This is a genomic window from Dongia sp., from assembly GCF_041909655.1.
Lineage (GTDB): Bacteria > Pseudomonadota > Alphaproteobacteria > Dongiales > Dongiaceae > Dongia.
This window is the reverse complement of record NZ_JAYRDA010000007.1, coordinates 1-55,569: the sequence shown is the minus strand read 5'-3', so window position 1 is coordinate 55,569 and position 55,569 is coordinate 1. Positions and strand designations below refer to the sequence as shown.

At 64.1% G+C, this 55,569-nt stretch carries 57 protein-coding genes (1 of these 57 only partly in view); 21 read left to right on the top strand and 36 right to left on the bottom strand.

Going from position 1 to position 55,569, the window contains the following annotated elements:
* The 5 genes in view from ACE3PR_RS15285 to ACE3PR_RS15265 are tightly spaced (each overlapping or abutting the next) and all read left to right on the top strand, a layout consistent with a single transcriptional unit that may run on beyond the window.
* Positions 1–906: the 3' portion of a diaminopropionate ammonia-lyase gene (locus ACE3PR_RS15285; RefSeq protein WP_374373595.1), read on the top strand. Its footprint begins 315 nt before the window's first position; the window shows 906 of its 1,221 coding nt (coding positions 316–1,221); its start codon lies beyond the left edge, outside the window; the stop codon is at positions 904–906.
* On the top strand, positions 903–1,172 hold the full coding sequence (locus ACE3PR_RS15280) for a DUF1289 domain-containing protein (RefSeq protein ID WP_374373593.1): 270 nt from the start codon (positions 903–905) through the stop codon (positions 1,170–1,172). Before ACE3PR_RS15285 ends, ACE3PR_RS15280 begins: the two co-directional genes overlap by 4 nt.
* Positions 1,169–2,113: a DMT family transporter gene (locus tag ACE3PR_RS15275; RefSeq protein WP_374373591.1), complete on the top strand. Its 945-nt coding sequence runs from the start codon at positions 1,169–1,171 to the stop codon at positions 2,111–2,113. The genes ACE3PR_RS15280 and ACE3PR_RS15275 overlap by 4 nt, the downstream gene beginning before the upstream one ends.
* A complete protein-coding gene (locus tag ACE3PR_RS15270) occupies positions 2,110–2,817 on the top strand; it encodes a DUF599 domain-containing protein (protein WP_374373589.1) in 708 nt (235 codons plus the stop codon). Before ACE3PR_RS15275 ends, ACE3PR_RS15270 begins: the two co-directional genes overlap by 4 nt.
* Entirely contained in the window at positions 2,814–3,446 is a 633-nt protein-coding gene (locus ACE3PR_RS15265; RefSeq protein WP_374373587.1) for a glutathione S-transferase family protein, read from the top strand. The genes ACE3PR_RS15270 and ACE3PR_RS15265 overlap by 4 nt, the downstream gene beginning before the upstream one ends.
* Before the next feature lie 11 nt (positions 3,447–3,457).
* On the opposite strand, the gene ACE3PR_RS15260 is transcribed toward ACE3PR_RS15265, so the two are convergent.
* The 12 genes from ACE3PR_RS15260 to ACE3PR_RS15205 form a co-directional block, all read right to left on the bottom strand.
* On the bottom strand, positions 3,458–4,273 hold the full coding sequence (locus ACE3PR_RS15260) for an acyl-ACP desaturase (RefSeq protein WP_374373584.1): 816 nt from the start codon (positions 4,271–4,273) through the stop codon (positions 3,458–3,460).
* 85 nt (positions 4,274–4,358) lie between these two features.
* Positions 4,359–4,775 carry a F0F1 ATP synthase subunit epsilon gene (locus tag ACE3PR_RS15255; RefSeq protein ID WP_374373582.1) on the bottom strand — a complete coding sequence of 139 codons (417 nt, stop codon included), beginning with the start codon at positions 4,773–4,775 and terminating at the stop codon, positions 4,359–4,361.
* A gap of 18 nt (positions 4,776–4,793) precedes the next feature.
* Positions 4,794–5,240, bottom strand: coding sequence for an NUDIX domain-containing protein (locus ACE3PR_RS15250; protein ID WP_374373580.1), 447 nt, complete (start codon positions 5,238–5,240; stop codon positions 4,794–4,796).
* A gap of 17 nt (positions 5,241–5,257) precedes the next feature.
* Positions 5,258–6,679, bottom strand: a complete 1,422-nt coding sequence (atpD, locus tag ACE3PR_RS15245) for a F0F1 ATP synthase subunit beta (protein ID WP_374373578.1) — start codon at positions 6,677–6,679, stop codon at positions 5,258–5,260.
* Positions 6,680–6,717: 38 nt separating this feature from the next.
* The gene (locus ACE3PR_RS15240; RefSeq protein WP_374373576.1) at positions 6,718–7,599 is read right to left on the bottom strand and encodes a F0F1 ATP synthase subunit gamma; all 882 of its coding nucleotides are present in this window, start codon (positions 7,597–7,599) and stop codon (positions 6,718–6,720) included.
* A gap of 33 nt (positions 7,600–7,632) precedes the next feature.
* Entirely contained in the window at positions 7,633–9,162 is a 1,530-nt protein-coding gene (gene atpA, locus ACE3PR_RS15235) for a F0F1 ATP synthase subunit alpha (RefSeq protein WP_374373574.1), read from the bottom strand.
* Complete coding sequence (locus ACE3PR_RS15230) at positions 9,162–9,725, bottom strand: F0F1 ATP synthase subunit delta (protein ID WP_374373572.1); 564 nt, start codon at positions 9,723–9,725, stop codon at positions 9,162–9,164. The genes atpA and ACE3PR_RS15230 overlap by 1 nt, the downstream gene beginning before the upstream one ends.
* A gap of 288 nt (positions 9,726–10,013) precedes the next feature.
* On the bottom strand, positions 10,014–10,691 hold the full coding sequence (locus tag ACE3PR_RS15225) for a glutathione S-transferase family protein (protein ID WP_374373570.1): 678 nt from the start codon (positions 10,689–10,691) through the stop codon (positions 10,014–10,016).
* A 65-nt stretch (positions 10,692–10,756) separates the two neighbouring features.
* Entirely contained in the window at positions 10,757–11,821 is a 1,065-nt protein-coding gene (locus ACE3PR_RS15220) for a sensor domain-containing diguanylate cyclase (RefSeq protein ID WP_374373568.1), read from the bottom strand.
* A gap of 137 nt (positions 11,822–11,958) precedes the next feature.
* Positions 11,959–12,792, bottom strand: coding sequence for a glycosyltransferase family 2 protein (locus ACE3PR_RS15215; protein ID WP_374373566.1), 834 nt, complete (start codon positions 12,790–12,792; stop codon positions 11,959–11,961).
* Positions 12,793–12,824: 32 nt separating this feature from the next.
* Positions 12,825–13,775, bottom strand: coding sequence for a neutral zinc metallopeptidase (locus ACE3PR_RS15210; protein WP_374373564.1), 951 nt, complete (start codon positions 13,773–13,775; stop codon positions 12,825–12,827).
* 94 nt (positions 13,776–13,869) lie between these two features.
* Positions 13,870–16,083 carry a primosomal protein N' gene (locus tag ACE3PR_RS15205; protein WP_374373562.1) on the bottom strand — a complete coding sequence of 738 codons (2,214 nt, stop codon included), beginning with the start codon at positions 16,081–16,083 and terminating at the stop codon, positions 13,870–13,872.
* Between the two features lie 150 nt (positions 16,084–16,233).
* Here ACE3PR_RS15205 and fsa point away from each other — a divergent pair, with 150 nt between their 5' ends.
* The 6 genes from fsa (at position 16,234) to ACE3PR_RS15175 (ending at position 21,531) form a co-directional block, all read left to right on the top strand.
* Positions 16,234–16,890, top strand: a complete 657-nt coding sequence (gene fsa, locus ACE3PR_RS15200; RefSeq protein ID WP_374373560.1) for a fructose-6-phosphate aldolase — start codon at positions 16,234–16,236, stop codon at positions 16,888–16,890.
* A gap of 61 nt (positions 16,891–16,951) precedes the next feature.
* Positions 16,952–17,686, top strand: coding sequence for a DUF484 family protein (locus ACE3PR_RS15195; protein ID WP_374373557.1), 735 nt, complete (start codon positions 16,952–16,954; stop codon positions 17,684–17,686).
* Entirely contained in the window at positions 17,662–18,675 is a 1,014-nt protein-coding gene (locus ACE3PR_RS15190) for a tyrosine recombinase XerC (RefSeq protein ID WP_374373554.1), read from the top strand. The genes ACE3PR_RS15195 and ACE3PR_RS15190 overlap by 25 nt, the downstream gene beginning before the upstream one ends.
* A gap of 120 nt (positions 18,676–18,795) precedes the next feature.
* On the top strand, positions 18,796–20,202 hold the full coding sequence (locus ACE3PR_RS15185; RefSeq protein ID WP_374373552.1) for a DUF305 domain-containing protein: 1,407 nt from the start codon (positions 18,796–18,798) through the stop codon (positions 20,200–20,202).
* Positions 20,199–20,753, top strand: coding sequence for a cysteine hydrolase family protein (locus tag ACE3PR_RS15180; RefSeq protein WP_374373550.1), 555 nt, complete (start codon positions 20,199–20,201; stop codon positions 20,751–20,753). Before ACE3PR_RS15185 ends, ACE3PR_RS15180 begins: the two co-directional genes overlap by 4 nt.
* Before the next feature lie 4 nt (positions 20,754–20,757).
* Positions 20,758–21,531, top strand: coding sequence for a sulfite exporter TauE/SafE family protein (locus ACE3PR_RS15175; protein ID WP_374373548.1), 774 nt, complete (start codon positions 20,758–20,760; stop codon positions 21,529–21,531).
* Between the two features lie 64 nt (positions 21,532–21,595).
* Here the strand turns inward: ACE3PR_RS15175 and ACE3PR_RS15170 are convergent, their stop codons facing one another.
* From ACE3PR_RS15170 to ACE3PR_RS15160, 3 genes are all read right to left on the bottom strand, one after another.
* Positions 21,596–22,618, bottom strand: coding sequence for a PstS family phosphate ABC transporter substrate-binding protein (locus tag ACE3PR_RS15170; protein ID WP_374373546.1), 1,023 nt, complete (start codon positions 22,616–22,618; stop codon positions 21,596–21,598).
* A gap of 206 nt (positions 22,619–22,824) precedes the next feature.
* Positions 22,825–23,403 carry an HD domain-containing protein gene (locus tag ACE3PR_RS15165; protein WP_374373544.1) on the bottom strand — a complete coding sequence of 193 codons (579 nt, stop codon included), beginning with the start codon at positions 23,401–23,403 and terminating at the stop codon, positions 22,825–22,827.
* 17 nt (positions 23,404–23,420) lie between these two features.
* The gene (locus ACE3PR_RS15160; RefSeq protein ID WP_374373541.1) at positions 23,421–24,572 is read right to left on the bottom strand and encodes a TauD/TfdA family dioxygenase; all 1,152 of its coding nucleotides are present in this window, start codon (positions 24,570–24,572) and stop codon (positions 23,421–23,423) included.
* Positions 24,573–24,674: 102 nt separating this feature from the next.
* On the opposite strand from ACE3PR_RS15160, the gene ACE3PR_RS15155 reads away from it, so the two are divergent.
* On the top strand, positions 24,675–25,649 hold the full coding sequence (locus ACE3PR_RS15155; protein ID WP_374373540.1) for a LysR substrate-binding domain-containing protein: 975 nt from the start codon (positions 24,675–24,677) through the stop codon (positions 25,647–25,649).
* On the opposite strand, the gene ACE3PR_RS15150 is transcribed toward ACE3PR_RS15155, so the two are convergent.
* A complete protein-coding gene (locus tag ACE3PR_RS15150) occupies positions 25,598–26,926 on the bottom strand; it encodes an ATP-binding protein (protein WP_374373539.1) in 1,329 nt (442 codons plus the stop codon). The genes ACE3PR_RS15155 and ACE3PR_RS15150 overlap by 52 nt on opposite strands.
* A 113-nt stretch (positions 26,927–27,039) precedes the next feature.
* On the opposite strand from ACE3PR_RS15150, the gene ACE3PR_RS15145 reads away from it, so the two are divergent.
* Positions 27,040–27,963 (top strand): hypothetical protein, encoded by a 924-nt coding sequence (locus ACE3PR_RS15145; protein ID WP_374373536.1) that lies wholly within the window; start codon positions 27,040–27,042, stop codon positions 27,961–27,963.
* A gap of 4 nt (positions 27,964–27,967) precedes the next feature.
* Here ACE3PR_RS15145 and ACE3PR_RS15140 read toward each other — a convergent pair whose 3' ends face one another.
* The 3 genes from ACE3PR_RS15140 to ribA all read right to left on the bottom strand — a co-directional run bounded on the left by ACE3PR_RS15140 (position 27,968) and on the right by ribA (position 31,391).
* Positions 27,968–28,837 (bottom strand): class I SAM-dependent methyltransferase, encoded by an 870-nt coding sequence (locus ACE3PR_RS15140; protein WP_374373534.1) that lies wholly within the window; start codon positions 28,835–28,837, stop codon positions 27,968–27,970.
* A 131-nt stretch (positions 28,838–28,968) separates the two neighbouring features.
* Complete coding sequence (locus tag ACE3PR_RS15135) at positions 28,969–30,105, bottom strand: hypothetical protein (RefSeq protein WP_374373532.1); 1,137 nt, start codon at positions 30,103–30,105, stop codon at positions 28,969–28,971.
* A 107-nt stretch (positions 30,106–30,212) separates the two neighbouring features.
* The gene (gene ribA / locus ACE3PR_RS15130; protein WP_374373529.1) at positions 30,213–31,391 is read right to left on the bottom strand and encodes a GTP cyclohydrolase II; all 1,179 of its coding nucleotides are present in this window, start codon (positions 31,389–31,391) and stop codon (positions 30,213–30,215) included.
* Between the two features lie 272 nt (positions 31,392–31,663).
* On the opposite strand from ribA, the gene ACE3PR_RS15125 reads away from it, so the two are divergent.
* Positions 31,664–32,359 carry a response regulator transcription factor gene (locus ACE3PR_RS15125; RefSeq protein ID WP_374373527.1) on the top strand — a complete coding sequence of 232 codons (696 nt, stop codon included), beginning with the start codon at positions 31,664–31,666 and terminating at the stop codon, positions 32,357–32,359.
* A gap of 137 nt (positions 32,360–32,496) precedes the next feature.
* Positions 32,497–34,722: a caspase family protein gene (locus ACE3PR_RS15120; RefSeq protein ID WP_374373525.1), complete on the top strand. Its 2,226-nt coding sequence runs from the start codon at positions 32,497–32,499 to the stop codon at positions 34,720–34,722.
* 7 nt (positions 34,723–34,729) lie between these two features.
* Here ACE3PR_RS15120 and ACE3PR_RS15115 read toward each other — a convergent pair whose 3' ends face one another.
* Positions 34,730–35,926 (bottom strand): MFS transporter, encoded by a 1,197-nt coding sequence (locus ACE3PR_RS15115; protein ID WP_374373523.1) that lies wholly within the window; start codon positions 35,924–35,926, stop codon positions 34,730–34,732.
* Between the two features lie 311 nt (positions 35,927–36,237).
* Between ACE3PR_RS15115 and ACE3PR_RS15110 the strand changes: the two genes are divergently transcribed.
* Both ACE3PR_RS15110 and ACE3PR_RS15105 read left to right on the top strand, forming a co-directional pair.
* On the top strand, positions 36,238–37,047 hold the full coding sequence (locus ACE3PR_RS15110) for an MBL fold metallo-hydrolase (RefSeq protein ID WP_374373521.1): 810 nt from the start codon (positions 36,238–36,240) through the stop codon (positions 37,045–37,047).
* Between the two features lie 6 nt (positions 37,048–37,053).
* A complete protein-coding gene (locus ACE3PR_RS15105; protein ID WP_374373519.1) occupies positions 37,054–37,566 on the top strand; it encodes a L,D-transpeptidase in 513 nt (170 codons plus the stop codon).
* Positions 37,567–37,570: 4 nt separating this feature from the next.
* Here the strand turns inward: ACE3PR_RS15105 and htpX are convergent, their stop codons facing one another.
* The gene (gene htpX, locus ACE3PR_RS15100) at positions 37,571–38,527 is read right to left on the bottom strand and encodes a zinc metalloprotease HtpX (protein ID WP_374373517.1); all 957 of its coding nucleotides are present in this window, start codon (positions 38,525–38,527) and stop codon (positions 37,571–37,573) included.
* 131 nt (positions 38,528–38,658) lie between these two features.
* On the opposite strand from htpX, the gene ACE3PR_RS15095 reads away from it, so the two are divergent.
* Both ACE3PR_RS15095 and ACE3PR_RS15090 read left to right on the top strand, forming a co-directional pair.
* Positions 38,659–38,835 (top strand): succinate dehydrogenase assembly factor 4, encoded by a 177-nt coding sequence (locus tag ACE3PR_RS15095; protein WP_374373514.1) that lies wholly within the window; start codon positions 38,659–38,661, stop codon positions 38,833–38,835.
* Between the two features lie 96 nt (positions 38,836–38,931).
* Positions 38,932–39,807 carry a DUF1223 domain-containing protein gene (locus ACE3PR_RS15090; protein WP_374373512.1) on the top strand — a complete coding sequence of 292 codons (876 nt, stop codon included), beginning with the start codon at positions 38,932–38,934 and terminating at the stop codon, positions 39,805–39,807.
* On the opposite strand, the gene ACE3PR_RS15085 is transcribed toward ACE3PR_RS15090, so the two are convergent.
* The 6 genes from ACE3PR_RS15085 to tsaB all read right to left on the bottom strand — a co-directional run bounded on the left by ACE3PR_RS15085 (position 39,801) and on the right by tsaB (position 44,150).
* Positions 39,801–40,694 carry a lysophospholipid acyltransferase family protein gene (locus ACE3PR_RS15085; RefSeq protein ID WP_374373510.1) on the bottom strand — a complete coding sequence of 298 codons (894 nt, stop codon included), beginning with the start codon at positions 40,692–40,694 and terminating at the stop codon, positions 39,801–39,803. The two genes, ACE3PR_RS15090 and ACE3PR_RS15085, sit on opposite strands and share 7 nt — an antisense overlap.
* Positions 40,695–40,697: 3 nt before the next feature.
* Entirely contained in the window at positions 40,698–41,516 is an 819-nt protein-coding gene (locus ACE3PR_RS15080; RefSeq protein ID WP_374373507.1) for a GNAT family N-acetyltransferase, read from the bottom strand.
* Complete coding sequence (locus tag ACE3PR_RS15075; protein ID WP_374373505.1) at positions 41,513–41,989, bottom strand: Fur family transcriptional regulator; 477 nt, start codon at positions 41,987–41,989, stop codon at positions 41,513–41,515. Before ACE3PR_RS15075 ends, ACE3PR_RS15080 begins: the two co-directional genes overlap by 4 nt.
* A gap of 222 nt (positions 41,990–42,211) precedes the next feature.
* Positions 42,212–42,661, bottom strand: coding sequence for a MucR family transcriptional regulator (locus ACE3PR_RS15070; RefSeq protein ID WP_374373503.1), 450 nt, complete (start codon positions 42,659–42,661; stop codon positions 42,212–42,214).
* Between the two features lie 113 nt (positions 42,662–42,774).
* On the bottom strand, positions 42,775–43,335 hold the full coding sequence (locus ACE3PR_RS15065; RefSeq protein WP_374373501.1) for a GNAT family N-acetyltransferase: 561 nt from the start codon (positions 43,333–43,335) through the stop codon (positions 42,775–42,777).
* 8 nt (positions 43,336–43,343) lie between these two features.
* Positions 43,344–44,150 carry a tRNA (adenosine(37)-N6)-threonylcarbamoyltransferase complex dimerization subunit type 1 TsaB gene (gene tsaB / locus ACE3PR_RS15060; protein WP_374373499.1) on the bottom strand — a complete coding sequence of 269 codons (807 nt, stop codon included), beginning with the start codon at positions 44,148–44,150 and terminating at the stop codon, positions 43,344–43,346.
* A gap of 54 nt (positions 44,151–44,204) precedes the next feature.
* Between tsaB and ddpX the strand changes: the two genes are divergently transcribed.
* Positions 44,205–44,756 (top strand): D-alanyl-D-alanine dipeptidase, encoded by a 552-nt coding sequence (gene ddpX / locus ACE3PR_RS15055; RefSeq protein WP_374373497.1) that lies wholly within the window; start codon positions 44,205–44,207, stop codon positions 44,754–44,756.
* Positions 44,757–44,891: 135 nt separating this feature from the next.
* On the opposite strand, the gene ACE3PR_RS15050 is transcribed toward ddpX, so the two are convergent.
* The 8 genes from ACE3PR_RS15050 to ACE3PR_RS15015 all read right to left on the bottom strand — a co-directional run bounded on the left by ACE3PR_RS15050 (position 44,892) and on the right by ACE3PR_RS15015 (position 53,421).
* The gene (locus ACE3PR_RS15050) at positions 44,892–46,805 is read right to left on the bottom strand and encodes an AsmA family protein (protein ID WP_374373495.1); all 1,914 of its coding nucleotides are present in this window, start codon (positions 46,803–46,805) and stop codon (positions 44,892–44,894) included.
* A 4-nt stretch (positions 46,806–46,809) separates the two neighbouring features.
* Positions 46,810–47,796, bottom strand: a complete 987-nt coding sequence (locus ACE3PR_RS15045) for an SDR family oxidoreductase (protein ID WP_374373493.1) — start codon at positions 47,794–47,796, stop codon at positions 46,810–46,812.
* Between the two features lie 95 nt (positions 47,797–47,891).
* The gene (locus ACE3PR_RS15040; RefSeq protein WP_374373491.1) at positions 47,892–48,125 is read right to left on the bottom strand and encodes a hypothetical protein; all 234 of its coding nucleotides are present in this window, start codon (positions 48,123–48,125) and stop codon (positions 47,892–47,894) included.
* A 172-nt stretch (positions 48,126–48,297) separates the two neighbouring features.
* Positions 48,298–48,684 (bottom strand): PRC-barrel domain-containing protein, encoded by a 387-nt coding sequence (locus tag ACE3PR_RS15035; RefSeq protein ID WP_374373488.1) that lies wholly within the window; start codon positions 48,682–48,684, stop codon positions 48,298–48,300.
* A 100-nt stretch (positions 48,685–48,784) separates the two neighbouring features.
* Positions 48,785–50,869 (bottom strand): TRAP transporter permease, encoded by a 2,085-nt coding sequence (locus ACE3PR_RS15030; protein WP_374373486.1) that lies wholly within the window; start codon positions 50,867–50,869, stop codon positions 48,785–48,787.
* Positions 50,870–50,929: 60 nt separating this feature from the next.
* Positions 50,930–51,952: a TAXI family TRAP transporter solute-binding subunit gene (locus ACE3PR_RS15025; RefSeq protein WP_374373483.1), complete on the bottom strand. Its 1,023-nt coding sequence runs from the start codon at positions 51,950–51,952 to the stop codon at positions 50,930–50,932.
* A 210-nt stretch (positions 51,953–52,162) separates the two neighbouring features.
* Positions 52,163–52,765 (bottom strand): malonic semialdehyde reductase, encoded by a 603-nt coding sequence (locus tag ACE3PR_RS15020; RefSeq protein WP_374373480.1) that lies wholly within the window; start codon positions 52,763–52,765, stop codon positions 52,163–52,165.
* 83 nt (positions 52,766–52,848) lie between these two features.
* Positions 52,849–53,421: a NifU family protein gene (locus tag ACE3PR_RS15015; protein WP_374373478.1), complete on the bottom strand. Its 573-nt coding sequence runs from the start codon at positions 53,419–53,421 to the stop codon at positions 52,849–52,851.
* Positions 53,422–53,748: 327 nt separating this feature from the next.
* On the opposite strand from ACE3PR_RS15015, the gene ACE3PR_RS15010 reads away from it, so the two are divergent.
* Entirely contained in the window at positions 53,749–55,086 is a 1,338-nt protein-coding gene (locus tag ACE3PR_RS15010; RefSeq protein ID WP_374373476.1) for an adenylate/guanylate cyclase domain-containing protein, read from the top strand.
* 123 nt (positions 55,087–55,209) lie between these two features.
* Here the strand turns inward: ACE3PR_RS15010 and ACE3PR_RS15005 are convergent.
* Positions 55,210–55,569, bottom strand: a 360-nt coding sequence (locus tag ACE3PR_RS15005) for a hypothetical protein (protein ID WP_374373474.1), incomplete at its 5' end; no start/stop codon positions are given.

Genomic DNA, 55,569 nt, shown 5'->3' with positions numbered 1-55,569 from the left:
GAGGTCACGGCGGCGGATCTCGTCGCCGGCAAATATCGCGCCCGCACGTCCGGCATCACGGTCACGGCTGCGACCGACGGCAATCACGGCAAGGCGGTGGCCTGGGGCGCCCGGCTGTTCGGCTGCCGCGCCGTCATCTATCTCCATCAGGATGTCAGTGAGGGCCGCGCGCAAGCCATTGCCGCTTATGGCGCGGAAATACGGCGCATCGCCGACAATTACGATGCCAGCGTGCGCGCCTGCGCCACGGATGCCGCCGAAAACGGCTGGCAGGTGATTTCGGATACCAGTTGGGATGGCTATCAAGACGTCCCGCGCCATGTGATGCATGGTTATGGCGTGATGCTGAAGGAAATGCTGGACCAGATTCCCCGCGGCGAGGAACTCACCCATGTCTTCATCCAGGCGGGTGTCGGCGGCTTGCCGGCCGCGGTCGCGGGCTATCTGTGGCTGGAACTCGATGCCCTTCGACCCAAGATCGTGGTAGTGGAGCCGGAGAAGGCCGCCTGTCATTATGCCAGCGCCGAAGCCGGCCACCCGGTGACGGTGACGGGCAAGCTCGACACACTGATGGCGGGTCTTGCCTGCGGCGAGGTTTCGCCGCTTGCCTGGAGATTGCTGGATGCGGCGGGCTTTGCCTTTCTGAAAATTCCCGACGATGCCGCGATCTTCGCCATGAAAACCCTGGCCGCGGGTCAAAGCGATGACCCACCCATCGTCGGCGGGGAAGCGGGTGTCGGCGGATTGGCGGGCTTGATCGCGGCCGCAGGCGATGCGGAGATAAAAGATTCACTGCTCCTCACTGGTCAATCGCGTGTGCTCGTGATCGGCAGCGAGGGCGCCACCGACCCAGTGCTTTATCGGCAATGGGTCGGCCGGAAACCGGAGGATGTATTGGCGGCATGATCGACGATCCGAATTTGAAGGGCCAGATGGAAGGCCGCCGCCTGATGCGAGACAAGCTGTCGCGCGAGGACCGCCGCGCGGAACGACTGCGCCTCCTCAATTCCGGACCGCCCTCGCCCTGTATCAGCGTCTGCCAGATGGACCCGCTCACGGGCTATTGCGTGGGATGCACGCGCACCATCGACGAGATCCGCGACTGGATCATCTCGACCCCGGATGAACGCAACGCGATCCTCGCCAAGATCGCCGAACGGCGCGCCAAATGAGCAGCATCACCGAGACGGATTCACAAGCCAAGCAGGCCGGCCAGAATCAAACCGGCCTCTGGTTGCTGGCGGCCATCACCCTCTTCTGGGGCGTCAACTGGCCGGCGATCAAGCTTTCGGTCGACGAGGTGCCGGTCTGGACCTATCGCGCGATCTGCCTGCTGGCCGGTGCCGCCGGCCTCTTCATCATCGCGCGCGCCGCCGGATCCTCGCTCCGGATTCCGCGGCAGGATGTGAAATGGCTGATCGTCGCCAGCCTCGGCAATATCACCGGCTGGCATCTTTTCTCGGCGATCGGCGTCAGTTTGATGCTGCCCGGCCGTGCCTCGATCCTGGCCTTCACCATGCCGCTCTGGGCCGCCATGATCGCCGCGATCTGGATCGGCGAAAAGATGGATGGCCTGCGTGTCGCGGGCCTCATCGTTGGCCTCATCGGCCTCGCCGCCCTGGTGGTGCCGGATTGGGCGGGGCTGATGGCGGCACCGGGCGGGCCGATCTTCATGCTGCTCGCGGCCATTTCCTGGGCCTTCGGCACGGTCGCGCTGAAGGCGCATAAATTCTCGATGCCCACCACCTCGCTGGTCGCCTGGCAGATGATCATCGGTGGCCTGCCGATCTTCGCGGGCGCCCTCCTCTTCGATCAGGGTTTTGCGCCCGGCACCGTTTCGTCGCTGGGCTGGTGGGCCGTGGTCTATTCGGCGCTCATCCCGATGGTGTTCTGTCACTGGGCCTGGTTCCGGGTGGTGGCGATCTATCCGGCGGTGGTGGCTTCCATCGGCACGCTCGCCATTCCGGTGGTCGGCGTCATCTCTTCGGCCCTCATCACCCATGATCCGGTGGGGCTTGCCGAGGTCCTCTCTCTGCTGCTCATCATCCTTGCCCTCTTCCTGGTCCTGGTGGTGCCGATGCTGCGGCAAAGGCGCGGGAGAAGTCGCCCATGAACGCTCTCGACTGGATCGGCCTTGCCATCTTCGCCATCGGCTTTTGCGGCTATGCGCGGATCGCGAAACTGGCCGGGCGCGGGCGCAACCTCAATTCCATGATGCATGAGGTGCGGCGCGGCTGGATGCAGCGCATGATGGGCCGCACCGACCGCATCGTCGACGCGGCCTTGACCGGACATACCGTCAATTCGATGTCCTTCTTCTCCTCGGCCACCATCCTCATCGTGGCAGGCCTCATCGGCGTCCTCGCCCAGGCCGACGCGGCACTCGCCCTCATCGCGCGCTGGCATTTCATCGATGCGGGCGATCCCGGGCTCTTCCAGCTGAAATTGCTGGGCATGGTGGTGCTGCTGGTCCTCGCCTTCTTCCGCTTCACCTGGGCGCTCAGGCAATACAATTACTGCTGCGCCCTGGTGGGTGCCGCACCCCTGGCGCTCAACGATTATCCACACCGCACGGAATTGGCCGAACAATTGGCGATGGTCTATACCAGCGCCCTCGACAGCTTCAACAGCGGTATCCGCTGCTATTACTTCGGAGCGGCCTGGCTCGCCTGGCTGGCGGGACCGGTGCCCTTCATCATCGGCATCTTCCTAGTGATGGGCGTGCTCCTGCGCCGGCAGGTGATCTCGCGCGCCTCGAAGGCGATCCAGCGTTACGTCGAACTCAATCCACCCGAAAATTGGCCACCAAAAGAATGAAGCCTGTCCTCTATGGCGCCAGCTACAGTGTCTATGTGCGCGTGGCGCGGCTTGCCCTCATCGAAAAGAAAATCGATCACGACCTCGTCGAAATCGACATCTTCGCCGAAGGCGGGCCGCCGCCCGATTACCTGAAACTGCAGCCCTTCGCGCGCATCCCGGCGCTGCAGCATGGCGACGTCACGATCTACGAGACCGGCGCCATCACGCGCTATGTCGAGGAAGCCTTTCCGGGCCCGTCTTTGCTGCCAGAGACACCGGCTGCGCGAGCGCGGGTGAACCAGGTGATGAGCGTGCTCGACCATTATCTCTATCGCCCCCTGGTCTGGGACATCTATGTGGCGCGCGACGAGGCGGCCAAGACCGGCGAAGCGGCGGATGAAGCCGCGATCACCTATGCGATCTTCAAGACCCGGCATTGCCTCAAGGTATTGGAGGAAGGTGCCGGCGATTGGCTGGCCGGCACGCAACTCACTTTGGCCGATCTCTACGCGGCGCCGATGATCGCCTATGGCCTGAAGACCGAGGAAGGCCGCATCCTGCTGGCGGAACGCCCGCGCCTCACCGCCTGGTGGGAACGTATTTCCGCGCGGCCCAGCATGGCGGCCACGAAATATCCGACGGATTAAGCCCCGACCGATTAAGCCCCGGCCGCCAAGAGGCGAGCCACGCGGCGGCGCATGAACCAGAGGGCGAAGGCCGAAAGCGGCTTCAGGAGCAATCCCTGCGGGTTGAGGCCGGCGGCCTTCAGCACCATGGCGATGCCGCGCTGGATATGGGGCGGCTGGTAATAGGCATAGGCGCGGCGCGCATAGGCTGAGGAGAAGCGCTTGCGCTCATAGGGCTCGGTCGCGTGATTGGCGGCGTAATAGGCGTAAGCGAGCTCGTCATCCTCGGATTCGGTGATGCGCGAGAGCGAGATGCGAACGCGGCCCCAGGCCCCCAACTCTTCCTTTTCCAGATAGCGCTGCAGATGCGTGTAGAAGAGCTTGTAATGCCGCAACTCGTCGGCCGCAATCTTGCGGCAGATGGCCTTCAAGACCGGCTCGGCGCAGGCTTCGGCCAGGGCCGTGTAATAGGAGGAGGTACCGGTCTCGACGATGCAGCGCGCCACCAATTCGCCCGAGCGGCTGCCCCGCACCGAGGCATTCACGTCGAGGACGATCTTGTAACCGTCGGTGAAACGCTGAAAGGCCGCCTCGAAATCGAAGGCGGGATCGGCGAGCCTGGCCCAGCGCGCCAGAGCAGCGCCATGCTGGACTTCTTCCTGCGCCCAATCATCGGCGACGGCGCGAAAGCCGTCATCATCGTGAAACACATTATTGAGATAAGTGGCGTAGTCACCGCCATTATATTCGACCAGCGCGGCGGCTTTGACCAGTTTGACGATGTCGGGATCGACCAGGGCGGGATCGAAGCGATCCCACGGAATCTGGTCGAGCATCCAATGCGCCATGCGCGCTCCGCCTTCCGATACCTCGACTCGTTGCTTCCTGCTTTGTCAGTCGCGCAAAAGCGGGAATGACAAGGAAAGCCTTTTCTTAGTAAACCGACGCACCCAGAGCGATGAGGCGCGCTTCGGCGATTTCGACCGCCTGTGCTGCTTCCGCCCGCTCGAGATCGTTCTTGGCGTCCTGCACATCCTCGCGCGCATCGGCCAAAGCCTGCTCGGCCTTCAAGCGATCGATCTCGTCGACGCGCGCGGCGCGTTCGGCGAGAACCGTGCAGCCTTCGGCATTCACTTCGGCAAAGCCGCCCTCGACGAAGATGCGGTCGCTGACCTGGGTCCCGTTATCGAGGATATGGATGACCCCGGCGCGCAGGGTAGAGATGAGATTGCTGTGGCCGGGGAGGACGGCGAAATCGCCCTCGGTCCCGGGGATCACCACCTCGGCGACATTGGCCGAGAACAGCAAACGCTCGGGCGAGACGAGTTCGAAATGCACCTGATCGGCCATGATCTCAACCTTTGCTTCCTAGAGGCCGCAACGTTCCGCCCAATGGCGGATGCTGCGCCGGTATCCTTCCGGCATCCTGAGGGCCGCGATGTCCGCCATCGCGAAGCGCCCCAGCGCCTTGTGTTCGTGACTGAGGTGGAGCTCGGCTTGCGCCAGCGGCTTCACCCCGTAGGTGACGATCAGAACCGAACGATCCACCAGCACCGGATAGCGCCAGCAATCGAGGAGGTCCGCGATCTCCACCTCGATCCCCAGCTCTTCCGCGATTTCGCGGGCAAGACAGGGGACCGGATCTTCGCCGGTTTCGAGCCGGCCACCGGGCAATTCCCACTCGTCGCGCTCGTTCTTCAGGAGAACAACTTCCGCGCCGACGAAGAGGACGCCCTTGATCGAGACCGGCCAAACCGGCGCTGTTCCGGCGGACGATCTCGTGAACTCAACGGGGGCGCCAATGGATCGTTCCATCGACGCCCCCGATCTCGTTAGGCCGCTTCCGCCATCTTCTTGGCCTTGGCGACGGCTTCCTCGATCGTGCCCACCATGTAGAAGGCCGATTCGGGGAGGTCGTCATACTGGCCTTCGACGATGCCCTTGAAGCCCTTGATGGTGTCCGCGAGGCTGACCAGCACGCCCGGCGTGCCGGTGAAGACTTCGGCGACATGGAAGGGCTGGCTGAGGAAACGCTGGATCTTGCGCGCGCGGGCGACGGTGAGCTTGTCCTCTTCCGAGAGCTCGTCCATGCCCAGAATGGCGATGATGTCCTGCAGCGCCTTGTAGCCCTGCAGCACTTCCTGCACGCGGCGGGCGACGGCGTAGTGTTCTTCACCGATGACGCGCGGGTCGAGCATGCGCGAGGTCGAATCGAGGGGATCGACCGCAGGGAAGATGCCGAGCTCGGCGATCTGGCGGGAAAGCACCGTGGTCGCGTCCAAATGGGCAAAGGACGTGGCCGGCGCCGGATCGGTCAAATCGTCGGCAGGCACGTAGATGGCCTGCACCGAGGTGATCGAACCCTTCTTCGTGGAGGTGATGCGTTCCTGCAGCGCGCCCATGTCGGTGGCGAGAGTCGGCTGATAGCCGACCGCCGAGGGGATACGGCCGAGGAGCGCCGAGACTTCCGAACCCGCCTGGGTGAAGCGGAAGATGTTGTCGACGAAGAACAGCACGTCCTGGCCTTCGGCATCGCGGAAATATTCGGCGACGGTGAGACCCGAAAGGGCGACGCGGGCGCGGGCTCCCGGGGGCTCGTTCATCTGGCCATAGACCAGGGCACATTTGGAACCCGGGCCGTCCAGCTTGATGACGCCGGATTCGATCATCTCGTGATAGAGATCGTTGCCTTCGCGGGTACGCTCGCCGACACCGGCGAACACCGAGTAACCGCCATGCGCCTTGGCGACGTTGTTGATCAATTCCATGATGGTGACGGTCTTGCCGACACCCGCACCGCCGAACAGGCCGATCTTGCCGCCCTTGGCGTAGGGGGCGAGGAGATCGATCACCTTGATGCCGGTGATGAGGATCTGCGCCTCGGTCGATTGCTCGGAGAATTCCGGCGCCGAACGGTGGATCGGCAGGGTCTGCTTGTGGCCGATCGGGCCGCGCTCGTCGATCGGGTCGCCGATCACGTTGATGATGCGGCCGAGGGTCTCGGGGCCGACCGGCATCGAGATCGGGGCGCCGGTATCCTTGACTTCGGCGCCGCGGACCAGGCCGTCGGTCGTGTCCATGGCGATCGCGCGCACGGTGCTTTCGCCGAGATGCTGGGCGACTTCGAGCACCAGGAGCTTGCCCTGGTTCTGCACATGCAGCGCGTTCAAGATCGCGGGCAGGGCATCTTCGAACTGCACGTCGACGACGGCGCCCGTTACCTGCGTAATCTTGCCGACGATGTTCTTCGACATGTTGGTGGCTCCTTTGGAACGAACTCTAGACGGCCAGATCAGACGGCTTCGGCACCGGAGATGATCTCGATCAGCTCCTTGGTGATGTTGGCCTGACGGGTCCGGTTGTAGTTGATGGTCAGCTTGTTGATCATTTCGCCCGCGTTGCGGGTCGCGTTGTCCATGGCGTTCATGCGCGCGCCCTGTTCGGAGGCGGCATTTTCCAGGAGCGCGCGATAAACCTGCATCGAGAGATTGCGCGGCAGGAGATCGGCGAGGATTTCCTCCTCGTCCGGCTCGTATTCATAGATCGCGGCGCCGGCATCGACATTCTCATTGGCGCTCACCAGCGCGAACGGGATGAGCTGCTGCGGAGTCACGATCTGGGTGATCGCCGATTTGAACTTGTTGTAGATCACCGTGCAGACGTCGAACTCGCCCGCCTCGAACATATGGCTGATCCGCGTGGCGATCTTGGCGGCGGCTTCGAAGGTGAGGCGCGGCTTCGCCACATCCTCGATCGTACCGATGATCTCGTTGGCGAATTCGCGCTTGAGCTGGTCGCGGCCTTTGCGGCCGACGCAGAAGATCTTCACCTTCTTGCCGGCGGCCTTGAGATCGCGGGCCATCTTGCGGGCCTGGCGGGTGATCGAAGAATTGAACGCACCGCAGAGGCCGCGATCCGACGTCATCACCACGAGGAGATGCACATCGTCCTTGCCGGTACCGGCGAGCAAGACCGGCGCGTTGTCCTTGCCGGCCATGGAGGCAGCGAGGGCACCCAGCACCTTTTCCATGCGCTCGGCATAGGGGCGCGAGGCTTCGGCCTGCTCCTGCGCACGCCGCAGCTTGGCCGCCGAGACCATTTTCATGGCCGAGGTGATCTTCTGCGTGTTCTTCGTGCTGTTGATGCGGACCTTGAGGTCCTTAAGGTTCGGCATTGCTGCCCCTTCTCAACCTGAACAGTGACGAACTTAGGTGAACGACTTCGCGAAAGCGGTGAGGATCTCGGTGAGCTTGTCTTCATTCACCTTCGAAATCTCGCGCTCGGTACGGATGGCCGTCAGGATATCCGCATGCTTTGCCTTGATCTCGCTGAGCAAGGCCGCTTCGAAGCGGTTGACCTGGTTGATCGGAATACCGTCGAGGAAGCCGCGGACGCCGGCGAAGATCGCCACGACCTGCTCTTCGACCGGCATCGGCTGATACTGGCCCTGCTTCAAGAGCTCGGTGAGGCGCGCACCGCGCGCCAGCAGCTTCTGCGTGGCCGCGTCGAGATCGGAGGCGAACTGCGCGAAGGCCGCCATTTCGCGATACTGCGCGAGTTCCAGCTTGATGCGACCGGCAACCTGCTTCATCGCCTTGATCTGGGCGGCGGAGCCGACGCGGCTGACCGAGAGACCGACGTTGATGGCGGGACGGATGCCCTTATAGAAGAGGCCGGTCTCGAGGAAGATCTGACCGTCGGTGATCGAAATCACGTTGGTCGGAATATAGGCCGAGACGTCGCCCGCCTGGGTTTCGATGACCGGGAGGGCGGTCAAGGAGCCGGCGCCGTTGGCGTCGTTCATCTTGGCGGCACGTTCCAGCAGGCGGCTGTGCAGATAGAAGACGTCGCCCGGATAAGCTTCGCGTCCCGGCGGACGGCGCAGCAGCAGCGACATCTGGCGGTAGGCGACGGCCTGCTTGGAAAGATCGTCGTAGAAGATCACGGCATGCATGCCGTTATCGCGGAAGAACTCGCCCATGGCGCAGCCGGTATAAGGCGCCAGGAATTGCAGCGGCGCCGGTTCCGAGGCGGTGGCGGCAACGACGATCGAATATTCGAGGGCGCCGTTGTCTTCCAGCGTCTTCACGATCTGGGCGACGGTCGAACGCTTCTGGCCGACGGCGACGTAGATGCAATAAAGCTTCTTCGATTCGTCCGTGCCGGAATTGATCGCCTTCTGATTGAGGATGGTGTCGATGATGACGGCGGTCTTGCCGGTCTGACGATCACCAATGATCAGCTCGCGCTGGCCGCGGCCGACCGGAACCAGGCTGTCGATGGCCTTCAAGCCGGTCTGCATCGGCTCATGCACCGACTTTCTCGGGATGATGCCGGGCGCCTTCACCTCGACGCGGGTGCGCGTCACATTGGTGAGCGGGCCCTTGCCGTCGATCGGATTGCCGAGACCGTCGACCACGCGGCCGAGCAGACCCTTGCCGACCGGCACGTCGACGATGGCGCCGGTCCGCTTGACCGTATCGCCCTCTTTAATGTCGCGGTCGTCGCCGAAAATGACGACGCCGACATTGTCGGTTTCGAGGTTGAGGGCCATGCCGCGGATGCCGCCCGGGAACTCGACCATCTCACCGGCCTGGACGTTGTCCAGACCGTGCACGCGGGCGACGCCGTCGCCAACGCTCAACACCTGGCCAACTTCGGTGACATCAGCCTCGTTGCCGAAATTTTCGATCTGCTGCTTGAGAATGGCAGAGATTTCGGCGGCGCGGATTTCCATTATCCAACCCCTTTCATGGCGAGCTGCAGCTTCTGCAGCTTGGTTCGAATAGACGAATCGATCATGCGACTGCCCACCTTGACGACCAGGCCACCGATGAGGGCCGGATCTTGCCGGACCTCCATGGTGACCTTGGCGCCGTGGGCGCGTTTGATGGCCTCGGCGAGCGCATTCTGCTGCTCGGCCGACAGCGGTCGGGCGGACCAGACCTCGGCGGTCATCTCGCCCCGGCGCTTGGCCAGGATCTTCTTGAAGGCGCCGATCATCGCGGGAAGCGCGAAGAGGCGGCGGTTCTGGGCGAGGAGGCCCAGGAATTTCACGGTGAGGGCGTTGAAGCCGGCCGCCTGGGCGATGGCGGCGATGGCCTTCCCCTGATCGGCGCGGGAAAGGACCGGGGAGCCGATGAGGCGGCGGAAATCGCTCGATTCATCGGTCATCTTGAGGATCGCGGCCAGATCGGCGGCCACGGCGTCGATCGCCTGCTTCGCATCGGCGAGGTCAAAGAGCGCGCCCGCATAACGCTGCGCGAGAGAGCCGGTTTCCGTTGCTGCCTGGGCTGCCACTATGTCGCCCCCATCCCTGGTCTTAACAAATTGATTTTTCGGGAGAAATCTTGTTGGCGCCAGGCGCCGGCACAAACCCTACCGGCCGGCCTCAGCGGACTTCCGCGCTGCGACAGGCGGCGGGTTAGTAACATATGGTTTCCGGGTAATCAACAGCCCCCGGCCGGGGGCTGCATGCTTTTATCAACTATTTGAAAAATATTCATATTTCGCGAAAGAGAAGGGTTAACGGCAACACCCCCCGAATAGCCTCCGCGGCGCCTTGCCTCAGGGGGTCCGGAAACCGCCTCAACCGCCCAGTGCCGGCGAAAGTTCGCGGTCGGCGGCGGCGATTTCGGCGGCCGCCTTGGCAAAGGCCGGGCGTCCCAGCAACCGACGATACCAGGCAGCCAGTCCCGGATAGGGATCGAGGGCGGGGCCCTTCAGGCGCTGGGTAAAGAGGATGGTCATGAAGAGGCCGATATCGGCCACGGTAAGATGCGTTCCGCAGAAAAAGATGCTCCCCGCGACGCGGCGGTCGAGCCCGGCGAAGCGCTCCTTGAGACTTTCCTCGGCCGCCAGTCCCGCCGCGATGCGGCCGGCATGGATGGCGGGATCGGCATGGGGCGGCTCGGTCCGGAACAGGAGGTTGCGGACAGGGGCAAAAAGAATCTCATCGGCATCGAGTTCCAGGAGACGGCAGCGGGCGCGGTCCTGGGGGCTCGCCGGATAAAGCGGCGGACCGGGATAAAGTTCTTCGAGATATTCGAAGATCACGGTCGAATCGTAGAGGGCGAGGTCGCCGTCGACCAGGACCGGCACCTGGCGCTTCGGGTTGGCAGCAAGCACGGCCGGATGCCGGGGCTCGTAACCTTTCTCCTGGGTAAAGGCGACGAATTCGCGCTCATAGGGAATGTTCTTCTCGCCCAGCGCGATCTCCACCTTGCGCGAGAAAAGGCTCAAGGCCCCGAGATAAAGCTTCAGCATGTTCCGCCTCGAGATGTCGATGGGTCGGAACAATACAAGAACGCGCCGCAAGCTTCAAGTGGAGGTCAGCTCACCATGGGCATCAAGCCACGGCGGGCTGATTTATCGATGTACATGGCGCGGTCCGCCTCGGCGAGCAGCGCATCGAGGTCACGCAGGTCATCCGGCGGCACGATGATGCAGCCGAGGCTGAGCGAGAGCGCATTGAGCGGTCGCGCCGCCAGATTGAAATCATGCAAGGCATGACGCAGCCGCGAGAGTGTCTCGATCGCTTCTCCGTCGCGGCTGGGGCACAGCACGGCGAATTCATCACCGCCGAGGCGCGCGACCACGTCGGTGACACGAAAGACGCGCTGCAGGAGCTTCGCCGTATCGGTGATCAGCGCATCGCCGGCGCTGTGGCCATCGCGGTCATTGACCTGCTTGAGGTGATCGACATCGGCAAAGATCAGCATCGCAATGCCGTTATGCCGCCGCGCCATGGCAAGTTCGCGCCCCGCCAGCAGGCGGAAGCCGCGGCGATTATAGATGCCGGTCAAATCGTCGGTGATCGAAATCTGGTGCACGATCGCTTCGGCACGCTCGCGCTCGGCGATCTCTTCGCGCAGGCGCTCATTGGCGGTGGCGAGTTCCTCCGTGCGCCGGCGCACGCGCTCTTCCAGTTCGGCATAGATCTGGACGTTCTCCAGCGCCACCGAGGTTGAATCGGCCAAGGCCTGCAACATCTGCACCTGATTGGCCGAGGCACGATGTCGATGGGCCCAATAGGTGCCGATGGCACCGATGGGATCCCTGGTGCGGATCGGCACCATCACCATGCTTTTGACGAAGGTCGGGCTGTAGGCGGCATGCGGGATGCGCTCATCGACGAAGATGTCCTCGATCACCGTCGGCTGTCGGTTGAGCATGGACCAGCCGCTGATGCAGCTCTCAAGCGGAAAGCGCTTGCCTTTCCACAAGGGCGCGATCGCATCCTCGTCCTTGTAATAACAATGCGGGCCGTCGCGCAGCACGAAGGTGGCACCGTCGGCCCCGACCAGTTCGCGCGCCGCATGGCGCACGATCTCGGTCACGTCATCGATATGCCGCGCCAGCGAGAGATCCTGAACGATGGTGATCAAGCGATCCATGCACAATCCCATGCGCCGCGCCCACACGGCGGCAGCTTGCCCCATCGGAATTATGCACCATTTCGCTTGATCCGTATCAATGGGTGAGGGGCCTTGCGTGCTTTTGCCCGCTTTAATGTCCGTCCTATTCGGTGGACTCAATCGATTCGGGCGCCGCCAAGGATTCTGGTCGCAAATGTCTGGTAGTCTAGGTTTGAATTCAGCGACAGGGCGGCTTCAAAACGCGCATTCATCGCCGCCCAATGGCGAAACACCTCGATGGCGGCGGGCTGGTACGCGGGTGCAATCGCCGTCGCATTATTGGCGATCGCGGCCATCAGATGCTCATAACCGGCCGCGATGTTGCGGATGAAGCCGTCGTCACGCGTCAGCGATGCGGGGCGCAGGCGCAATTGATAGATCGCGGCATCGGCATAGGGCGCGCGGCCGCCGGCCAGCGCCAGCGTCTCAAGATCGAACAGCACATCCTCGGCCAGCACATCCTGCCAGGCTCGCGCCGGATCGCGCCGCGTCACGCCATGAAACGAGGCAAAGGCGGTTTCGAAGGTCGCGAAATCGGCCCTCTCATTTTTGCCGGCGACCGAGCGTATCTCCTGGCCTTGCCAATCGGTGATCAGCGTGCGGCCGAAAGCTGCGCCATGCTTTTCGGCCAACGGCAGCAGACGCGCCAGATAATCCGGCGACCAGAGATCATCGGCATCAAGGAGAGCAATGAAATCGCCGCGCGCGGCGGCAAGTGCCCGGTTGCGCGCGGGACCCGGCCCGGTCGGCGCCGGCACTCCCTCCAATACGCGGATGCGCCGATCGCGCGCGGCAAGATCGGTGTAATCCGAGGCCCCGCGCGGCTCGTCCGGCGCCACGATGATTTCCAGCGCCACGTCTTGCACCAGCGCCGAGGCAATCGCGGCGCCGATGAAGTCCCGCGCCTGATAGGCGGCGATAATGACGGAAACGACCGGCCCTGACTGCATCTTGCCCGCGCGATTTTCGACGTAAGGTGCCTTTAAAGATCGTTCGCGCTGAAGGTGTCGCAGAGATCGGGGTTGCCGGAATCGAAGCCCTTTTTGAACCAGCGCATGCGCTGTGCCGAGCTGCCATGGGTGAAGCTGTCGGGGACGACGCGGCCCGAGCTTTGCTGCTGCAGGCGATCGTCACCGATGGCGCTGGCGGCATTGAGGCCCTCCTGGATATCGCCCTCTTCCAATTGCACCTCGGCATTCTCGGCCACCAGGCGGTTGGCCCAGATGCCGGCGAAGCAATCGGCCTGCAATTCGACCCGCACCGAGAGCGCATTGGCTTCGGCTTCGCTCAACCCAGCGCGCTGGCGGCGCACGTCTTCCTCAACGCCGATGAGATTCTGCACGTGATGGCCGACTTCATGGGCGATGACATAGGCCTGGGCGAAATCGCCGGGGGCTTGGAAGCGCCGGGCGAGATCCTGGTAGAAGGAGAGATCGATATAGACCTTGGAATCGGGCGGGCAGTAGAACGGCCCCATGGCCGATTGCGCATAGCCGCAGGCCGATTGCACTGAGTCGGAGAACATCACCAGCGTGGGTTCGCGGTAGGACTGGCCCGCCTCGGTGAAGATGTCGCGCCAGGTATCCTCGGTGGAAGCCAGGATCACGGAGGTGAATTCCGCCATCTCGTCCTCGGCTCGGTCCCCGGTTTCGGTGACGCCCTGGGAGGAAGGGGCCAACATCTCGCCGCTGCGCGACGAGCCGCCGGTGAGGCCACCCAATATCGCCAGGGGATCGAGCCCCATGAAGCTCATCACCACGAAGATGATGACCAGGATGACGATGCCCTTGAGGCCCAGGCGCGGGCCGCGGAAGCCGCTGCCCCCGCCGCCCAAGCCACCGAGGCCACCAAGACCACCCAAGCCACCGAGCCCGCCGCCGGCACCGCGCTGGTCGCTGACATTGGAACTGCGCCGTCCCATGCGCCATTTCATGACCTGGCTCCCCTGATCAATTGAACGCCGCGGCATGATCGCATACCGGCCGCAACCAAACAAATGGCAGGGCGCGGGGTTCCGGCCGCCTCTTTCACATGAAGCTATAGGGATCGATATCGATCTGGAGGCGCAGATCGCCGGGGAATTTCTGGCCCTTGAGCCAGGAACGTAAAACACCTTGCGGGGCGATGTCGCGCCGCGTTTTCAGGAGAAAGCGGATGCGGTGGCGGCCGCGCAGCAGCGCCATCGGCGCCGGGGCGGGCCCCAAGACCGTGACACCCTCGCGGTGCGGGGCGGTGCGGGCAAGCTCGCGCGCCTTCTGCGTCACGGCGGCCTCGTCGCGACTGGAGAGGATGAGGGCTGCGAGACGTCCGAAAGGCGGCATGCCGGATTCGCGCCGGTCCTCGGCCTCGGCCGCCATGAAAGCCTCGCGGTCGCCGGATTTCAGCGCCTGCATCACGGCGCGGTCGGGATCGTAGGTCTGCAGATAGACCCGGCCCGGTTTTTCGCCGCGCCCGGCGCGCCCCGCCACCTGCTGCATCAATTGGTAGGTCCGCTCGGCGGCGCGGAGATCGCCGCCATGAAGACCAAGATCGGCATCGACCACACCGACCAGCGTCAGATGCGGAAAATTGTGGCCCTTGGCGATGATCTGCGTGCCGATGACGAGATCGACCTCGCGTTCCGCCACCATCTTCATCAGCGCCTCGGCCTTGGCGGGGCCGGTCACCGTATCGCTGGTCAGCACCAGGCGCCGGGCATCTGGAAAGAGGGCCGCCGCTTCCTCGGCCAGGCGCTCGACGCCGGGGCCGCAGGCGGCGAAGCTGCCCTCGTTGAGGCAAGCTGGACAGGCATCGGGCATGTTCTGTTCGAAGCCGCAATGATGGCACATCAGTTTCTGATGGAAGCGATGCTCGACCAGCCAGGCGGTGCAGCGCGGGCATTGCAGGCGATGCCCGCAGGTGCGGCACAGCGTCAAGGGCGCATAGCCGCGCCGATTGAGGAAGAGCAAGGCCTGTTCGCCGGCGGCCAAGGTCTTGTCGAGTTCCGCCTTGAGGCTGGGGGCGATCCAGCTTTGCCGCCCCGGCTTGTCGAGGCGGAGATCGATCAAATGAATGGCGGGTAGAGTGGCGCCGCCATGACGGTCGGGAAGATGGACCGCGCGGTAGCGGCCGCTCTCGACATTGACCATCGTTTCCAGAGACGGCGTCGCCGAGGCGAGGATGACGGGGATCTTGGCGAGATGCCCGCGCACCACCGCCATGTCGCGCGCCTGATAGATGACGCCGTCTTCCTGTTTGAAGGCGCTTTCGTGTTCCTCATCGACGATGATGAGGCCGAGATCGCGATAAGGGAGGAACAGGGCCGACCGAGCACCCACCACCACCTTGGCCGAACCATCGAGCGCGCCGCGCCAGGTGAGGCGCCGCGCGAGGCCCGTCAGTTCCGAATGCCATTGCGCGGGCGGCGCGTTGAAGCGCGCCTCGAAACGGGTGAGCCATTGCGGCGTCAGCGCGATTTCCGGCACCATCACCACGGCCTGTTTGCCGGCACGGAGACAGGCGGCGATCGCCTCGAAATAGACCTCGGTCTTGCCCGAACCGGTGACGCCGTCGATCAGGGTGACGCCGGGCTGGAGCTTCGCAAGATCGCGCGCGGCCTCGCCTTGCGCGGATGAAAGAACGGGGCCGGCGGCATCGGCCTCCGGATCGCCATAAGGGCGCGGCAGAGCGAGCGGCACCGAACGCAGCAAGCCGAGCTTGCCCATCTCGGTGATGACGCCCACACTCACCGCCGCCGCGCGCGCGAGTTCCGTGGGCGGCAGCGGCGGCGAGCCGGCGAGCAGATCGAGGACACGCCGGCGGGCATCGGTGATCTTGACGTCCATCGCCGCGCCGATCGTCCAGCCCTTCAAGGCGCGTTCCGGCTCGAGCGCATCGGGAACGCTCATCGCCATGCGGAGGACGGCGCCGACCGGCGCCATGCCGTATTGCGCCACCCAATCGATGAAATCGCAGGAGATCGCCGGCAAGGGGGCGAGCGGCAGCCTTGCTGTGACCGGTTTCAGTTTCGCCGGATCCACATCGCCCAAAGCCGGCCCCCAGACGACACCGGTAACGCTGCGCCGCCCCAGCGGCACGGTCACGAAATCGCCCCGGCGAAGCTGCAGCCCCGCGGGAACGAGATAGTCATAGGGCTGGAACAGCGCCAATGGCACCAGAACGCCGACCGATTGGCCAAGCGGATGGGCGGAAGCGACCGGCTCGCCCCCCTCCTCCAGCGCATGATCGGTTTCAGTTGGCATCCTGTGTCTCGACAGCTAGACTCGGGGCATCTGATTCGTGGTCAGCGGAATCGCCGGGCGCAAAGGCATCGGGCGACTCGCTGGGAAAGACCGCACCTTAGGTGCGGCGCCGGCAATCTGAAAGACCCGCTTTCATCCAGGACTTTGCTCATGAAATTCTTCGTCGATACCGCGGACGTCAAGGAAATCCAGGAACTGGCCGCGACCGGCCTCTTGGACGGCGTCACCACCAATCCCTCGCTGATCGCAAAATCGGGTCGCCCGATCCTCGACGTGATCAAGGAGATCTGCGAGATCGTCGAAGGTCCGGTGAGCGCCGAGGTGACGGCGACCGATCACAAGACCATGTTGCAGGAAGGCCACAAGCTGGCGAAGCTCGCCAAGAATGTCTGCGTCAAGGTGCCGCTCACCGTTGATGGATTGAAGACCTGCAAGGTGCTTTCCTCGGAAGGCACGCCGGTCAATGTGACGCTCTGCTTCTCGGCGGCGCAGGCGCTGCTCGCGGCGAAAGCCGGGGCAACATTCATCTCGCCCTTCGTCGGCCGCCTCGACGATATCGGCCAGGACGGCATGGAGCTTATCGCCGACATCTGCCAGATCTACGAGAATTACGCGGCGCTCAAAACCGAAGTGCTGGTGGCCTCGGTGCGTCACCCGATCCATGTCACCGCCGCGGCGAAGATGGGCGCCCATGTCGCGACCCTGCCGCCCGCCGTCTTGAAGCAGATGTTCAACCACCCACTGACCGATAAGGGCCTCAACGCGTTCCTCGCGGATTGGGCCAAGACCGGCCAGTCAATTCTGTAACAAAGATTTAGTAGCTTTCGGATCACCGTCTCGGATCACCAGGGGATAGCGCAGGGCCTCTATGTCGGACCCGGTCGAAAACGCCAAAGCCAAGCCCAGCGCCAAGACAAGTGCTGGGGTGAGCGCTGCGCAGGTTGCCGCCTATCTGAAGCGGCATCCCGATTTCCTGGCGCGCCATCCCGAATTGCTGGACACGCAATTGAGCCCGAAGCGTCACAAGGGCGAGGGTGTGGTCGATCTGCAGCAATTCATGATGGAACGGCTGAAGAGCGACGTGCAGAAACTGCGCGCCGATCAGGACGAGATCATCGCCAACAGCCGCGACAATCTCAACACCACCGAGCGCATCCACAATTCGGTCATCGCCCTCCTGGAGGCCGAGACCTTCGAGAGCTTCATCGACATCGTCACCGGCGATCTTGCCTTCCTGCTGGAAGTCGATGTGGTGAGCCTCTGCGTGGAATTGACCGACGTCACTTCGCGCCGGCCCAAACATGAGGGCATCCAGTTCCTCGACCGGGGTGCGGTCGACCGGCTGATGGGCCGCAACCGCAAGGTCTGGCTCCGCGACGAAGTCGAAGGCGATGCCGAGATCTATGGCGGTGCCGCCGATCTGGTGCGCTCCGATGCGCTGCTGAGGCTCAGCATCAGCGGCATGGCGCCGGCCGGCCTCATCGCCTTCGGCACGCGCCATCCCGGCTATTTCCATGCCGGCCAAGGGACCGAATTGATGAGCTTCCTCGGACGCATCATCGAATTCGGCGTCCGCTCGTGGCTGGACCTCCCCAGGCCCTGACAGCGAAAACCGGAACTGCCGGCCCGGCCCTTGAGGCGACCGAGCTGGCGGTGGATCCGTTGCTGAACGCCGCGCCCGATCTGGCCGAAGCCCTCCAATCCTGGCTCAGCTATCTGACCCGCGAGCGCCGCCTCGCCCCCCTTACCTGCGAGGCCTATGCCCGCGACCTCCGCGATTTCCTCAGCTTCCTCATGGCCTATCGCGGCGAGGCACCGAATCTTGCCATGATGAGCGGTCTCACCCGCGCCGATCTTCGCGCCTGGGCGGCATCGCGCCAGGGACGTGGCCTCATCGCCGCCAGCAATGCCCGCGCTTTATCGGCCCTGAAGAGTTTCGCGCGGCGCCTGGTGCGCGAGGGCATGATCGAGATCGGCGTGCTGGCGGCGCAACGCGGGCCGCGCCTGCCGCGCCTGGTGCCCAAACCCCTCAATGCCGCGGAGGCCGAAGCCGCCCTCGACAATGTCGATCTGCTGCATGAGGAACCCTGGCTGCAGAAGCGTGATCTTGCCATCCTGCTCCTCCTCTATGGCTGTGGCCTGCGTATTTCGGAAGCGCTCGGCCTCACGCGGGGCGAGGCACCGAAGGCCGGCGCCATGCTGCGCATCACCGGCAAGGGCGGCAAGACGCGCGTGGTCCCGGTCCTGCCCGTGATCGCCGAGGCGATCGCCGATTACGTGGCACATTCTCCGTGGAAAACCGGGCCGCAGGATGCGCTCTTTACCGGCGTCAAGGGCGGCCCCTTGAATCCGCGCCTGGTGCAGCGGGCGATGCAGAGCTTGCGCCGGCAATTAGGCCTGCCGGAAAGTGCGACGCCGCATGCGTTGCGGCATTCCTTTGCCACCCATCTCCTCGCCGGTGGCGGCGATCTCCGCGCCATCCAGGAATTACTGGGCCACGCCTCGCTCTCGACCACCCAGCGTTATACCGAGATCGACGCCGCGCAGATGCTCAGCGTCTATCAGGCGGCACATCCCCGCGCGAAGATCTAGGGCGCCAAGGCTTAGGCACAAATTTATTGCGCGCATTCGTGACGCGCCACGGCAGGATGGGCGAACCTTCCCAATTCTGATATTCCTTGCGGGTCGTCAGTCGAGAAAGGTGACCCCCTCATGGGATTCCCTCATTCCCGTATCCTTGCCAGCATCGCATCATTCGCGGCCATCGCTGCCCTGGCGTCTCCGGCCGAGGCGCATGTGAAATGGTTCGCGCCCTATATCGTCGGCGCGCCGCCGCAGCCCATCGGCATGACGCTGGCCAATCCCTGGTTCTGGACCGGGATCGGGCTGGTGATGGTGTTTTTCCTGGCGACACGCATCGTTGAGAAATCCAGTGCCGGCGAGACCATCCTCCTTGGCATGGACCGCCTCACCGATCCCTTGCATCAGCGGCTCGACGATTTCGTGCGCGCGGTGATCGCCGCCTTCTTCATCGCCATCTTCGCCGTGGGCGGCGTCTATTTGACGCCCGATCTCAAGACCCCGGCGGAATGGGTTTCCTGGACGCAATTGCTGATCGCGGCCCTCATCTTCCTGCCACGGACACAGATCTTCGCCGCCGCCGGCATCATCGGGCTGTGGCTGATGGCGCTTACCGAATACGACGTCTTCCATCTGCTCGATTACCTGGCGCTCGGCATCGGTGTGGCCGGCTATCTGGTGCTGGAAGCATCCGGCAACGAGAACTGGCGCAAATACCGTTTCGACGTTCTCCGCTGGGGCGTCGCCATCGCCCTGATGTGGTCGAGCCTGGAGAAATTCGCTTATCCGGACTGGTTCTCGCCGCTGGTCGAGGAGCGGCCCTTCCTCACCTTCGGCCTGCCGGAATCGGTCTTCGTGCCGATGGCGGGTGTCGCAGAATTCACCATGGGGTTCGGCCTCTTCTGGACGCCGCTCATCCGGCGCCTCTCGGCGCTAGCCCTCGTCGTCATCTTCACCTCGGCGATCTATCCCTTCGGCCGCGTGGAGCTCATCGGCCATGCGCTCATCATGATGATCCTGGTGGCGATCGTCTGCGAACACAGCCGCGAGGTCCGCTTCATGCCGGCCTTGAAACGCGCGCTGGCCGGCATCCCCGTGGGCCTTGCCGGGACGCTGCTGCTCTTCGTTCTCGGCTATTGGGGATTGCATCTCGCCCTCTATGGCCCCGAGGGCAATGTCGCCTTGGCCGATAAATCGACCCATTCGCCCGATCCCGCCAATCCGCATGACGGCGCGGTCGATCCCCATGCCGGTCACGACATGACCATGAGCGGCGATGCGGCAGCGGCCTATATGCAGGCCATGGAGAAGATGCATGGGCCGATGATGGCGGGTGTCGCCAATCCGGACCCGGACGTGGCCTTCGTGCTCGGCATGCTTCCCCATCACCAGGGCGCCATCGACATGGCCAGAATCGTGCTGCAATTCGGCATCGATCCTCACAATCACGAACTGGCGCAGGAGATCATCGCCGCCCAGGAACGCGAGATCGCCGAGATGCGCGCCTGGCTGGCGGAGCGCGGACTGGTCCAGCCATGAGTGGGCCCGCCGGCGCGGTGCTGCTGCCGATCGACCTGCAGCGTGCGATCGATCATCCGGATTGGGGTGAGCGCAACAATCCCGCGGCCGAGGGCAACATCGCCGCACTCCTCGCCTATTGGCGCAGCAAGGCCTGGCCGATCTGGCATGTGCGGCATGATTCCGTCGAGCCAAACTCGCATTACCGGCCGGGACAGTCGGGCCATGATTGGAAACCCGAAGCCCAGCCCATGGCCGGTGAACCGGTGATCGGCAAGCACTCCAACAACGCCTTCATCGGCACCGATCTCGAAGCGCGTTTGCGGGCCGGCGGTCACAAGGCGCTGGTGATCGTCGGTGTCATCACCAACAATTCCGTGGAAGCGACCGTGCGCATGGCCGGCAATCTCGGCTTCGACACAAGTCTCGTCGCCGATGCCTGTTTCACTTTCGGCCGCCGCGACTGGAACGGCACCTGGCGCAGCGCCGAAGACGTGCATGCGATGTCGCTGGCCAATCTCGCGGATGAATATGCCCGCATCGTGACCACCGCCGATCTGCTGGCGGCGTGAGCGCATGGCGGACCTGACGGCGCTCATTCCCGGCATTTCCGGCGAAGCCGTGCTGTTCCTTGTCGGCACGGCCTTCATCGCCGGGCTCGCGCGCGGGTTCTCAGGATTCGGGGCCGCCCTCATCTTCATGCCGCTGGCGAGTGCCGTGATCGAGCCGGCCCGCGCCGCACCCTTGCTGCTGCTGGTCGATGCAATCATGGCCCTGGGCCTCATCCCCAACGCCTGGCGCCGCGCGGAACGGCGCAATGTCGGCACCATGGCCTTGGGTGCCCTCATTGGCGTGCCGCTGGGGACCGCGGGCCTCGCTTTGCTGGATCCGCTGGTGGTGCGATGGGCGGTGGTCGCCATCGTCACGATGCTCTTGGTCCTGCTGGTCTCGGGCTGGCGCTATCGCGGGCAGCCCTATGCCGCGCTCAACGCGATCATCGGCGTTATCTCCGGATTCTTCACCGGTGCCGCCCAGGTCGGTGGCCCGCCGGTCGTCGCCTATTGGCTGGGCGGCGCCATCGGCCGCGATGTGGTGCGTGCCAATATCGTGCTCTATTTCGCCATCTCCAGCGCGATCTCGATCGTGAGCTATCTGATCGGCGGACTTATTTCACTGCAGATTCTCATCCTGACCGCGCTCATCGCCTCGGCTTACGGATTGGGGCTCTATCTGGGGGCCCGGCTCTTCGGGCAAGCGGGCGACATTTTGTTCCGCTGGATCTGCTACGGCCTTATCGCCATGGCGGCCATCATCAGCCTGCCGCTGCTGGATCCCTTGCTGCGCGGATAAAAGAAACCCTCCCCCGTTGCCGGGGGAGGGTCGAATGCGACGTCGTTAGACAGGTACCGAAGGCTTACATCATCGGCTTCAGCGCACCGGCGCTGGCCTGGACTTCCTTCAGCTTCTCCGGCGGGAAGGGGATCATGCCCTTGTCGGCCAGATAGCCTTCTTCGCCCGCGGCCTTGTCGCTGGTGAATTCGGCGACGAATTCGCGGATGCCGGGGATGACGCCTTCATGCTGGTTCTTCACGTAGAAGAACATGGTGCGCGAGACCTTGTATTCGCCCGAGACGATGGCGTCGAATTCCGGCGCCACACCCTCGACGATGCTGCCCTGCAGCTTGTCGGTGTTCTCTTCCAGGAAGGAATAGCCGAACACGCCCAAGGCCTTCGGATTGGCAACCAGCTTCTGAACGATCAGATTGTCGTTCTCGCCGGCATCGATCCAGGCACCGTCTTCGCGGATCGTGGTGCAGGCCGCGGCCTTGGCTTTCTTGTCGCTGATGGCTTCGATCTCGGCGATGCCGTGGCAGCCCTTTTCCATGACGAGTTCGACGAAGGCGTCACGGGTGCCGGAGGTCGGCGGCGGGCCCAGAACTTCGATCTTTTCGGCCGGCAGGGCCGAATTCACTTCGTTCCAGTTCTTGTAGGGATTGGCCACCAGCTTGCCGTCGACCGGCACTTCCTTGGCCAGAGCCGTCCAGATGTCCTTCAGCGACAGATTGAATTGCTGGCTGGACTTGGCATTCGAGAGCACGATGCCGTCATAGCCGACCGGCACTTCGGTGATCGCGGTGACGCCGTTGGCCTTGCAATCTTCGATCTCGCTGTCCTTGATCTTGCGGCTGGCATTGGTGATGTCCGGCGTGCCTTCGCCGACACCGGCGCAGAACAACTTCATGCCGCCGCCCGTGCCGGTCGATTCGACGATCGGCGTCTTGAACTTGCCGGCCTTGCCGAATTCCTCGGCGACGGCGGTCGAGAACGGATAGACGGTGGAGGAACCGACGATGTGGAGCTGGTCGCGGGCTTCGGCAGCACCGGCGGTGAGCACGGTGACGCCGACGGCGGCGAGAGCGAGAGTGATGCGCTTCATGGCATAAAACCTTTGTTGGGTGGATCCAAGCAAGGCCGTTCATAGGTCGCTTGCGTGACAGCCCATTTGCGGTTTCATGACGATTATGTGACAGAGTCGGCCGGCGGCGGTCGGAAGCACACCTGGATTGTGGACACCGAAAGATAGTGCCCTGAAAAGGCGTCTCTTTTCAGGGCACGTGACGGTTTGATGTCGGATTGCCGCGTTTACGCGGCCGACTTCACATAACGGGGATCATGGGCCTTGCGGCCGAAAATCTCGCGCACCTTCGGCTCCCAATAGGCCAAAGGTTTGGTGGCGTAATCGGGGTCAAAGGAAGCCTGGTCCCAGCTTTCGCAGAAACGTTCGCAGATGCCGTACCAGCGATGGCCGCGGAATTCGTCGCGGGCGTTGCGGTTGCCGCCCAGATGATGGGCATAATAATACATCTGGAAGATGCCGTGCTTTTCGATCACCCAGGTGACCTCGTCGCGCACATAGGGGCGGATGATGCCGGCGGCGATTTCGGCATGGTTATAGGGGGCAAGCTCGTCGCCGATATCGTGGATGAGGGCTGCGACCACCATCTCGGTATCGGCCCCGTCGGCCTCGGCGCGGGTCGCCGATTGCAGGGAATGCTCCAGCCGGCTGACCTTGTAGCCCTCCAGCGAATGATCGAGCTTGGCGAGGCCCTCCATGATGCGTTCCGGCAGCCCGCGCGCGAAATCGCGTTCGGACTGGTCCAGCATCAGGTAATCCTCGCGCGTGCCGTCCTTCATCTGCAGGAAGCTGACTGTCTTGCCCATGATCGTGGTTCCTTATCCTATTCCGCCGCGAGCTTCTGCGAGACGCCCTGTAAGACACCGGGGCGTTTGAGAACGCGATAGAGGCTGCGCGGCCCATCGCTGTCGATATAACAACCCTGAAGATGCCGGATGCCTTCCTGGGTATCGAAGGAGGTGCGGCCATGCAGCAGGCGCCGGTTGTCGAACATGACCAGATCGCCGTCGTCGAGGCGGAAGCGGATCTCGAATTGCGCGGCTTTCAGCAATTGGTCGAGCTGGCGCCTTGCGTCGTAGAAAGCCTGCAATTCATGGGCCGGCAGCAAGGGCGAGAAATCCAGGCGCGGGCTGAAATGAATCGCCTGGAAGACCCCCTTCTCGTCCAGCTTCACATGCGGCTGCCAGGCGACATGCTCGGCATCGACATCCTTGAAGATGAAGCGGCTGGGAATCCTGCAGAGCAAATCGTAGGCCGCCGGATCCTGCGCCCGCAGGGCTTCGACGCAAGCCAGACCGTCGACCAGGGTCGAGAGCCCACCGGAGGTCTGGTTGGTCAGGCAATGCAGCAATTGGATGCCCGGCGCCGGCTCGCGATAGGGATTGTCGGTATGGGGATCGAGCGCCAGCGAGGAATAGGCGAGATCGTTGGCATCGGGCACCGAGCGCACGTTGAAGAGGCGCCCGAAATTGGTGTCGCGCACGAAGCCGAAGCTTTCCGCCACCTCGAAGATCGCCTGATCGCGCTGTGGCACGCCGTGCAGGATGACAAAGCCGTAGCGCAGGAATTTCTCGACGATGTCGAACCGCAAGGCATCGCCAGGCCGATCCTGCCATTGTGTTTCGGGAAAGGGCGAGAGGCGCGCATCCCAGGGCGTCAGTGCCGGCAGGCCGTCCTCGCCCGGCGCCATCGCGGCCTCGGCCAGGAGATCCTGTTCCGCGAACTGGCTTTCATGCCCGTCGCTGAAGAGCACCGAGAGGCTGCCCGGCCCCGTGCGCCGGACCCCGCTGATCGCCAGCGCGGGATCGAGGTCCGACGGATTATAGAGCCGCTGGCCGGTGCGGGTATCGACGCTCGTCACTGACCGGCAGCGTTCGCGCAGCCAGAGGGGATGCAGCATCAATGTTCCCCCGGCCCGGTGCAGGCGGAGGCCGGGTTGCGGCTGGTCGAGGATCTCGAGTTGGGGTGCCGTCATGATCGCGCAGGTTCCGTTTAATATCAGGATGTTGCGATTTTTGCGCTTGCGGTAAGATATTGAATAGCTGCAATAAACTTTGATCTGGTATAAACATTGATTATGGCTGGACGGCGCTTTCCCCCGATTGGTTGCCTGATTCCCTTCGAAGCTGCCGCCCGGCTGGGCAGCATGTCGGCGGCTGCCCGGGAATTGGGCATCAGCCAGCCGGCGATCAGCCGGCATCTCCAGATGCTGGAGGCCGATCTCGGCCAGCCCCTGTTCTACCGGAACCGGCGCGGCCTCACCCTCACCACCGCCGGGAACGAGTATCGCCATGCGGTCTCGCTGGGGCTCGACCATATCGCCGCGGCGACCCTGGCCCTCCGTGCCCAGACCGGCGAGCAGACCATCCGCCTTGCCACCAATTTCGGCTTTGCCCAGCAATGGCTGATGCCGCGCCTCACGCGGCTGCGCGCGGCCTTTCCGACTCTGGCCTTTCGCCTGATGACCAGCGATGACGACGATGTCTTCGACACCAGCGAATGCGATATCGCCATCCGCTTCGGCACCGGCCACTGGCCCGGCTGGCAGGTGAGCGATCTCTTTTCCGAAGAAGTGTTCCCGGTCTGCGCCCCGGCCTATCTCGACGAGCGCCCGCATCTCAAAGCTTCCCGACCGGGGGGTCCCCGGCTGGAGGTGACTGACCTCCTCTCCGAGAAGCTGCTGCACATGGATACTGCGAATGCCGATTGGCTGGATTGGGGCGATTGGCTGCGGCTGCATCACGTGGCGCCGCCGGCCGCGCGGCCGCAAATGCTCTACAGCACCTATCCCTTGGTCCTGCAGGCGATCCTGGGCGGCGAGGGCATCGGGCTTGGCTGGCGGGGCCTGGTCGACGATCTTTTGCGGAGCGGTTCGCTGGTGCAATTGGCGCCCGGCCTCAAGCGCCCGCAATATGGCTATTTCATCACCTATCGCCGCAGCCATCCCGCCGAAAGGCTGCTCCACAAGATCGCCGCCTGGCTGGTGGCGGAAGCGCGGCTTCAGGCGGCGGCCGGCGAAATTTCCCTGGGCACCGAATCCATCGGCAGATAGATGGTGAAGGTGCTGCCCTCGCCCAGCACCGATTGAATCTCGAGCTTGCCGCGATGGCGGTTGATGATGTGCTTGACGATGGCAAGACCAAGCCCGGTCCCGCCCATCTCGCGCGAGCGCGCGGTATCGACGCGGTAGAAACGTTCCGTCAAGCGCGGGATGTGTTCGCGGGCGATGCCGGGGCCTTGATCCCGGACCGAAATGGCGACCGCCGCCGGCACCGACCGGAAATGCGGCATGTGGAGGCGCAGCAGAGCGGGATCGGTGATGATCATCACCTCGACCGTCACCATCGCTTGGTCGTGGCTGTATTTCAGCGCATTCTCGATGAGGTTCTGCAGCACCTGGGTGAGCTCGTCGGCATCGCCCGGAACTTCCGGCAAGCGTTCAGGCGTGGCCACGCGCACGACGATGCCGCGCTGCTTGGCCTTCAGCGTCAGGCCGTCGATCACCGACCCCAGCAATCGCCTGAGATCGGCGCGGCCTTCCGGCGCCTGATATTCGTTGAGCTCGATCCGGGAGAGCGACAGGAGATCGGCAACGATGCGGCTCATGCGCTGGGCCTCGGCCAGCATGATGTCGAGAAAACGCTCGCGCGCCTTCTCGTCATTGCGCGCCGGGCCCTTCAGCGTTTCCAGAAAGCCGATCAAGGTCGCCAGCGGCGTCTTCAATTCGTGGCTGACATTGGCGACAAAATCGCTGCGCAGGGTTTCGGCACGCCTGAGACCCGAGACGTCGTGAAAGACGATGAGGCTGTGCGGCGCCGATTCGCCGCTTGTCTCGCTATCGATGCGGCTAAGCTCGGCAACCAGCGCATGGCCACCGATATCCGGCAGGTCGAAAGCCGGCGATTCCTCGCCGCGCGCCAGCGCCTCAAGCGCGGTGAGCAAGGCGGGCTGGCGAAGAACCGCGAGCAGGCTGCGCTCCTCGATCTCGGCCCCCAGCAGCGAGCGCGCGGCCGCATTGGCGATCAGGATCTGGCGCGAATCATCCAGCACCAGGACGGGGTCCGGCAAAGCGTTGAGGATGGCGCGAAGATCGGAAGGATTTTCGCCGCGCGCGAAGTGGAGCGGTGTGGGGGCCGGCTGGGTATCGCCGCGCGGCAGGCTCGGCGGCAGGCGATAAAGCACCACCAGCGCCGCGGCACAAAGGCCGAAGGCGGTCGCGACCGCGAGAAACGGCCAATCGCCGCGGCCGATCACGATCAGCAGGGCGACGATCGCCGCCACCAGGATGGCGAGATCGCGGAACAATATTGTGAAGCCCCTTCGCAGCACGGTCGCGACACCTCATAATGAGCGCGCTCATGGGCGGCGCCGGGAAGACAGGCGGCAAGCCCCGAGTCGATACTGATTCTAAGACAAAAAACGATCATCGCGGGAGGCATGTCATGAAGAATTCACGCAAACACCGGTTGCTGGGCACCGCTCTGCCCGCTCTGGCGCTCTGTTTGAGCTTGGGTCTGGGACTGAATTCTGGCGGTATCGCCGCCGCCCATGCCGATACGGCCCCCGCCCAATACCAGCCCTGGACCGGCAGCCAGCAGGGGAAGGCGGTCGACAAGCTGGTCAAGGATTTGAAGGCCATGGTGGCCCAGGCCGAGAAGGACCAGGCCGCCTCGCCCGATTTTCTGGCCGATCTCAAGAAGGTGATCGCGCAATACGAAGCGGCCGCCACGCCCACCCCGCCCTCGCAGGCAAAACCCTTCTTGGACGAATTCGCCGATGGCGAGTTTGCCAACAACCCCGCCTGGAAAGTCAGCGCCGGTAGCTGGGGCGTCGACAAATCGGGCTCGAACCGGGGCCTGGTGAGCAAGATCCGCCAGCAGGCCAGTCTGGAAACCCTGCTGGGCGGCATCCTCAATCCGCAAGGCACGCAGCAGCAGACCAAGCAGGAATACGCCTCGATCTATGCCAAGGCGGTGCTGCCGGCGGCGTTCAACTTCACCACCACCTTCACCTCGAAGGACCGCTATGGCGGGCTCCATCTCAGCCTCTATCAGGGGGCTTCGGCGCAGAACCTCTACCGGGTCGTCTATCAGCCGGGCAATCAGACCGGCTTGATCCTGCAGCGCGTCTCGCAACAGGGGGCCACGAATCTCGGCAGCTTTGCCGGTGCGGCGAACCTCGAGGACGGCAAGCCCCATGACGTGACGCTGACCCGGGATTCCGCCGGCAAGATGAATGTGCTGGTCGACGGCAAGCTGGCCGTCAGCGCCACCGATACCAGCCTCAAGGGCGATTTCGACGGCGTGTTGCTGACCAATGTCGGCGGCAGCTACTGGATCCGCAAAGTCTCGGTGCAGCCGCAATAGGCTTTCAGCGCCGTTCCAGCCAGAAGGATGTGGCGGGTGCCGCCGAGACATGATGCGGCAGATCGGCCAGCGGTGTCGCGGCAAGGGAAGCCGCCATGCGGGTCGTCACGTAATGGCTGGCGAAAAGCAAACGAAAGCCATTGCCGTTGAGGAAGGGCAGCAGCGCCGATTGTTCGTTATAGCCGCGCCAGGCCCAGGCGCGTGGATAATCGTCTGGCAGGAAGATGTCGTGCACATGCACGATGACGCCCGGCGCCAGCATCGGCAGCACACGGTTGAAGAGCTGGTCGACATCGGTGCCCGGCATCAGGATATGGCTGGAATCGATGAACAGCATGTCGCCCGCGCGCAAGCTGCCGAAGATGCTGTGATCAGCCGCGGCCAGCACGCATTTCTGGAGATCGATGCGCAAGGCCCCGATCTCGGCACGGGGCGCCGGATCAATCGCTACATGGTGTGTCGCCAGCCTTCCATCGCTGATCGCCTTGGCGGCAAAGCGGGTGGAATGGCCGCAGCCGATCTCGACGAGGCGCGCCGGTCGCCGCGCACGGATGAAGGCATAGAGCATCGCGGCATCGAGCGGCGCGAACCAATCCTGCTGCCAGCGCGGTGCCGGCGGCTTTGCCTGCGCCGGGATGGCCAGCAGGTCGCTGCGATAGGTGTCGAGCAAGGCGAGGGCCTGGCGGAAATCCGCGACCGCCGCCTCGCACAAGGCCGTCGCCACCGGATAGGATTCCGGCGCCGTCACCGCATGGGCATAGCGATAGGGAATGAAGAAGCCGGACGGGCGCCGGCCCAGCAAGGTCTTGAGGCCCAGCCAGAGGCGCCGCCGGGATTGGCGGAAGGCGGCGCGTGACGGCAAGGAAAACGGCATAAGAATTCGCCCCGTTCGGTCGCGGCGGCGGCGAGGATTGCGACCGTCTGCATGCGAGTGGGGCGAAGATGCCGCCTCGGCGCGCCTCAATCAAGCATGTCGGAACTTATCGGATGTCAACTTATCGGGGGTCAGCCGGCGCCGCCGATTTGATCCTCGCGCATCCAGGCGGGATCCGGCACCACGGCTTCGGCCAGGATGTCATCACCGGAAGCGGGGGAAACGGCAAGGTCCTGACCGGCCGGCTGGGCGAGATGCAGATTGGCTTCTTCCGGCGTGCGGTTGTCGATGCCCAGAACCGCGGCGGCGATGTCGGTGCCGGCATCACGCCCGGTCTCGGACCGCACCACGGTATCGATCACCGCGCTGGCGATGGAGATCGGGCCAAAGGGGACCGCCCCCATGAATTGCGACAGGCCATAGGCCTGGTCACCGGTCACGGCACGATAGATCTGCGCCACGACCGGAATGTGCTGCAGCGGATTGATGATATCGAGGGCATCGTCCCAGCCGAACTTTCCGTCCGGCCCTAGAAACAATTCACGGGCGCCGGGGGTTTCGCGCAGGCGCCATTTCTGGCCCGAGGCTTCCAGCATGCGGCGCTCTTCCCGGTCGGGCATGGAATCGAACCAGACCACGCGCGGATCCTCGGCCTCGGCCGTCGCTTCAACCTCGATGGGCGCCAGTTCGGTTGCGGAATCGGTCACTGGAACCCCGTCGGCGCCGGATTCCGGCGCCAAGACATCCTCAACGCTCGCCGTTTGCGTGGCGATTTCCGGCGGGACCATTTCGAACGGGGCGCCCACCGTAACGCCCGGGGTCGTAGGCAGGGGGGCAGCGATAGGGGGGGCGGCAGGGGATGTGGGCTCGGCGGGGGCGGCCGAGGGAATCTGCCCGGAATCCCCTGCCGGGAATTGGGTGCCTTGCGCCGTTTCCGGGACCGAGATTCCGGTCAACACGGCAAATTGTTCCGCCGACAGGGTGGGGATGCCATCCGTCGGGGCGGGCGCGGGGGCCGCGGTGGGCGCCGCGGTCCTGGCCGAGACAGGGGCCCCGGCAAGCTTGCGGTAATCGTCGAGGGTGAGGCCCTTGGGCATCGCCTCGGTCGCGGCCTCGGCCTGGGTTTGAGCCTGTAAAAGCTGCTGGAATCGGGATTGATCGATGGAACCCGGCCGCAACAGCCCGCCTTTGATGGCGCCCGTTCCGGTCACACCCGGAACTGGGTAATTCGGCGCCCCTGGCAGCATGATATTGGCGGTTTCGGCCATTTGACCCGGATTTCCATGTCGCCGCCGAACTTTTTGTCCGGGGCTCAGGTCGTCAGGAAAGCAATGGCCGTGCCAGTTCCCCGAAACACCCTTTTGGAGGACGCCGATTAGAACATGTGGCCGAAGCGGACGGCCTTGGTGCTGAGATAGCGTTCGTTATGGTCGTTCGACGGGAACACGTGCGGAACGCGCTCGGTCACCTCGATCCCGCATTGGGCGAGGCCGGTGACCTTGTCGGGATTGTTGGTCAGCAATCGGACCGCCCCCACCCCCAATTGCCGCAGCATCTCGGCGGCGGGCTGATAAAGCCGCTCGTCGGCGCCGTAGCCCAATTGCAGATTGGCATCCATCGTATCCGCCCCGGCATCCTGCAGCCGATAGGCGCGGAGCTTGTTGACCAGACCGATGCCGCGCCCTTCCTGGGCAAGATAGAGGAGCACGCCCGCGCCTGATTCGGCGATGGCGGCGATGGCGCCGCGCAATTGCGCGCCGCAATCGCAGCGCAGAGAGCCCAGAAGATCGCCGGTGAAACATTCCGAATGCAGGCGCGCGAGGACCGGCTGCGCCGGATCGAGCTTGCCGATGACGATGGCGAGATGTTCCTTGCCGCCATCGCCGGGCCGGAAGGCCACAATCTCGACCTCCTCCGCCCCTTCCAGCGGCACCCGGGCGGAACCCACGCGGCGCAGGCTGCCGGCCGCGTTGCGCCGCCAATAAGCAAGGTCGCGGGCCGCTAGGCGGAAGGCGGGATCGACCCATTGATCGAGAGCCTCGCGCGGTACCAGGACGATGAGCGCCGCCGGCAGCAGGCGCGCCGCCTTGGTAAGCTCGATCGCCCCCTGGCAGAGCGCCGGCGCCACATCCGCGGCGGGCGCGATACCGGCCGAGAGCCAGGCAACGGGTGAAGCGGTCGGATCGGCTACCTGGCGGATCGCCTCGGCGGCAAGCGCGCCGGAGAGCGCCAGCAGCCGGTAATCGCCTTCCGTTCCAGCGACCGGCGCCGGCGGCACCAATCCCTGCTTGACCAGGGCCTCGGCGCGCTCGGCCGTCACGGCGAGGCGGATGCCCTTGCCGACGCCGCCCTGGCCCGTGCCATTGGCGGCGAGCAGGGCCGCGAGCGCCGGCTGTTCCAGCATCTCGGCCGCCAGCACCAAGGCCGCCTCATCGCCCTCCAGCAAGGCCACGGGACCGCCACGGCGCAATTCGGCGGTGGCGCGTTCCATCTGGGCAAGGCATGTCGCCGTCCAGACCGAGGGGTCGAGGGCGGCGGAATCGATCGGCGTCATGGCAGCGAACGGGTCCTGGTCACGTGATTGTTATCGCTCGGGGCGGTCTGCCGCGCGCAGGATGGCGCGGATACGGACCGTGAGAGTGATGGGGCATATGGGGATTTTTCCAAGGTCCGGTCAAGCCCAGCCCCCGTACCAACCAGACCGGACCGATCCATGGAATCCCCCACCGATGCGAGGCCATTTTGAGTAATAATCTTGCCGGTTCCCTTGTTTCCACCCCTCCTCAATGTTATCTCACCCCCAGCAACAGGGGAGTTCCAGCACCCATGAGCCAAACCCATCAGCGCCGTATCCTGCTCGTCGACGACGATGAGGGCCTGCGCAAGACCTTGGCCGAGCAATTGACGCTGGAAGGCGATTTCACCTGCGTCGAGGCAGGCTCGGGCAGCGAAGCCCTGGCGAAGGCCAAGGCCGAGCGGCCGGATGCGATCCTGCTCGATGTGGGCCTGCCCGATGATGACGGCCGCCAGGTCTGCGCCAATCTCCGGAAGGCCGGGATCAACGTGCCGATCATCATGGTGACCGCTTCCTCCGGCGAAGCCGATACCATTCACGGCCTCGACATGGGCGCCAATGACTACATCGCCAAACCCTTTCGCCTGGGCGAATTGCTGGCGCGTCTCCGCGCGCATCTCCGGCAGCACGAGCACAGCGAGGACGCGCTCCTCGCCATCGGCCCCTATGTTTTCAAACCCAATGTGAAGATGCTGGTCGACGAGAAGGCCAACAAGAAGATCCGCCTCACCGAGAAGGAAACGGCGATCCTCAAATATCTTTACCGGGCGGAACAGAAGCCGGTCGGGCGCGAGACGCTGCTGGGCGAGGTCTGGGGCTACAATGCGGGTGTGACGACGCACACGCTGGAGACCCATGTCTATCGCCTGCGCCAGAAAATCGAGAAGGATCCAGCACGGGCCCAGATCCTGCTGACCGATGCCGGCGGCTACAAGCTCATCCCCTGAACGCCAGCGATTCCAACGGGTTGCGATAGGGATATTCCCCGAAAACCGGCTCTGCGCTAGAATGCGCCGGTGATAGCGCAATCAGTACGCGCAGTGTGACGGGCGTCATTTCGCCCGTCCGCGCGGCGTTGTACTTGATGCAGCGTGGCACAGGCCCGGTTCACGAGATCGATCTCGGTCGCATCGATCATGATCGCGTTGAGACCGGGCCGGCCGCGCGCAACACGCCGGAGGATCGGCGGAGCGCCCACCATATCGCGTCGATAGGGGTCGTCATCATGTCGTGCTGGCCAGTTCTGCGGCGTCCAGCCATCTACCTTGACCGTCCGGCACCCACCGCCGGCGGCTTCGTCATGCTGGGCTTTGTCGCCTTGCTGGCATTGCTGGTTCAAGCGCCGGCCGCATCGGCCGAGGGGCCGCGCGTGGCACTGGTCATCGGCAATGGCGATTACGACGACAATATCGGCCGCCTGCGCAACCCGACCAATGACGCCAAGCTGATCGCGCGCAGCCTGGGGCAATTGGGATTCAAGGTTCTGCTCAAGACCGATACCGATCAGAACGAGATGAAGCGCGCGATCCGCGATTTCGGCGAAGCCCTGCGCGATGCGGGACCCGATGCCACCGGCCTCTTCTATTACGCCGGCCATGGCGTGCAGGTGGACGGCACCAATTACCTGCTGCCGATCGGCGCGCATATCGAAGCCGAGGCCGATGTCGAGATCGAGGCGATCTCGGCCGACACCATCCTCAAACAGATGCAATTCGCCGAGAACAAGGTCAACCTCGTCTTCCTCGATGCCTGCCGCAACAATCCGCTGACACGCGGTTTCCGCTCCAGCTCGCGGGGCCTCGCGCGTGTCGACGCGCCGCGCGGCAGCTTCATCGGCTATTCGACGGCGCCGGGCGATGTCTCGGTCGACGGCGATTCCAGCAACTCACCCTACACAGCCGCCCTCGCCGAGGAATTGCTGCGTCCGGGTGCCGCCATCGAAGAAGTGCACCGTGCCGTGCGCCTCCGGGTTCTGCAGGCGACCGGCGACCGGCAGACGCCGTGGGATTCGTCCTCGCTCACCGCCTCGGTCGTTCTGGCATCGTTGGCAGCACCGGTCGCGGCGCCGGCTTCCGCCGCCGATCCGGCCGCGGAGCAGGCGCTCTGGAAATCGATCGAGACCAGCAACAACCCGGCCGTGTTCGAAGCCTATCTGCGCCAGTTCCCGAACGGCATCTATGCAGCACATGCCGCGGTCCGTCTGGAAGCTCTGCGCGGCGGGCAGCCCAGTGTGCCGACAAGTGCGCCGGTGACAAGTGCCGCGGAGCCCGCTGTGGCAACACCGGTCGTCGTCGCAGCGGCGGCACCGGTCGCGCCCGAGACTGAGACCACCCGCGCCATGACCAGCACGCGCTACGTCGCCCTCAAGAATGCCAATATCCGCGCCAAGCCGAATGCCGAGGCGCGCGTCATCGGCAAGCTGAAGAGCGGCGAGACGATCATGGTCATCGGCGAGAACGCCGACGGGTCCTGGCTGCAGGTCGCCGGCGCCGCGGGCGATGGTTTCGTCAGCGCGCCGCTCCTCGCCGCAAAGCCGGAACCGGTTATGCCCGTGGCGGCGCCTGTTGCACCGCCACCACCGGCCGCGACGAAGAATGCCCTGCATATCTCGCGCGAGCTGCGGCCGGAGATCGAGCGCTTTCTCGCCAATTCGCAGACGCTCAAGGGCAATTACCGCTTTCTCGCGGTGAATGGCGCCGGCGACAAGCTGGGTGTCTCGACCAATTGCAAGATCAAGAAATCCGGCTGGGGCGGCTATTCCGCCGAAGGCGGCTGCAACGAAGATTCCGCGCGCCGGGCAGCGATCAATGCCTGCCGCGATGCCGATTGCCGCATCATCTATAACGGCACCGAGAAGGTCGGCGATTTCGAGATCGCCTGGGTCGGCGCCGATGCCCCCGATACAATCGCTGCGGCGGCGCCAGAGCCCGAACCGGTTGTCGCAGAACCGGCTGCGGCCGCGCCGGTCGTGACAGCCAGCGCCGCCGCGCCGACGGAATCCACCTTGGGCGGTGGCGACATCCTGCGCCTGTCCTCATCGCTGCGGCCGCAGGTCGAACGTTTCCTCGCCAATTCGGAAACGCTTAAGGGCAATTACCGCTTTCTCGCCGTCAACCGCGCCGGCACCCAGCTCGGCACCTCGACCAATTGCAAGATCAAGAAATCAGCCTGGGGCGGTTTCTCCGGGACCGGCGGCTGCACGGAAGATTCAGCGCGCAACGCGGCCATCTCGTCTTGCGGCGAGAGCGATTGCCGCATCATCTTCAACGGCACCGAGAAGGTCGGCCGCTTCGAGATCGAGTGGCAGTGACGCGCCTTTAGCCGCGCGGCGCGGATTTGGCGATAAACCCCGCCAGCAACGCCGCCATGGCGGTGATCCCGGCGACCACGAAGGCGGCACCCGTCCAGCCGAGTTCACCCTGAAAGAGCCAGGCCATCAAAATCGGCCCCAGCAGCACGCCGGAATTGCGCCCGGTCATCAGCACGCCATAGGCTTTGGGCCCGACGGCCGCGCCGCCTTGCGCAAGATGATGCGGCAGATGGAAGAAGCAGGCGGGGGCGATCCCGGCACCGATGCCATAGACCACCAGCATGAGGATGCCGGTTCCGCCGGCAAGCCAGGGCGCACTCAGCCAGACGATGCTTTGCATCAAGAGCGCCACGATGAGCGCCGGCAGCAATTTCATGCCGCGTGCCAGCAACCAGCCGGTCGCGATATTGAACAGCATGATGATGAGAACCGGGAGCAGATAAGCGAGGATCGCGGCGGTGTCGCTCAAATGCAGTTCGCCGGTCAGGTATTTGGTGAGCCAGGTCATGAAGGCGAAGAATTGCAGCGCCCAGAGCAGAAAGATGCCGGCGCCGATGACGAGCGCGCGCTCGGTCTTGCTGCCGGGCAGGCTGGCGCTCTGCATCCCGGGCCGCGTGAGCGGTCCCAGGGAAGCCCGCGCGGCCCAGCCCGCCAGGGCAAGCGGCAGGATGAGGGCGAGATTGATCAACCAGAGTGCCTGCCAATCGGCGCCGATGAGCGCCAGAAGGCCCGCCAGCAATTGGCCGATGGGAATCCAGGTGGCGATGAGACCGGTCACCAGCCCCAGATCGCGCCGCGCCGCCGCCTGATTGGCGATGACCGGACCGATAAGGGCGAAGATTGCGAAGGTCAATCCTTCGATGCCGCGCCCCAGCAGCATGAGCGGCCCCGATTGCGGCGCCGCGAGGCCGATGAGAATGCCCAGGGCCGCGAGGACGAGACCGGCGAAGAGCGCATGCAAGATGGCGCGGCGCTCGAGCAGGCGGCCCAAAGGTGCCGAGGCAATCAGCCCGACCAGGGCGAAGACCGACATGAAGCCCGCCGCCATATCGGCGTCATGAGGATAGGTGGCGAGGAAGGCCGGCAGAACCGGCGGCAGCTTGAACTGGAGATAGGCGCCAAAGGCACTCACGGCGACACCCAACGCCACCAGCGGCCAGCGCGTGCGCTCGGAAACGAGGTGGGTTTCTGGGGCAGAAGCCATTAACCTTACTTTCTTCTTTTGCCCAAAAGAGGCCCCCCAATGGCGGCTAGGCGCGCATCCCACCCGGATGGACCACACGGTTTAGCGCACACGGGGCAAAGCAAGCCAGGGCAAACGTTTAATCCACCGACTTTGCAATCGGCCCAAAGAATGCCATCATCCGCCCCGGCCGGGTCGCGGAGGTGACGCCCGGCTTCGGGATGGCGGTCTTGGCTTGCGGGGACGCCGAATAAGGAACGAGTGTGTTGTCGCAATCTGGTGGTTCTTCGGCTGGTCCCAAATCGGGTCCTTCCCTGTCGGGTCCGTTATCCGTGCGTTTCTGGGGAGTTCGCGGCTCCCTCTCCTGCTCCGGTCCCGAATATGTGCGCTATGGCGGTAATACGTCGTGCCTGGAAGTGCGCGCCGGGCCGCATGTGCTCGTCTTCGATGCCGGCACCGGCATTCGCGGCCTCGGCCGCAAGCTGGCCGAGAATGGCGCCTGCGAAGTCGACCTCTTCTTCACCCACACGCATATCGATCATGTGGTGGGCATGCCGTTCTTCTCGCCGCTCTATCAGCCGACCAGCAAGATCCGCGTCTGGGCGGGGCATCTGAAGCCGCATCGCACCTTGAAGGAATCGCTTTCCGGTTTGATGAGCGAGCCGTTCTTTCCGGTGCCGCTCGAGATCTTCAGCGCCAAGCCCGATTACCATGACTTCATCGCCGGCGAGACGCTGGAGCCGCGCCCGGGCCTGAAGATCCGCACCTGCCCGCTCAACCATCCCAACGAGGCGACCGGCTACCGCATCGACTGGCAGGGAAAATCAATCTGCTACGTGACCGATTGCGAACATGCGCCGGGGAAGCTCGACGGCGCCATTCTTGAGCTCATCAAGGGCGCCGACATCTTCATCTATGACAGCACCTATACCGAAGAAGAATTTCCGCGCTTTGCCGGCTGGGGCCATTCGACCTGGTCGGAAGGGGCGCGCCTCGCCGATGCGGCGGGAGCCAAGCAATTGGTGATCTTCCACCACGATCCCAGTCATGACGACGATTTCATGGACGGCATCGCTGTTGCCGCCAACGCGCAGCGGCCTGGAACGGTCGTGGCGCGCGAAGGCCTTGTGCTGACGCCTTAAACATCCATGCTGGATCTGATCGTCCGCGCCGATGCACCGGGAACGACGACCGGTTGGGCCGAGCTCAACGGCGAAAATTTCCGCTGCGCCTTGGGTCGCGGCGGCATCCGCGCCGACAAGCACGAAGGCGACGGCGCAACACCAATCGGCCGCTTTCCCTTGCGCCGCGTGTTCTTTCGCAACACGGCGCCCAAGACCGCTTTGCCCCTGGCCGCGATCTCGCAACAGGACGGCTGGTGCGATGCGCCGGACGACATCGCCTATAACCGCGCGGTGATTCTGCCCTATCCCGCTAGCCATGAAAAAATGTGGCGCGCGGATCATCTCTATGACCGCGTGCTGGTGATCGGCCACAATGACGATCCGGTGGTGCCGGGCATGGGCAGCGCGGTCTTCGTACACCTTGCCCACGAAGATTACCGCCCAACGGAAGGCTGCGTCGCCTTCGCCAGCGCCGATCTCGAGAAAATACTGGCGCGTCTATCGCCGGCAGATCACGTCACGATCCTGGCGCCCTAGCGCGTCAGCTCCACGGCCCGCGGCGGCTGCGTTCGATGGTGGGGCGGCGGCCGCTTTGCGGAATCGAGGAGGCGCGGGTGGGTCGCGCTGGTGCGCGCGGCCGATCGAAGGTCATGCCGGCACCCGATTCCATCGCCAGCAGACGCTCGATGCGGTTCTGCACGGCGGGATGGGTCGAGAACAGACTGTCGCCGGCGCGGCCATGGAGCGGATTGACGATGAAGAGATGCGCCGAGGCGGGATTGGCTTCGGCGACATTGTTGTCGATCACCGCCGCCCCCTGGGAAATCTTGGCAAGCGCGCTCGCCAGCGCCCGCGGCTGGCCGCTGATCTCGGCGCCGATGCGGTCGGCCTCGTATTCGCGGCTGCGGCTGATCGCCATCTGCACCAGCATCGCCGCCAAGGGGGCGAGCAGCATCACCGCGAGGCTGCCGATGGCGCCCAGGGGATTGTTGCGGTCATCCCGCCCGCCCATCAGCCCGGTGAACATCAGCATATTCGCCACCATGCCGATGGCACCGGCGAGGACGGCCGTCATGGTCATGATGAGCGAATCGCGATTCTTCACATGCGCCAGTTCATGCGCCATGACGCCGGCCACTTCCTCGCGGCTGAGGCGGCGCAAGAGGCCGGTGGTGGCGGCAACCGCCGCGTTTTCCGGATTGCGGCCGGTCGCGAAGGCATTGGGCTGGTCCTGGTCGATGATATAGACCTTCGGGGCAGGCAGGCCGGCGCGTTGCGCCAATTGTGCTACGATCGCCTCTAGTTCATGACCGTCGGCGGGCCTTGCGCCATACATCCGCAGCACGATCTTGTCGGCGTTCCAATAGGCAAAGAGATTCATCGCCAAGGCAATGCCGAAGGCGATCAGGATGCCGCTCTGGCCGCCGGCCACATAGCCGACCGCCAGGAAGAGGCCGGTCAAGGCGGCCAGCAGCAAGGCGGTGCGTGCGTAACCCATCGTCTGAATATCCTCCTCGATCAACCCGGTGGGACATGTCCATCCGTCGGGGATTTAGATTGCCCCGCCCCCTGGTGGAATCAAGACCCGGCAGCTTGAAGGGGGGCGGCGGAGGCTCTATCGTCCCGGGCATGAAAAAGACACCCGATCGCGAGACAACCAGGCCCGGCGCCGCGGAAGCTCAGCCAGCAACGCCCAGGCCGGACCAGCCGCCCCGCAAGCCGGCACCGGAATTCGGCGGCCCCAGCGGCCCGGAACCGACCCGCTATGGCGATTGGGAGCGGAACGGCCGGGTCAGCGATTTCTGAGCCGGAACCACGCACCGGAACCACGCATCAGAACCACGCACCAGAACCACGCAATTGTGAGTGGCCAGGACAGGGCGGCGAATTTAGGTTGAGTTCATGTTGAAGCCGCTTCTTTTCCTTCTGGCGATGCTGGCCTGCGGCGCCGGGCCGGCCCAGGCGCAGAGCCAGCCCGGCCCGGGGCTCGGTCTGGTGCAGCCCTTTTCCGGGCCGCTGCAGACACCCGGCGGCACCATGCCCGGCGGCTCGCTACCCGATCCCGTGCATATGGTGCCGCCCGCCCCCGCCACGATCCTGCGGCCGCTCACCGCGGCAAAGCCCGTGGTGGTGGAGCTCTTTACCGCGGAAGGCTGTTCCTCCTGCCCGCCGGCGGATCGGTATCTCGCCGACCTCGCCCAGAGGCGCGACCTCCTCGCCCTCTCCTTCCATGTCGATTACTGGGATTACACCGGCTGGCAGGACCGCTTCGCCGCCCCCGCCTTTGGCGCGCGGCAGCATGCTTATGCCAAGGCCAAGGGCGAGAACATGGTCTACACGCCGCAGATCGTGATCGCCGGCGCCCTTCCCATGCTGGGTTCGGACCGGGTGGCCGTGGAAGCGGGCCTCCGCGCGGCGCGCAACCGCAAGGTCATGGCCGAACCAGTGCTGGCCAAGGATGCAGGCGGCGACATCCGGCTGACCTTGCCCGCGACACCGCTGTCGGTTCCGGCCAGCCTGTGGTTCGTGACCTTCACCCATCGCGACCAGAGCGATGTAACCGCGGGCGAGAATAACGGCCAGCGCGTGGTCAGCGTCAACATCGTCCGCACCTTGCGCAAGCTGGGACAATGGCAGGGTGGCGCGCTGACGCAATCCATTCGCCTGACGCCGGAGGAGATGGCGGCGGCCCCCGATGCCTGCGCCATCATCGCCAACGAAGCCGAGTTCGGTCCCGTGGTCGCGGCGGCGGCGTGGAACTTCCGGGATCTCTACTGAGCGCTGAAAGCGGGCCGGCCGGCGATCGCCGCCGAGACACCGCCCGAAACCTTCTCATAGCAATGCTGTGCCAGCGCCTTGCGGGAGCCGAAATCGGCGATCGTGACGGGTGGATGAAACTCGACCACGACACGGACTCGCGACAGGCGGCTGAAATTCCACAGATGCGCACCCAGCGTCATGTCGCCATACCAGGCCAGATAGGGGCGGTTGGCATGCCCCATCGGCAGCGCACCCATGCCGACATAGGCGACCGAGACCGGCTGCACGGTCAAAGGCCGGCCGCGCACTTCGCGCTCGGCGACGCTGAAGAGGGCGGAGCGGAACGGCAGCACGCGGTTGCCGTCATTCGAGGTGCCTTCGGGAAAGAGAATGAGATCGTCGCCGAGATCGAGCCGGCGCTGCAGATCGTCGCGCTGCTGATGGGTGCTGTGGCGGCGCCGATCGACGAAGACCGTGCGCTGCATCTTGGAAAGCCAGCCGAAGACCGGCCAGCGAGCCACTTCGCTCTTGGCGACGAAACTGCCGGTGATCAGCGAGCCCAGGATCGGGATGTCGAGATAGGAGCCATGATTGCTGACGAAGAGTGTCGGATGCGTCGCCGCGAGCGCCCCGCGCACTTCGACATGAATGCCGAGAATGCGGCAGGTCATGCGGTGATAGAAGCGCGGCAGCAGGCTGGAGGCCTTGCGATGCACCGGGAGGAGGCCGAGTTGCAGCGGCGAGAGGCCGAGCGTCAGGCTGAAATAGGTGGCAAGGCGCGTCACCGCGCGGAGGCTTGAGCCTGGATCGAGTTCGAAGCGCCGCGAGACGGCGCGACGCGCAAGAGCTGGCGGGCGCCGCTTCTCCGGCGCTGGCGTCACGGCCGGAAGGCTGCTCTTCTCCATGCGCTAGGCATCGCCGCCGTAATCGGGGCGAGTGTAATGCTTCATGTATTTGTCGGTGACCTTGGCGGTCACCACGACGATCGAGACATCGACCGAGCCGAATTCATGATCGATCACCGCCCCGTCGCCGACATAGCCGGAAAGACGCAGATAGCCCTTGATGAGCGGCGGCAGGGAGGCCAGCGCCCGCCGCTCGTCGATCTCGGACAAGGGCATCATGTTCATGTCGACATAGCGATCGGGGAGTGCACGCGGCCGGAACTCGGCCGGTGCCAGATGCCGGTGATGGAGATAGGAAAGCGCCATGCGGTGTGCATTGGGATCGATGCCGGGAAAGCTGGCGCAACCGAACATGATCTCGACCTTGTGGAAGAGGATGTAATCGGTGATGCCCTTCCACAGCAATTGCATCGCCATCTTGGTGCGGTAGGCGGGATCGACGCAGGAGCGGCCCAATTCCAGAATCTCGCCCGGGCGATTGACCAGAGGCGAGATGTCGTATTCGGCAATCGAATAGAACCGCCCGGCGCGCCGCGCCGCTTCGCGCCGGAGCAGGCGATAGGTGGCGACGATGCCCTTGACGCCGGACCCGCGCGAGCGGTCGACGACGATCAGGTGGTCGCAATAGGGATCGAAGGCATCGAAATCGCGTTTGAGGCGCCGCATTTCGGCACTGGGGAGAGCGCCCATTTCCTCGTAGAAGACCCGATAGCGCAATTCCTGCGCGGCCAGGATCTCGGCCTCGGTCTCCGCCAGGCGCGCTTCCAAATCACCGACGACAACTTCGACCGGCCGTTCGCGACGGGCCGCCGCCACATTCATTTTTCGCCGCCCCCGCCGACGATGCGCGGCTTGCCTTTCGGCATGTCGCCATCGCTCTTGCCGTTTTTGTCGATCGGCACGGCATAAAGTTCGAGTCGATGGCCGACCAGGCGATAGCCGAGTTCGGCCGCGACCCGGTGTTGCAATTGCTCGATCTCGTTATTGGTGAATTCAATGACGCGGCCGGACTGGATATCGATCAGATGGTCGTGATGGTCGTCGCGCGCCTCTTCATAGCGCGCGCGGCCGTCGCCGAAATCGTGGCGCTCCAGAATGCTCGCCTCTTCGAACAATCGGACCGTGCGATAGACCGTTGCCAGCGAGATGCCGGGATCGATCTCGGACGCCCGCTTGTGGAGCAATTCCACATCGGGATGATCCTGCGCTTCCGACAGAACCCGGGCGATGATCCGACGCTGGTCGGTCATCTTGAGGCCCTTCTCGATACAAAGAGTTTCAAGACGCGATGGCACGCTTTCCTCGCTTGTGAGTCGTGTTTGCCGCAAATTCAACACTTCCAGTCAGGTTATTCGCCACCCACTGGCAAAGCCAGCCGGCGCCCGGCGACTCAAACCGGTTTTCCGGTTTATCAGGACCGTGGCGCAAGGACCAGCAAAACAGGATCGGCGGCGGGATGCCAGTTCTATTGCGGGGAAATTCGTTAACGGGGGGCGGCGAGCCGGGGCGGGCTGAGCCTAGGTCCGGCGGGCTGGCCTGCGCTTGCGGCCATTGCCGCTGCCCCGCCCCAGACCGAATTCCCGCGCCAGGGATGAACGCTTCTTGGCGTAATTCGGCGCCACCATCGGATAATCCGCCGGCAGGCCCCATTTCTGGCGGTATTGCTCGGGGGACATGTTGTAGGCGGTCCGCAAATGCCGTTTCAGCATCTTCAGTTTGATGCCGTCTTCCAGGCAGATGATGTAATCGGGCGTCACCGATTTTTTGATCGCAACGGCGGGCTCGCCGGCATTGGCCGGGTTTGAGCGGGAGGTCGGATCGAGCGAACCGCTTTGCGCCAACGCCTGGCGCGTCTCGGCGATGAGGCGCGGGATGTCGGCCATGGCGACGGTGTTATGTGACAGATATGCGACGACGATTTCCGTCACCATCGGCAGCAACGGGTCGTTCTTCTGCGCGTCGGTCATCGGCCTCGGTTCCTCTTTCGGACGGCGTGGCGCCTCTCAATGGGCGGCACCGGCACGGCGGAAATTAGCGAGCGTCACGGGGAATGGCAATGAAACGCGTGCCAATATTTCGCTTACTCACACGTATTTCCAGGTTCTTCATCAGATTTAGGCTGAATATTGCCGGGACTGAGAAATCGTTCGTAAATAATCGCATCCACGCCGGGGGCGTAATAGTTCCGCCGCCGCCCGCAAGGGGTAAACCCGGCTTTTTCGTAGAGGGCGATTGCGGCGATATTGGGGGCGGCCACTTCCAGCACCGCCCGCCCCGCCCCGCCGCGATCGGCGTGATAGAGCAGGGCCAGCAGCAGGCGATGGGCGAGGCCCCGTTTGCGCCAGCGCGGCAAGAGGGTGAGCAGCAACACCTCCACCTCGTCCCCGGCGGCCAGGATGAGGCCGAAGCCCACCGGTTCCATTCCCGCCGCGCCCGGCAAGGCAATGATGAGACCGAAACTGCCCGGCATGGCCAGGATCTCGGCGAAGGATTGGCGCGACCAGGGGCGGTCCCAGGATTCCTTGAAACCTTCCTGATGCAGCAGCGCCAGCAGATCGAGATCGAAAGGCGTCACCGGCCGCAGGATGGCTGCCGCCTGCGTTGACAATTCCGGTGCTGGATCGATCGCGGCCGGTGCCATGGCGCCCCCTAGCCCGCTTTGGGCAGCGAGACATCGGGCTCGCGCAGATAGAAGGGCATGGGCGCCACCTGGAAGCGCCCGTCGATCTCGGCGGCAAGATCCAGCAAAGCAGTGGCATCGCTGCCGCCGGGCTGGATTTTGCAACCTTCCGGCCAGGCCCCCTCTGGCCGTCCCTCCTCTGGCCGTCCCCCCTCTGGCCATCCCTGGGTCCAGAGCGAAAGGCCGTCGCCGGTGATCGTGGCGGGAGAGACTCGGGCCAGCAAGGCGGCGAGGCCGGCTTCATCCAGCAGGATGGGCGTCGCGCGAAAGCCGAGATCGGGCCCCAGCCAGGCGGCATAGGGCTCGCTGCGGCGGCTGTCCAGAAGGACGACGATATCGCCGCCCTCCCGTATCGCCGGGGGCAGAGCGACGGCGCTGGCCTGGAAGCTGGAGAGGCCGATCACCGGCACCTGGAGTGCGAGGCCCAGCCCGCGCGCGGTCGAGAGTGCGATGCGCAGGCCGGTGAAACCGCCGGGGCCGATGCCGACGGCGACGGCATCGATCGCCTGCATGGCAAGGCCGGCCTTGGCCATGACCGCGGCGATCATCGGCACCAGGGCAATCGCCTGGCCGTGTTCCATCGCGCGGTTTTCAGCAGCAAGAATCTCAGGCTTGCTGGCGGTCATGCGGCCCAGCGCCACGGAACAGGTATTGCCGGCGGCCTCAAGGGCCAAGACGATCTGCCCCGGCCGCAAGGCCACTTTCCGGAACGGGGCGCCTTTGCCGCCACCTTCCGCCCCGCTTGCTTTGGTCTCGCCCGTCATGCGGATTGCCACCCTTTCTTCCTTAGGCTAACAGGGGGTTTAGAACCCTCAGCATCGGGTGGCAAGATGAGCCTCGTGGAAATCACCGCGCCGGAATTCAATGTCGACATCGCCCTCGCTTACGCCACACCGGAAAACCTGACCGGCGCGCCGATCTATACCCAGCCGATCTGCTACCTGCATGAGAAGGCGGCGGAGCTGCTGAAAAAAGCGGTTCATCTGGCCGAACCGCTGGATCTCAGGCTCAAAATCTTCGACGCCTATCGCCCGAGCGAGGCACAGTGGAAATTGTGGCACGCTTTGCCCGATCCCGAATTCGTCGCCGACCCCCGGCGCGGATCGCCGCATAGCCGGGGTGTCGCCATCGACCTCACCCTCATTGATGCGCAGGGTCGCGAACTCGACATGGGCACCGGCTTCGACGCGGCAATTCCCGCTTCGCATCACGCCTCGACCGAGGTCAATGTCACCGCCCAGCGCAACCGCTTCATCCTGCTTGGCATCATGATGGCTGCCGGCTGGGACAATTACAAGAACGAGTGGTGGCATTACCAGATGTTCAATGCGCGCGATTTCCCGCTGGTTGAGAATGCCACACTCGCCCGCCCGATGATGTAACGTCCCCGCGACTTATTGGTGATCTCGCCTGCCCATCCACCGGCGCGGATGGGACCAGCGAACCGATTAGCGAACCGATTAGCTAATCGATTAGCTGGCGGATTTCCGCGGTTTTTCGGATGCGGCAAACCCGGCTCATTTCGTCGCCTGCAGGATGGTGTTGATAAGCCGGTCGCAGGCGATCTTCGCGGCATTGCCGGGCTCGATCAGCGGGATGGGGACGCCCTTCCCCAGCGAGATGTCGGGATCGCGGATCTTGCCCGAGATGAGGAGCGGCGCGTCGATATCAAGGAGGCTGAAATCCTTGGCATCGGCTTCCACCTGCAGCGTCATAGTTTGCAGCCGGAGATCGGTCTTGCCGGAGAAATAGAGCACGGAATCGGTGGTGTCGACGACCACCGGCGCCATCTCGGCGATACCCGCGCTCACATCGATCTTGCCGGCGGCACAATTGATCGGAATGCGGTTGTCTTCCGTCACATAGAGAATCAGGGCCTGGCCGAGATCGAGGCCGATCAGTTCCACCAGCAGCCAGCTGACCGAGCCGCCATGCATGACCAGGCGCAGATCCCCGTCGGCGGCGCCCATGACGTCAGCAAGGGATGTGCCGCGCCCGTCGAGCTTCACCCGGCCGTCGATCTTGCCGTCGGTTGCGTCGAAATAGGGCGATTCCTGGAAGAAGGTGCCGAGATTGAGCTGCCGGAGGCCGAGATCGGTCGATACCGCCGCAGGCTCCGCATTCGAATCCAGCGTGATCTGGCCGCTGACCATGCCTTGCGCGAGGCCGAGCTCGAAGGGTTCAAGGGTCGCGACACCGTTTTCGATCACCACATGGCCCTTCAGCGACGTGACGGCGAGATAGCTTTCCGAGCGCACTTTCTCGGCGGTCAGCTTCACGTCCATATCCATCACCTTCAGCTTTGCGAAATTGAGCGGCATGTCGGGAAAGATGTTGTCGCTCTGCGCCAGCTTCTCGGCGGTTTTTTCCTGCGCCTTCGAGGCCGTCTCATCCGTATCCGGCGTGGCGCCGATGAGGGGGCCGAGATCGTCGAAATCCAGCACCCGTGAGAAGAGATCCGCATCGACCCGCGGTCGTTCCGGGCCGTAATCGATGCGCACATCGCCGGCAAGGTCGCTGTCGCCGACGATGCCATCGAACTGCCGGAACGCCCAGACCTCACCCCTGCGCTGCAATTGTCCGGTCAGGTGATAGGGCGGCGTTGGCGGCGCTGGCACACCGAGGACCGGAAATACCTCGGCGAGGTCCGGCCCCTTTAGGTCGAGCTTGAGATCGGCGCCCTGCAACGCAATCGGGTCCGCCATCGTGCCTTCGACCGCGATTTCGGTGGCGCCGAACTTGATCGCGAGCTTGAGGGGATAGGGCCGGTCGCTGTTCTTCAGCATGGCGAAGGAACCGCCGTTGAAGGCGACAATCAGCGGCCTTTCCTCCAGCCTGCCTTTGCCCGCGAATTTGACCGATTCGGCCCCATCGGCTTCGCCGGTCGCGAGGCTGAGTTCACCATCGATCAGAAGCTTCCGCGCATCGTCGCGGTATTGGAGAATGCCGTCGCTGATCTCGACGAAATCGAGGGCCGGCATTTCGTCGCGCTCCTCCGGCGCCACGGTCACCGCGGCCTGGCTCACCACCGGCTGCGCGCCGAAAGACCAGTTGACGGCGCCGTCCGGGTGCTTTTCGAGATACAGCCGCGGCGCGGCAAGAGCGAGACGCGGCAACACGATCTCGCCCCCTAGCAGGGGCCACATCTCGATATCCAGCGACAGCCTCTCCGCCTCCAGGAAATTCTCCTGATGCGCCCAGGCGACATTGGCGACCTTGAGGCCGGCGAGATCGATATGGGTGACGCGTCCCCAATCGATATTGGCATCGGTGATTGTGATCTCGCGTCCGAGGAGCGCGCTGGCCCGCGCCGTCGCCTCGCGCAATCCGGCCGCAGAATTGAGGTAGATGAAGAGGCCGGCGAGGGCGATGCCGAAACACAGCAGGAGGACGCCAAGAAGGATACCGACGACCTTCAGGGCGCGGCGCATGGCATCAGCCGATGCTGCCCGTGACGGGGAGGACGATACCGTTGATGTAGCTGGAGCAGCAGGGTGCCGCCAGGAAGACGTAAGCGGGGGAGAGTTCGTCCGGCTGCGCGGGCCGCTTCATGTCCGTGCCGGCGCCGAAATTCCGGATGTCGTCCGGCGCCTTGTCGGCCGGGTTGAGCGGCGTCCAGACAGGACCGGGTGCCACCGCGTTCACGCGAATGCCCTTTTCCAGCAGATTGTGGGCGAGCGATTTCGTGAAAGCGTGGATGGCGCCCTTGGTGGCGGCATAGTCCAGCAATTCTCCGCTGCCCTCGAGACCGACGACCGAGCCGGAATTGATGATGGCAGCGCCCGACGGCATTTCCGGAACTGCCGCCTGGGTCAGATGGAACATGCCGAAGACGTTGGTGCGGAAAGTCTCGTCCAGGCGGTCCTCGGTGATCTCGCCAATCTCGTGGGCATGGAGCTGGAAGGCCGCATTGTTCACCAGGATGTCGATCCGGCCGAAACTCTCCACGGTCTTTTTCACCACCTGGCGGCAAAAATCCTTGTCCCGGATATCGCCCGCGATGAGCAGAGCACGCCGTCCCTCGCGCCGAATGTGATCGCAGGTCACCTGCGCATCGCCATGTTCGTTGAGATAGACGATGACGACATCGGCACCCTCGCGGGCATAGAGGACAGCGACGGCGCGGCCGATGCCGGAATCGCCGCCGGTGACAATCGCCACCTTGTCCTTCAGTTTTTCACTGCCCTTGTAATCCGGCGCCATGAATTCCGGGGCGATGCGAAGATCGCTTTCCACGCCGGGCTTTGCCAGGACATCGTCGGGCAAAGGTGGCGTGGGACGGGCGTTGGGTGCCGCCACCTCGGCCGCGCCATCCGGCGTCTCGGCCTGGCGCGCCGAATCCTGCGTCAGTTGCGCCTGGTGCATCTCCTCCTGACGGCGGGCGATGGCATTGATGTGGTCGGCTGCGGATGGGTTGCCCATGAGTACCTCCGGGGTCAAATCGAGAAGGGCCATCCCCAAAAAAGCATCCCCTGAAGGCGCAACGCCGCGTTGCCTGCGCCGTTCCCTGTTGGGGGCTAGCCGCGCTCAGTGCCAATCCGGGTGGGCCGGTCCAGGCGCGTCAATTGCCGGATTCCATCGGACCAACTGAGCGGCAGCGCCGCCTCTGTCACCGCAGCGTAGCGACTTTCGATCTGGCCGACGAACCAGCGCTCTTGCGGGGCAAGCGCCCGGGCAATGCCGGTGTGATTCATATTCCGCCCGGTTGTGTCATCGAGGCGGGCTGCGTTGAGTTTCACGCGATAGATCATGCCGTCATCCCGGCCAGGCTGTTCCGAGCAGGGAGAGAAGATAGGCCGAGCCCAACGCGGTCAACAGATAGGCGCCGATGGTCTGGGTCATCACAGGTCTCCCATTCATGATCGAACCAGAAATGACGCGCGGCGCCGCGCGGGGACACGGCGCCGCTGTCGTCATACCCGCTTAGTGCCAGTAAGGCGGCACGCCGAAGAGGCCGTGGACGCGGTTGCCCCATTCCGGATCGTTCTCCGCCTCCACGCCATAGACCGGCGCCTGGCGCAGAACGTCGTCGGTGGCGTCGACCACATAGCCGCCTTTTTCGACGTCATAGGTGAGAACGCTCCAGGGCAGCGCGCGGCGCTCGGCACCGATGCCGAGGAAACCGCCGAAGGTCACGACGGCATAGGCAACCTTGCCGGTCCGCTTGTCGATCATGACATTTTCGACCTCGCCGAGATTGTCGCCGCGGCGGTTGTAGATGTCGGTGCCATGCACCTTGTCGGCGGAGATGAGAGAGCCGGTCTCATCCTTCTTCAGCCTGTCCTGACGATTTTCCATAGATGTCTGCATGGGTTCCTCCTTGCGGTTGTGCCTCCCTAACAGGATGGCGGCGGCGTTTGTTCCGTCGCGAAGGGCGCAAAGGGGGAATGTCACAGCAGGAAGGGGGGCGTCAGCCCGATTTGCGCGCCGATCTCTTGCCGAAAACCAATTGCCGCAGGACGACCGGCAGCATCAGCGCGATGCCGATCAGTGTCGCAATGAGGTCGGGGGCAATCAGCAGCAATGCCGCAACCACCAGCAGCAGGCGTTCATAGGCACGCAACGGCGCAAAGAGCCAGTTGGAGACGGCCGCCGCCAAGGCCCAGATTCCCAGCATCGCGCCGATCGCCGCCAGGAAAAAGGCACTCCAGGTGAAGCCCTCGGTGACCAGAAGGAGCGAGGGCGAAAAGGCAAAGACAAAAGGCACCAGAACCTTGCCCATGCCGAGGCGGAAGGCCGTGTTGCCGGCCTTGAAGGCGTTGGCGCCGGCGATGCCCGCGGCGGCATAGGCGGCAAGCGCCACGGGCGGCGTGATATCGGCCAGAACGCCGTAATAGAAGACGAAGAAATGCGCGACCAGCGGCTGCACACCGAGCAGGCCCAGGATCGGCGCCGCCACGGCGACCATGATGATGTAATTGGCCGTGGTCGGGATCCCGCAACCCATCAGCACGCAGACCACCGCCGTGAGCAGCAATGTGAAAAGCAATGTGAGGGTCGGCACCGACATCACATCGAAGGGCAGGATGGCGAGCCAGGCGGAAACCGTCGTCGCCCAATCGGCGGCCATGCCCGTGACCATATAGGCGATCTTGAAGCCGACGCCGGTCAGCGTGACAACGCCGATCACCACGCCCACCAGCGCGGCCGCCGCGGTCACCGAGATCGATTGCTTGGCGCCGAGGATGAAGCCTTCCCAGACACCATGCGCCGCCTGCCGCAAACCGGCCCGGATGCCGTCTTGCGAGACCGATTGCCAGACCAGCACCGCGATACAGGCGGCGATCGCCCAGAAGGCCGCGGCAAAGGGCGTGCGACCGCTGAGCAGCACGCCGATCAGCAGGACCAGCGGCAGCAAAGTGAGCCAGCCCTGTTTCAGCACCCGCCAGGCATTGGGGAGTTCCTCGCGGCTCAAGCCCCTGAGGCCAAGGCGCCGTGCCTCGAGATGCACCTGCACCAGCACGCCGAAGAAATGCATGAAGGCCGGCACCAGCGCCGCGGTGAGAATGGTGGTGAGCGGGACGCCGAGATATTCGATCATCAGAAAGGCCACGGCGCCCATCACCGGCGGCGTGATCTGCCCGCCGGTCGAGGCCGCGGCTTCGACCGCCGCCGCGAAATGCCGGGGATAGCCGACGCGGATCATGGCCGGGATGGTGAGGGCGCCGGTGGTCACCGTATTGGCGATCGAGGAACCCGAGATCGAGCCCAGCAGAGCCGATGACAACACCGCGACCTTGGCCGGTCCGCCGGAATAGCGACCCGCCGCCGCGGATGCGACGTCGATGAACAATTGGCCGAGGCCGATCCGCGTCGCCATCACGCCGAACAGCACGAAATGAAAGACATAGGTGGCGATCACGCCGAGCGCGGTGCCGTAGATGCCCTGGCTGGTCAGATAGAGATGATTGACGATGTTCGACCAACTGGCGCCGGGATGCACCAGGACGCCCGGCATGGATTGGCCAAAATAGGCATAGGCGATAAAGAGAAGGGCGATCACCGGCAGCGGCCAGCCCATAGAGCGGCGCGTTGCTTCCAGGAGGACGAGGATCAGCACCGTTCCCATGGCGATGTCGATCGGCAGCGGATCGCCGACACGGAAGGCCAGTTGATCGTAGATCCAGGGCACATAGAGCGCCGCAATGGCGCCGGCGATTGCGAGCGCCCAATCCAGAAGCGGCAATCCCAAGGGCGCCAGCAGGCCGGCGCGGGTCTGCCGGCGCGAGAAGGCCGAAAAGCTCAGGAACGCGAGAAACAAGGTGACCGCCAGATGCAGCCCGCGATGCGTGGTGGCGCGCGGTATGCCGAAGCCGGCGGTATAAAAATGATAACAGGAAAGAAGAAAGAGCAGCAGTCCGGCAAGGACAGTCAGCGACCGGCCGAGTCTGCGGAAGCGCAATTCGGGATCGAACTTTTCCTCGATCGCCTGCAGCTCGTCGGCTGTCAGGCCATGAGGAACATTGTCGTCGCCGGGACGGGGTTGCTTGCTCATGGCAGGCGCGTCAGCGATGAAAGCGGGGCAGCCACAATTCGGCCCCGCTTTCCGCCGATCCTATTTCAGCAATCCGGCTTCCTTGTAGAAGCGTTCGGCGCCCGGATGCAGCGGGATGCCGACACCATCGAGTGCCGTTTCCTTGCGGATCTGCTTGCCCTTGGCATGGCCCGCATCGAACAGCTTGCGCGTGTTGTCGTTCCACAGCGCCTTGGTGATGCCATAGATCAGTTCTTCCGGCTGATCCGTGCTGGTCACCCATTGCGCGCCGACCGAGAGCGTCGTCACATCGGCACCGACGCCTTCATAGGTGCCGGCCGGCACCAGATCGGCCGCGAAGAACGGATATTTCTGGCGAATCGCCGCAGCGGCGTCGCCATCGATCGGCACCAATGTCACGTCATGCTGGCTGGCCAGTTCGGCAATGGCGCCGGCCGGATAGCCGCCGACGAAGAAGAACGCGTCCATGGCCCCGTCGCGCATGCGGTCGGCCGCCTGATCGGGCTTCAGGAATTCGGCTTCGACATCGCTTTCGCTGAGGCCGTAACCTTCCAGGATGATGCGCGCATCGACCAGCGTGCCCGAGCCCGGCTCGTCGAGCGAGACGCGCTTGCCCTTGAGATCGGCGACACTCTTGATGCCGGCATCGGCACGGGCCACCAGATGGATGCTTTCCGGATAGAGATTGGCGATGGCGGCGAGCTTGGTCACCGCGGGCTTCCCGTCCCAGATGCCGGTGCCGGTCTGCGCCCAGGTGGCCACGTCCGATTGCGCGAAGCCCGATTCCAGCGAGCCGCCGGCAATCGCGTTCACATTGGCGACCGAGCCGTTCGAGGCAAGCGCCGAAGCGACCAGCCCCGGCACGCCGCAGGAGCCGCCTTCTTCGCAGGCACGGGAGCCGGGCGGGTTGGAGATCGCATTCGCGATCAGACCGCCGATCGGATAATAGGTGCCCGCCGTACCGCCGGTGCCGATGCGGAAGAAGTTCATCTCCTGCGCATGGACCACGCTGGCGGCGAGGCCGCCGGTGGCGAGGCCAAGGGCCACGGCAATTCCCAAAAAGGATTTGAATCGTCGGGTCATTCGCTGTCTCCGATGTCTAGTGTCTTGCGGATTGATTTGAATTTTCGTTATGCCCGACGGTGTCATGGCAACACTGGCGACGGGAAGTCACGGACGATGAGTCATGCTCGCCCGGCTGTCGAGTTTAGGCAGCGGCGTGCTTGCATGGCAAGCACCGATCTACGCGGAATGGAAGTTGCCGCTCAAGTGATTCGGTGAGGGCGATCCGACCTATTCGATTCTGCAGGCGAAATCGAAGGCGAGACGCGGATTGCGCGGATGGAGCGTCGCGGGATTGCCGTAGCCGATATTGCAGATGAAGTTAGACTTCCAGTGTGTCCCGGCGAAGAAGGCGTCATCGATCTTCACCTTGTCGAAGCCCGACATCGGGCCGCAATCGAGGCCGAGCGCACGGGCCGCCAGCATGAAATAGGCGGCCTGGAGCGAGGAATTGCGCAGGGCGGTTTCGGCGATCGCCGCGGGTTTCCCCGCGAACCAGGAACGCGCCTCGGGATCGTGAAACTGCGTCCCGAGCTGTTCGTAGAATTCCATGTCCATGGCAAAGATCGCGGTGACCGGCGCCGCCATGGTCTTCTTGCGATTGCCTTCGGACAAGGCCGGCTCCAGCTTCGCCTTGGCTTCCCTGGAGCGCACGAAGAGAATGCGCAAGGGCTGGCAATTGGCGCTGGTCGGCCCCATGCGCGCGAGGTCATAGGCCGCCTGCAAGGTGGCGTCCTCGACCGGGCGGTCGAGGAAATGCGAATAGGTCCGCGCGGTGCGGTAGATGAGGTCGAGCGCCACATCGTCGACCAGGCTGGGTGCAGTTCGGTTCATCGCGGCAAGTTCCCCTTTGAACGAGAAAAGGGGCGCTCCGGAAAGCGCCCCCTTCAATAAAGACCGTCAGACGCGCGAAAGCCTCAGACGGGACGCACCTCGAGCACTTCCGGCACGTAATGACGCAGCATGTTCTCGATGCCCATCTTCAGCGTCGCCGTCGAACTGGGGCAACCGGAGCAGGAACCCTGCATATGGAGATAGACGACGCCATCCTCGAAGGAATGGAACACGATGTCGCCGCCATCCTGGGCCACCGCCGGACGCACGCGGGTCTCCAGCAATTCCTTGATCTGGATGACGATCTCGTCATCCTCGTCGCTGCCGCCAGAAGCCGGCGCCACGTCGCCCCCGCCCAGCACCCCATCATCGCCCAGCATGACCGGCTGGTTGGTGGTGAAGTGTTCCATGATGACACCGAGCAAGGCCGGCTTCAGCAGCGACCAATCCTTCTCGTCCGCCTTGGTCACGGTGACGAAATCGCCGCCGAGGAAAACACGGCGCACGCCGTCGATACCGAAGAGGCGGGCCGCCAGCGGCGAACGTTCGGCACCTTCGGGACGCGCGAAATCGGCAGTGCCTTCGCCCATGACGTCGCGGCCGGGCAGGAATTTGAGGGTCGCCGGATTCGGCGTCTCTTCGGTTTGAATGAACATGGCGGAACTCCGCTGCAGAAAAAGGATGCGCGCAGCACGCCTGCACGCTTTCTCCCAGAAGGTAATGCTGGGCGCCGCGTCTTCAACCCTTATTTTTCTGTGGCTTAGGCGCGTATTGTCACGGAGCTGGCGGAATTCCGCCCAAAGATGGCCACAAGAAGCGGCGCATCCTCTCCCCGCGCGGTTTGCATTTCTCTTATGCCGCGGGTGTTGTTACATTGTTCCTGTAAAAAGGCATTTGATCCCGAGACTTATGCTTCCCATATCAGCGTCCGAGACGAGGGCGCCACAGAATGGATGCCAAAGTGGGCGGGTGATGGGCGGATAATGGCGGCGAAGATTCAGATAGCCAGCAATGACGACGATCTTTCCGACGGCCTGTTGCGGCCGATCGGGTTCGAGGGTGTCGGATTGCGGCATCCCGGCCCGGCCGCCCCCATGGTGGCCCGCGCCATGGCCGGCGAGGATGCCTGTCTCGGCTGCCCGGCGGTGGAAACCGCTTTCCGCTGGATGCTGGACGAGGGCCGTCTGCTGCCCGATCTCGGCGATTTTGTGACCGGCATCGCCCGGCAATTGAGCGAAGCGGGATTTCCCCTGCTGCGCTTCTTCGTCTCGGTCCGCACGCTGCATCCGCAAATCGCCGCCATCGGCTATGTCTGGGGCCGTGGCGATACGCAAGCCAATCGCGTCGCCCGCGACCACGCCGTTCTCACCAGCCCCGAATTCATCGCCTCGCCCTTGCGCATTCTCTATCAGGGCGAAGTCAACGAGATCCGCCGGCGCCTGACCGGCCCCGAAGCCGCCAATGATTTCCCGATCCTCGAGGATATGAGGAAGCAGGGGGCGACCGATTACGCGATCTTCGCCATCCGCCTGCCGGGTGGCGTGCGGTCCTCGGTCTCGATCACCTCGGATGCGCCGGACGGCTTCAGCGAGATGCAGATGACGGCCTTCCGCACCCTCATCCCGCTGCTCTCGCTCATCATCGAAGCGCGGGAATGGGCCTATATCGCGCGCTCGCTCATGCATGTCTATCTCGGCAACAATGCCGGCGAGGCGGTGCTCTCGGGCCAGATCCAGCGCGGCGATGCGCGCACCATCGCGGCCGCCATCTGGTATTGCGACTTGCGCGGCTTCACCCAGATGTCGAACGAATTGCCGCGCGATCTGGTGATCGCCACACTCAACGATTATTTCGACACGGTGGCGCGCCCCGTGATCGCGCGCGGCGGCGAGATCCTGAAATTCATCGGCGATGCCATGCTGGCGATCTTTCCCATGCAGGACGATCTTGACCGCGACGGCAAATGCCGCATCGCCCTCGATGCCGCGATGGCGGCCCTCGACGGCCTCCGGGATCTCAACGAGCTGCGGGTTGCGACCGGCCAGCCGGCGCTGAAAGTGGGCATCGGCCTCCATTGCGGCTCGGTCTCCTACGGCAATATCGGCGCCGCGCAAGGCGAGGATGCCAGACTCGATTTCACCGTGATCGGCCCGGCGGTCAACCTTGCCACCAGGATCGAGACGCTCTGCCCCACGCTCGACCAGCCGCTCCTCGCCTCGAAGCAATTCGCCTCGATCTGCGGCTCGGAGCTGAAGCATCTCGGCGCCTATCCCTTGCGCGGTTTCGCCGAGAACCAGGACGTCTACGGCCTGCCGGATTGAAGCCGGCGGTGTGGACAAGGATGCGAGCTCGGATTGTTACCAGCATCGTAGGCGCGGTGTTGTAGAGCGCCTTCAGTTCCTTCGACAATCCGGCAACCGGAATCTCTTTGGCGAGTTGATCGATCACTGGCCGATCTCGTGGCCGTAGACGCCGGGGAGTTCTTCTGGGGCGAGCTTGCTTGAAAGACCTATGTCCTCCGGCATCCTGGAATAGCGATCTACAGTGACACGGCCGACGGTGTTTCCGGGGAGCGCAACGCGCGCAATCGGTTTGCCAGTTCCTGCCTTTGCGATGGCGTCAAATTCTGTTGGCGAGAGGGCTTCGTCCGCTCCGCCAGCCACGCGGCGGCCCACAATTCGATTGCCGATTTCGAGGGGGTTTCCGTCGATGTCGTGGGTGAGGTTTCCGGCTGCGTCGGTTCGGTAGCCATCGGGATAATCCTTGCTGAACGGCCTTTGAACTTGCGGACCATCATACAGTTT

Coding starts and splice junctions, on each gene's coding strand:
- ACE3PR_RS15280 (WP_374373593.1), top strand. CDS start 903: ATGATCGACGATCCGAATTTGAAGGGCCAGATGGAAGGCCGCCGCCTG.
- ACE3PR_RS15275 (WP_374373591.1), top strand. CDS start 1,169: ATGAGCAGCATCACCGAGACGGATTCACAAGCCAAGCAGGCCGGCCAG.
- ACE3PR_RS15270 (WP_374373589.1), top strand. CDS start 2,110: ATGAACGCTCTCGACTGGATCGGCCTTGCCATCTTCGCCATCGGCTTT.
- ACE3PR_RS15265 (WP_374373587.1), top strand. CDS start 2,814: ATGAAGCCTGTCCTCTATGGCGCCAGCTACAGTGTCTATGTGCGCGTG.
- ACE3PR_RS15260 (WP_374373584.1), bottom strand. CDS start 4,273: ATGGCGCATTGGATGCTCGACCAGATTCCGTGGGATCGCTTCGATCCC.
- ACE3PR_RS15255 (WP_374373582.1), bottom strand. CDS start 4,775: ATGGCCGATCAGGTGCATTTCGAACTCGTCTCGCCCGAGCGTTTGCTG.
- ACE3PR_RS15250 (WP_374373580.1), bottom strand. CDS start 5,240: ATGGAACGATCCATTGGCGCCCCCGTTGAGTTCACGAGATCGTCCGCC.
- atpD (WP_374373578.1), bottom strand. CDS start 6,679: ATGTCGAAGAACATCGTCGGCAAGATTACGCAGGTAACGGGCGCCGTC.
- ACE3PR_RS15240 (WP_374373576.1), bottom strand. CDS start 7,599: ATGCCGAACCTTAAGGACCTCAAGGTCCGCATCAACAGCACGAAGAAC.
- atpA (WP_374373574.1), bottom strand. CDS start 9,162: ATGGAAATCCGCGCCGCCGAAATCTCTGCCATTCTCAAGCAGCAGATC.
- ACE3PR_RS15225 (WP_374373570.1), bottom strand. CDS start 10,691: ATGCTGAAGCTTTATCTCGGGGCCTTGAGCCTTTTCTCGCGCAAGGTG.
- ACE3PR_RS15220 (WP_374373568.1), bottom strand. CDS start 11,821: ATGGATCGCTTGATCACCATCGTTCAGGATCTCTCGCTGGCGCGGCAT.
- ACE3PR_RS15215 (WP_374373566.1), bottom strand. CDS start 12,792: ATGCAGTCAGGGCCGGTCGTTTCCGTCATTATCGCCGCCTATCAGGCG.
- ACE3PR_RS15210 (WP_374373564.1), bottom strand. CDS start 13,775: ATGAAATGGCGCATGGGACGGCGCAGTTCCAATGTCAGCGACCAGCGC.
- ACE3PR_RS15205 (WP_374373562.1), bottom strand. CDS start 16,083: ATGCCAACTGAAACCGATCATGCGCTGGAGGAGGGGGGCGAGCCGGTC.
- fsa (WP_374373560.1), top strand. CDS start 16,234: ATGAAATTCTTCGTCGATACCGCGGACGTCAAGGAAATCCAGGAACTG.
- ACE3PR_RS15195 (WP_374373557.1), top strand. CDS start 16,952: ATGTCGGACCCGGTCGAAAACGCCAAAGCCAAGCCCAGCGCCAAGACA.
- ACE3PR_RS15185 (WP_374373552.1), top strand. CDS start 18,796: ATGGGATTCCCTCATTCCCGTATCCTTGCCAGCATCGCATCATTCGCG.
- ACE3PR_RS15180 (WP_374373550.1), top strand. CDS start 20,199: ATGAGTGGGCCCGCCGGCGCGGTGCTGCTGCCGATCGACCTGCAGCGT.
- ACE3PR_RS15175 (WP_374373548.1), top strand. CDS start 20,758: ATGGCGGACCTGACGGCGCTCATTCCCGGCATTTCCGGCGAAGCCGTG.
- ACE3PR_RS15170 (WP_374373546.1), bottom strand. CDS start 22,618: ATGAAGCGCATCACTCTCGCTCTCGCCGCCGTCGGCGTCACCGTGCTC.
- ACE3PR_RS15165 (WP_374373544.1), bottom strand. CDS start 23,403: ATGGGCAAGACAGTCAGCTTCCTGCAGATGAAGGACGGCACGCGCGAG.
- ACE3PR_RS15160 (WP_374373541.1), bottom strand. CDS start 24,572: ATGACGGCACCCCAACTCGAGATCCTCGACCAGCCGCAACCCGGCCTC.
- ACE3PR_RS15155 (WP_374373540.1), top strand. CDS start 24,675: ATGGCTGGACGGCGCTTTCCCCCGATTGGTTGCCTGATTCCCTTCGAA.
- ACE3PR_RS15145 (WP_374373536.1), top strand. CDS start 27,040: ATGAAGAATTCACGCAAACACCGGTTGCTGGGCACCGCTCTGCCCGCT.
- ACE3PR_RS15140 (WP_374373534.1), bottom strand. CDS start 28,837: ATGCCGTTTTCCTTGCCGTCACGCGCCGCCTTCCGCCAATCCCGGCGG.
- ACE3PR_RS15135 (WP_374373532.1), bottom strand. CDS start 30,105: ATGGCCGAAACCGCCAATATCATGCTGCCAGGGGCGCCGAATTACCCA.
- ribA (WP_374373529.1), bottom strand. CDS start 31,391: ATGACGCCGATCGATTCCGCCGCCCTCGACCCCTCGGTCTGGACGGCG.
- ACE3PR_RS15125 (WP_374373527.1), top strand. CDS start 31,664: ATGAGCCAAACCCATCAGCGCCGTATCCTGCTCGTCGACGACGATGAG.
- ACE3PR_RS15120 (WP_374373525.1), top strand. CDS start 32,497: ATGCAGCGTGGCACAGGCCCGGTTCACGAGATCGATCTCGGTCGCATC.
- ACE3PR_RS15115 (WP_374373523.1), bottom strand. CDS start 35,926: ATGGCTTCTGCCCCAGAAACCCACCTCGTTTCCGAGCGCACGCGCTGG.
- ACE3PR_RS15105 (WP_374373519.1), top strand. CDS start 37,054: ATGCTGGATCTGATCGTCCGCGCCGATGCACCGGGAACGACGACCGGT.
- htpX (WP_374373517.1), bottom strand. CDS start 38,527: ATGGGTTACGCACGCACCGCCTTGCTGCTGGCCGCCTTGACCGGCCTC.
- ACE3PR_RS15095 (WP_374373514.1), top strand. CDS start 38,659: ATGAAAAAGACACCCGATCGCGAGACAACCAGGCCCGGCGCCGCGGAA.
- ACE3PR_RS15090 (WP_374373512.1), top strand. CDS start 38,932: ATGTTGAAGCCGCTTCTTTTCCTTCTGGCGATGCTGGCCTGCGGCGCC.
- ACE3PR_RS15085 (WP_374373510.1), bottom strand. CDS start 40,694: ATGGAGAAGAGCAGCCTTCCGGCCGTGACGCCAGCGCCGGAGAAGCGG.
- ACE3PR_RS15080 (WP_374373507.1), bottom strand. CDS start 41,516: ATGAATGTGGCGGCGGCCCGTCGCGAACGGCCGGTCGAAGTTGTCGTC.
- ACE3PR_RS15070 (WP_374373503.1), bottom strand. CDS start 42,661: ATGACCGACGCGCAGAAGAACGACCCGTTGCTGCCGATGGTGACGGAA.
- ACE3PR_RS15065 (WP_374373501.1), bottom strand. CDS start 43,335: ATGGCACCGGCCGCGATCGATCCAGCACCGGAATTGTCAACGCAGGCG.
- ddpX (WP_374373497.1), top strand. CDS start 44,205: ATGAGCCTCGTGGAAATCACCGCGCCGGAATTCAATGTCGACATCGCC.
- ACE3PR_RS15050 (WP_374373495.1), bottom strand. CDS start 46,805: ATGCGCCGCGCCCTGAAGGTCGTCGGTATCCTTCTTGGCGTCCTCCTG.
- ACE3PR_RS15045 (WP_374373493.1), bottom strand. CDS start 47,796: ATGGGCAACCCATCCGCAGCCGACCACATCAATGCCATCGCCCGCCGT.
- ACE3PR_RS15040 (WP_374373491.1), bottom strand. CDS start 48,125: ATGATCTATCGCGTGAAACTCAACGCAGCCCGCCTCGATGACACAACC.
- ACE3PR_RS15035 (WP_374373488.1), bottom strand. CDS start 48,684: ATGCAGACATCTATGGAAAATCGTCAGGACAGGCTGAAGAAGGATGAG.
- ACE3PR_RS15030 (WP_374373486.1), bottom strand. CDS start 50,869: ATGAGCAAGCAACCCCGTCCCGGCGACGACAATGTTCCTCATGGCCTG.
- ACE3PR_RS15025 (WP_374373483.1), bottom strand. CDS start 51,952: ATGACCCGACGATTCAAATCCTTTTTGGGAATTGCCGTGGCCCTTGGC.
- ACE3PR_RS15020 (WP_374373480.1), bottom strand. CDS start 52,765: ATGAACCGAACTGCACCCAGCCTGGTCGACGATGTGGCGCTCGACCTC.
- ACE3PR_RS15015 (WP_374373478.1), bottom strand. CDS start 53,421: ATGTTCATTCAAACCGAAGAGACGCCGAATCCGGCGACCCTCAAATTC.
- ACE3PR_RS15010 (WP_374373476.1), top strand. CDS start 53,749: ATGGCGGCGAAGATTCAGATAGCCAGCAATGACGACGATCTTTCCGAC.